Origin of the sequence: Pseudomonas sp. PIC25, assembly GCF_002286785.1 — a bacterium.
Classification (GTDB): domain Bacteria; phylum Pseudomonadota; class Gammaproteobacteria; order Pseudomonadales; family Pseudomonadaceae; genus Pseudomonas_M.
The window spans coordinates 56,463-112,975 of the sequence record NZ_MUJY01000182.1 but is presented as its reverse complement, the minus strand read 5'-3'; the positions used below and the strand labels follow the sequence as shown (position 1 = coordinate 112,975).

Sequence of the window (56,513 nt, the reverse complement as noted above, 5' to 3'; positions counted from 1 at the left end):
GAAGCCAGTCCGGCGTTGCGTGCCCAGGTGGGGGATAACCCGGAACCCTATCGTGCCGTGCTCAAGCAGCTTCGCGAACGCCTGCGCGCAACTCGCGCCTGGGCCGAAGCGGCCCTGCATGGGGATCTGGCGCCGTCGCCCGCGGTGTTGCAGGACAACCGCGAACTGCGCGAACCGCTGGAGCTGTGCTTCCAGTCGCTGCACGACTGCGGCATGGGGGTGATCGCCAACGGTCCGTTGCTCGACTGCCTGCGTCGGGTCGCCACCTTCGGGCTGTTCCTGGTCCGCCTGGATATTCGCCAGGACGCTGCTCGCCACGCCGCGGCGCTCAGCGAGATCACCGACTACCTTGGTCTCGGCCGTTATGCCGACTGGTCGGAAGACGATCGCATCGCTTTCCTCCTGCACGAACTGGATAACCGCCGCCCGCTGTTGCCGGCGGATTTCCGGGCCTCGGCAGAAACTGCCGAAGTGCTGGCGACTTGCCGCGAAGTGGCCGCCGCACCGGCCGCCTCCCTGGGCTCCTACGTGATTTCCATGGCCGGGTCGCCCTCCGATGTGCTGGCGGTGCAACTGCTGCTCAAGGAAGCGGGATTGCGCCGGCCGATGCGGGTGGCGCCGCTGTTCGAGACCCTGGCGGACCTGGACAACGCCGGTCCGGCCATCGACCGCCTGCTCGGCTTGCCCGGCTACCGGGCGCGCCTGCATGGCCCGCAGGAGGTGATGATCGGCTATTCGGACTCCGCCAAGGATGCCGGCACCACGGCGGCAGCCTGGGCCCAGTACCGGGCCCAGGAGACGCTGGTGGACATCTGCCGCCGGCACGACGTCGAATTGCTGCTGTTCCATGGGCGCGGCGGCACCGTGGGACGCGGCGGCGGCCCCGCCCACGCGGCGATCCTGTCGCAGCCACCGGGTTCTGTGGCCGGGCGTTTCCGCACCACCGAGCAGGGCGAGATGATTCGCTTCAAGTTCGGCCTGCCGGACATCGCCGAACAGAACCTCAACCTCTACCTGGCCGCCGTACTGGAAGCCACCCTGCTGCCGCCGCCGGCTCCCGAACCGGCCTGGCGCGACCTCATGGACCGGCTCGCCGCCGAGGGCGTGGCGGCCTACCGGGCGGTGGTCCGCGAGCACCCGCAGTTCGTCCCATACTTCCGCCAAGCCACGCCGGAACAGGAGCTCGGCCGCTTGCCGCTGGGCAGTCGGCCGGCCAAGCGCCGCGAAGGGGGCGTGGAGAGCCTGCGGGCGATTCCCTGGATTTTCGCCTGGACCCAGACCCGCCTGATGCTGCCGGCCTGGCTGGGCTGGGAAACCGCGCTGAACAACGCCATCGAGCGCGGGGAGGGCGAGCGCCTAGAGCAGATGCGCGAGCAGTGGCCGTTCTTCCGCACCCGCATCGACATGCTGGAAATGGTCCTGGCCAAGGCCGACGGAGCCATCGCACGGCTCTATGACGAGCGACTGGTAGATGCCGACTTGCGACCGCTGGGGGATCACCTGCGCGACCTATTGTCGCAGGCGATACGCGCCGTGCTGAAACTGACCTGCCAGTCCCGGCTCCTCAGCCACAGCCCCGAGACCCTCGAGTCGATCACCGTCCGGGATACCTACCTGGACCCGCTGCACCTGCTCCAGGCCGAGCTTCTGGCCCGCTCCAGGCAGCGCGAGAACGAGGCCGGCGGAGCCCTGGAACAGGCGCTGCTGGTGAGTGTGGCGGGCATCGCAGCGGGGTTGCGCAATACGGGATAAGTCCCGTTTTTCTCCGACTTTCGGTGGCTTGTGCCGCCCCGGTGCGCTGTGTATCTTGGACACCCTTTGGTCGGGCCAGGGTGTCCGCAGCGCGCAGGTCGCGCCGTACACAGGCCGCCGAAACCGAATACTGAGATTGGCCCCACGAGGCGAATCCGAGAATTTCTTTCATTCTTGAGGAGCACAACGATGCGCGTGATTCTGCTGGGGGCGCCCGGTGCCGGCAAAGGTACCCAGGCTCGCTTCATCACCGAGAAGTTCGGTATTCCGCAAATCTCCACCGGCGACATGCTGCGCGCAGCGGTCAAGGCCGGCACGCCGCTGGGCGTCCAGGTCAAGGGCGTGATGGAGAGCGGCGGCCTGGTGTCCGACGACATCATCATCGCCCTGATCAAGGAGCGCATCACCGAGGCCGACTGTGCCAACGGTTTCCTCTTCGACGGTTTTCCGCGCACCATCCCGCAGGCCGAAGCCCTGCGCCAGGCCGGCGTGACCCTCGACCACGTGGTTGAAATCGCCGTGGACGACGAAGAGATCGTCGGCCGCCTGTCCGGTCGCCGCGTGCACCCGGCTTCCGGTCGCGTCTACCACACCGAGCACAACCCGCCGAAGATCGCCGGCAAGGACGACCTGACTGGCGAGGACCTGATCCAGCGCGAAGACGACAAGGAAGAAACCGTGCGTCACCGCCTGTCCGTCTACCATTCCCAGACCAAGCCGCTGGTGGACTTCTACCAGAAGCTCTCTGCCGCCGAAGGCAAGCCGACGTACAGCCGTGTCGAAGGCGTCGGTTCGGTCGAGAACATCACCGCCAAGGTACTGGCCGCGCTGAGCTGATCGCTCCCGTGTTGCACCGAACGGCCCGCTTGCGGGCCGTTCGTCTTTCTGGAGGTCGCCGAGCGGTGCTCCGGCGAGGGTATAATGCCCGCCCTTTTTCACCCGCCCCGGATTGTTTCGATGACCACTCTGTTGGCCCTGGATACCGCCACCGAAGCCTGCTCCGTCGCCCTCGTGCATGGAGGACGGGTGCTCAGTCACTACGAGGTGATCCCGCGCCTGCATGCCCAGCGCCTGCTGCCGATGGTCCAGATGTTGCTGGCGGACGCGGGCGTGGCGCTTTCGGCGGTCGATGCCATCGCCTTCGGTCGCGGTCCCGGTGCCTTCACTGGCGTGCGCATTGCCATCGGTGTGGTCCAGGGCCTGGCGTTCGCCCTGGAACGCCCGGTCCTGCCGGTGTCCGACTTGGCGATCCTGGCCCAGCGCGCCCACCGCGAGCACGGCGTCGCGCAGGTGGCAGCCGCCATCGACGCGCGGATGGACGAGGTCTACTGGGGTTGCTACCGGTTGCAGGACGGCGAGATGTGCCTGGCCGGCGTCGAGGCGGTGCTGCCGCCCGAGCAGGTCGCACTGCCGCGCGAAGCCGCCGGCGAATGGTTCGGCGCCGGCACCGGTTGGGGCTACGGCCAGCGCCTGCCGTTCGTGCCCGCGGCGCAGGATGCTGGGCTGCTACCCCATGCCGAAGACCTGCTGACCCTGGCCCGCTTCGCCTGGGCGCGGGGCGAAGGCGTGCCGGCCGAGCAGGCGCAGCCGGTCTACCTGCGCGACAAGGTCGCTACCCCCAAGAGCGCGCCCTGAGCTGCCATGCTTCGCCCGAACCCTTTGTCTGGGCGACCGGTCAAGTATTGGGAGCCTGCCATTCATCCTGTCGAGCCGGGGGAGCCCGATCATGCGATTGCCAAGCCGTGTGGCTACCGCTAAATTTGCCTGCACTCACGCCGGGCAGTATTAGATGCGTATCGACGGTTTCACTTCCTCCTATCCGCTGGACCGCAGCCCCCGACCGGGCAGCGCGGTAACGCCTTATCGCGAAAGCCAGCGCGAGATCGAGGAGCGCCGCGAGCAACCGACACCCACCTCCGCCAGCCAGGGGTTCGAACAGACACCCCAACTGCGCCGTGTACAGCCGGGTTCTGCCAGCGCGGAAAGCTTGCCGGTGCCGGTTAACGGGCCGACCGACCGCGGTGCGATGACCAGCCGTGCCGCCCAGGCCCTGGCCAGCTACAGCACCACCGCCAGTTTCGCCAGCGACGTGGACGCGCCGGAAGTCCTCGGTCTCGATCTGTACGCCTAGTGAGTTCGGCGCGACTTCCCTATTTCCTCGGTTGTCCTTCCTGGAGCGAGCCGGCCTGGCGCGGTGGTCTTTATCCCGCCGATGCCCGCACCGGCGATTTCCTGCCCCTGTATTCCCAGGTCTTCAATGCCGTTGAGGGCAACACCACCTTCTATGCGCAGCCTTCCGCGGAGACCGTTCGTCGCTGGGCCGAGCTGATGCCGGCGGACTTCCGCTTCTGCGCCAAGCTGCCACGCGACGTCAGCCATGCCGACGACCTGCGCGATCAATTGGCCATGGCCGTCGACTTTCGCGCCTTGCTGTGTCCGCTGGGGGAACGGGTGGCGCCGTTCTGGCTGCAATTGCCGGCGGTCTTCGGCCCGTCCCGTTTGTTCGAACTACACGCGTTCATCGATGCCTTCGATGCACCGCTCGCGGTCGAGGTACGCCATCAAGCATTCTTCGCCAAAGGCGAGGAGGAGCGGGCGCTCAACCGCCTGCTGCGCGACCGGGGTGTCGAGCGGCTCTGTCTCGATTCGCGGGCACTCTTCAGTTGCACGTCGGAGGAGCTGGCGGTGCTCCATGCCAAGGCGAAGAAGCCGCGTGTGCCGCCACGCCCGGCAGCTTTCACCGCCTTCCCTCAGTTGCGTTTCATCGGCCATCCGGAGCTGGAAGCCAACGACCCGTTCATGACGCCCTGGCTGGACAAGGTGGCCGGTTGGATCGAGGACGGGCTGACGCCCTACGTGTTCTTGCACACGCCGGATAACCATCGCGCGCCGGAGTTGGCTCGCCGTTTCCATGCCCGCTTGAGCGAACGCCTGCCCGGCCTGCCGGCGTTGCCCGAGGCGAAGCGGCAAGATGAAGTGGAGCAGCTCGGGCTGCTGTAACCGAACCCCCGCCGCCGGGGCGTTGCCCAAGCAGGCATGAACGCCGGACGTTTCCTTCTTCTTGTCGTGCTCCTGCTCGGAGCGACCGCTGTGGCCGTCTGGCGCGGCTGGATCGACCTGCCGCCGCGCTGGAATCCATGGGCGCCGCTGGATGTGCGCGAGTCGCCCAATCCGCTGACGTCGTTCAAGCTCTGGCGCTTGCGCGATAATCGTGCACTCTGCGAGCAGGCGCTCGCCACCTCCGGGCTGCGTTATGCGGCGGTGCCGGACAGCTTGCCGGCACCGGACTGCCCGATCGAGAACAGCGTCCGCATCCAGCGTGGCGCCGTTGCTTTCAACGGCGGTTTCATCGCCACCTGCCCGCTGGCGGTGGCCTATGCGTTGTTCGAACATCATGGTTTGCAGCCGGCCGCCCAGAAAGTCTATGGACAGCCGGTGGTGCAGATCGAGCACTACGGCAGCTTTGCCTGCCGCAACATCGGACAGAGCAATCGGCGCAGCCAGCACGCCCGGGCCAATGCGTTGGATATCGCCGGCTTCCGCCTGCGCGACGGACGACGCATCACCGTGGCGCGGGACTGGAAGGGGAACGACCGCGACGCCCGCTTCTTGCGTCTGGTGCGTGACGCCGCTTGCCGCTCGTTCAACACCACATTGGGGCCGGACTACAACCGCGCCCACCATGATCATTTCCATCTGGACATGGGCTTGTACCGGATGTGCCGTTAACCGGTGCCTCTGGCAGAATGCCGCCCTCGTCCATGTTCGCACCGGGTCATCCAGCATGAGTGAAGCGTCGCAGCCAACACGTATCCGTATCGAGTCGCTGGAACCCGCCCTGGCCGAGCGGGCGCTGGACTGGGCCCGCCGCCTCGGGCTACCGCTGGAAGGCGAGGCGGATTTCGCGCTCCAGTTGGGGGAGCAGGGATTGCAACTGGTCGACCTGGGCCCGCAGGCGCCAGGGCCGGTGCAGGTGGATTTCGTCGAAGGGGCGGCGGCCCACCGGCGTCTCTATGGCGGCGGCAGCGGGCAGATGATCGCCAAGGCCGTGGGGGTCCAGTCAGGCGTGCGTCCGGTGGTGCTCGATGCGACGGCTGGGTTGGGACGCGATGCTTTCGTGCTGGCGACATTGGGTTGTGAGATGACGCTAATCGAGCGCCAGCCGCTGATTGCCGCGCTGCTGGAGGATGGCCTCGCCCGGGCGCGGAGCGATCTGGAGGTCGGCCCTATCGCGGCGCGGATGCGTCTGCTCGTTGGCGATGCCATCGCGCTGATGAACGCCTGGGACGGCGAGCCGCCCCAGGTGGTCTACCTGGATCCGATGTTTCCGCACCGCGAGAAGAGCGCCCTGGTGAAAAAGGAAATGCGCCTGTTCCGCCCGCTGGTGGGCGACGACCTGGACGCACCGGCCCTGCTGGAAGCCGCCCTGGCCCTGGCCAGCCACCGGGTGGTGGTGAAGCGGCCGCGCAAGGCTCCGATCATCGACGGGCCGAAGCCCGGTTATGCCCTGGAAGGGAAATCCAGTCGCTACGACATCTATCCGCTGAAGAAGCTATCCGTCTGAACGCGCTCAGGGCTTGTAGGCGCGCATGAACATCGCCACCACATCCTGAACGTGATGCTCGGCTTCTTCGCCCTCCTGCGGGCCGCAACAACCGATCAGTAGCCGGAAGTTGGCGCTGCCCTTGATCAGGCTGAAGAAGTGGTCGGCGGCGCGGTGCGGGTTCTCCACGCGTAACTTGCCGGCGGCGTCGGCGCGCCTCAGCAGATTTTCCATTCCATCCAACACCTGCTGCGGGCCGGCGGCGAAGAACATTTGCGACAGCTTGGGATTCAATGTGGCCTGGTTGACCATCACCCGATGCAGCTCGACGGACTCGCGGCTGTTGATCAGCGCATGGAAGCCGCGACCGATGTTCAGCAGCACTGTCTCGATCGGGACTTCCTCCGGCAGCTCGAACAGCAGTTCGGGCAACTGCTCTACGCACTTGGCCTTCACCGCTGCGGAGAACAGTGTCTCCTTGTCGGTGAAGTGGCTGTATACCGTCAGCTTCGACACGCCCGCCTCGGCGGCGATGGCGTCCATGCTGCTGCCGTCGTAGCCGTAACGAAGGAAGAGAGTCTTTGCCGCCTCGAGGATGGCCTTGCGCTTGGCCGGGTCCTTGGGGCGGCCCGGGCCGCTGGGTGGTAACAGATTGTTAGACATTCCGCTCTTTTAATACTGGACTGGTGAGTTTGCTATTTTTACTATACCCGGCAGTATAAATATTCCAACCGCTCTGTGCGAAAGGTCACTGCCCATGTTTCGCCATGTCCTGTCTCTCACTGCGTCTCTCAGTCTTGCCAGTCTCCTCGTCGCCTGCGGTAACGGCGAGCCCGTCAAGCAGCCGGTCCGGCCGGCCATGGTCGTCAAGCCGAAGCCGGCGGCCGAAGCGATGGAAGCCTACCCCGGCGAGGTGCGGGCGCGCTACGAACCCGAGCTGGCCTTCCGCATCGGCGGCAAGGTAGCCAAGCGCCTGGTGGACGTCGGGGCGCGGGTGAAAAAGGATCAGCCGCTGGCCGAACTGGACCCGGAGGACGTGCGCCTGCAACTGGAGGCCACCCGTGCCCAGGTGGCGGCGGCGGAAGCCAACCTGCAACTGGCCCGCGCCGAGCGCGACCGCTACAAGACCCTGTTGCAGCGCCAACTAGTCAGCCGCTCGCAGTACGACAATGCGGAGAACGTCTACCGCTCGAACGAGGCCCGGCTGAAGCAGATCCGTGCCGAATACAACGTCGCCAGCAACCAGGCCGCCTACACCGTGCTGCGCGCGCCACAGGATGGCGTGATCGCCAGCCGCCAGGTGGAAGTGGGGCAGGTGGTCGCCGCCGGGCAGACAGTCTTCACCCTGGCCGCCGATGGCGAGCGCGAAGTGCTGTTCAGCGTGCCGGAGCAGGTGTTCGAGCGCTTCCGCATTGGCCAGGACGTTTCGGTGGAACTCTGGTCGCAGCCCGATCAACGCTTCCCCGGCCGCATTCGTGAGCTGGCCCCGGCCGCCGACCCGCAGTCGCGTACCTTCGCCGCCCGGGTGACCTTCACCGAAGGCAAGGTACCGGCCGAGCTGGGCCAGAGTGCGCGAGTATTCGTCAAGGTGAACGGCGACGTTCCGCTGTCGGTGCCGCTGTCGGCGCTGAGTGCGGAAGGCGGCAGGCCGTTCGTCTGGGTGGTCGATCCCAAGGATTCCACGCTCCAGCGGCGCGTGGTGCGAACCGGGGCATTCGGCGAGAAACGGGTGCCGATCCTGGAAGGATTGTCGGTGGACGACTGGGTGGTGGCTGCGGGTGTCCAGTTGCTGCGGGAGGGGCAGGCGGTACGGCCGGTGGACCGGGATAACCGGGTGGTCGAACTGGCGGCGAAGGAGTGACCGCGATGGGCTTCAACCTGTCCGCCTGGGCGCTGCGCAATCGCCAGATCGTTCTCTACATCATGCTGCTGATGGGCGCGGTCGGCGCGCTGTCCTATTCCAAACTGGGGCAGAGCGAGGACCCGCCGTTCACCTTCAAGGCCATGGTCATCCGCACCCTTTGGCCGGGTGCCAGCGCCGAAGAGGTCTCCCGGCAGGTCACCGAGCGTATCGAGAAGAAACTGATGGAGACCGGTGACTACGAGCGTATCGTCTCGTTCTCCCGTCCCGGCGAGTCGCAGGTGACCTTCATGGCCCGTGACTCGATGCATTCGGATGCAATCCCCGAGCTTTGGTACCAAATACGCAAAAAGGTCGGCGATATCCGCTACACCTTGCCGCCGGATATCCAGGGGCCGTTCTTCAACGACGAGTTCGGCACCACCTTCGGCAACATCTACGCGCTGACTGGCGAAGGCTTCGATTACGCCGTGCTCAAGGACTATGCCGACCGTCTGCAGATCCAGTTGCAGCGGGTCAAGGACGTGGGCAAGGTCGAGCTGGTCGGCCTGCAGGACGAAAAAATCTGGATCGAGCTTTCCAACGTCAAGCTGGCCACCCTCGGCGTGCCGCTTCAGGCAGTGCAGCAGGCGCTGGAAGAGCAGAACGCCATGGCGGCCACCGGCTTCTTCGAAACTACCAGCGACCGGGTACAGCTACGGGTGTCCGGCCGTTTCGCGTCGGTGGAGGAGATTCGCAATTTCCCCATCCGCGTCGGCGACCGCACCTTCCGCCTCGGCGATGTCGCCGACGTCCGCCGCGGCTTCAACGACCCGCCGGCGCCGCGCATGCGCTTTATGGGCGAGGACGCCATCGGCCTGGCGGTTTCGATGAAGGCGGGTGGCGACATCCTGGCCCTGGGCGAGTCCCTTGAGCACGAGTTCGCCCGGTTGCAGGAAACCCTGCCGGTCGGCATGCAATTGCGCAAGGTGTCGGACCAGCCGGCGGCGGTGAAGACCGGCGTAGGCGAGTTCGTCCGGGTGCTGGCCGAGGCGCTGGTCATCGTCTTGCTGGTGAGCTTTTTCTCCCTCGGGCTGCGCACCGGCCTGGTGGTGGCGCTGTCGATCCCGCTGGTGCTGGCGATGACCTTTGCCATCATGAATTACTTCAATATCGGGCTGCACAAGATATCCCTCGGCGCGCTGGTGCTGGCCCTCGGGCTGCTGGTGGATGACGCGATCATTGCGGTGGAGATGATGGCGATCAAGATGGAGCAGGGTTTCGACCGCCTCAAGGCGGCCAGTTATGCCTGGACCAGCACCGCCTTCCCCATGCTCACTGGAACCCTGATCACCGCTGCCGGCTTCCTGCCGATCGCGACGGCAGAGTCCAGTACCGGCGAATACACCCGCTCGATCTTCCAGGTGGTGACCATCTCGCTGCTGGCCTCCTGGGTAGCCGCAGTGGTGTTCGTACCTTACCTCGGCGAGCGGCTGCTGCCGGACCTGGCCAAGCGCCATGCGGAGAAGCATGGTGGCAGCGACAAGGGGCATGATCCTTACTCCACGCCGTTCTATCAGCGCTTCCGGCGGGTGGTGGAGTGGTGCGTCCGGCGGCGCAAGACGGTGCTGTTGCTCACCGTCGGTGCTTTCGTTGCGGCGGTGGTGCTGTTCCGTTTCGTGCCGCAGCAGTTCTTCCCGGCCTCCGGGCGGCTGGAGCTGATGGTCGACCTGAAGCTGGCCGAGGGCGCGTCTCTGGTGGCCACTGAGGCCGAGGTCAAGCGCCTGGAGAAGCTGATCGCCGGGCATGAGGGCGTCGACAACTACGTGGCTTACGTCGGTACCGGCTCGCCGCGCTTCTATCTGCCGCTCGACCAGCAACTGCCGGCGGCCAGCTTCGCCCAGTTCGTCGTGCTGGCGAAGACCGTCGAGGATCGCGAGCGTATCCGCAGTTGGCTGATCAAGACCATGGACGAGGAGTTCCCGACCCTGCGCAGTCGTGTTTCGCGCCTGGAGAACGGTCCGCCGGTGGGCTATCCGATCCAGTTCCGCGTGACCGGCGAGCACATCGAGGAGGTCCGTGCCTTGGCCCGCGAAGTGGAGGCCAAGGTGCGCGAGAATCCCTACGTGGTGAACGTGCACTTGGACTGGGAAGAGCCGAGCAAGGTGGTACGCCTGAACATCGACCAGGAGCGGGCCCGTGCATTGGGCGTCAGCACTGCGGATGTGTCGCGCTTCCTACAGAGCTCCCTGACCGGATCGAGCGTCAGCCAGTATCGCGAAGACAACGAGCTGATCGAAATCCTCCTGCGCGGCACGCCGCGCGAGCGCAACGATCTCACGCTGCTGCAGAGCCTGGCGGTGCCCACCAGCAACGGCCGGAGCGTTGCGCTGTCGCAGATCGCCACCTTCGACTACGGCTTCGAGGAAGGCATCATCTGGCATCGCAACCGTTTGCCCAATGTCACCGTGCGCGCCGATATCTATGGGCCCGAGCAGCCGGCCACGCTGGTCGGCCAGATCCTCCCGACCCTGGAGCCGATCCGCGCCAAACTACCGTCCGGCTACCTGCTGGAGGTGGGCGGTACCCTGGAGGACTCGGCGCGCGGGCAGAAATCGGTGAACGCCGGCCTGCCGTTGTTCGTGGTGGTGGTGCTGACTCTCCTGATGGCACAACTGAAGAGCTTCTCGCGCTCGGCGATGGTCTTCCTCACCGCGCCCCTGGGGCTGATCGGCGTGACCCTGTTCCTCCTGGTGTTCCGCCAGCCGTTCGGTTTCGTCGCGATGCTCGGCACCATCGCCCTGGCCGGCATGATCATGCGCAACTCGGTGATTTTGGTGGATCAGATCGAACAGGACATCGAAGCCGGCCTGGACCGTTGGCACGCCATCATCGAGGCGACGGTACGCCGCTTCCGGCCCATTGTGCTGACGGCGCTGGCCTCGGTGCTGGCGATGATCCCGCTGTCGCGCAGCATCTTCTTCGGCCCCATGGCCGTGGCTATCATGGGCGGCCTGGTGGTTGCCACCGCGCTGACCCTGCTGTTCCTGCCGGCGCTGTATGCCGCCTGGTTCAGGGTGAAGAAGGAAACGTGACGAAGGAGATGTCAGGGATGAACAAGAAGGGGTGGTTGCTGGGATTTTCGCTGGTCTTCACCGTGCTGCCGGTTGGCGCGGTGAAGCTCGACGACACGCGCGAACGCGCCCGGGAAGCGGAGGAGCGCTGTGTGGTCGAGCGGGAAGAGAAGCTGAAACAGGTGCAGGAAGAAAAAATCCGGGAATGCATCTCCGAGGGACGCGAAGCCGAGTGGTGTCGACGCAGTTTCCGGGGTTACGGTTGGGGGCGTCTCGGCGCGGGGGCGAGAGCGCAGAACCTGTTCTACGACCTGCCCAGTTGCGAGGAAGCCTTCCGTCTAAGGAAGCAGATCCAGCCGTGATCTCAGTCCAGGCCATGCCGATTGCGGCTGGCCTGGACGATGCGTTGCGCCGGCACCCGTAGTTGAGCCAACAGGTAGTCGGCGAAGTCCGGGGCATAGCCCTGCTTGCCGATGGCGCGCTCCATGCAGCCCAGCCAGGCCGCGCTCAAGGCCTCGTCGACCGGCCATTGCGCATGGAAAGAAGGAATGGCGATGGGGCCGTACTTCTCGCTGAACAGCTTCGGACCACCGAGCCAGCCACTGAGAAAGCTGGCCAGCTTGTCGCGGCTCGGCGCCAGGTCTTCGGGATGCAGGCGCCGCAAGGCGGTGGCTTCGGGCCATTCGTCCATCTGCCGATAGAACTCGTCGACCAGCCGGCGCAGACCCTCAATACCGCCGGCGGCCCGGTAGGAGGCATCGCCGATGCCATAGACGGGCTGTTCGCTCATCGCATCCAGGCTCCGGTTAGAGCAGGCCGAAGACTTTCTTCGCTAGGCTGGTGGCCGCACCAGCCGGGTTTTGGCGAATGCTTGCCTCTTGCTTGGCGATTACCTCGAAAAGCCCGTTCAGCGCCTGCTCGGTGACGTAGCCCTCGACGCTGGCGCTCTTGGCATCGATGACGCCGAAGGTGGCCGCCTGGCTGGCGAAGGCGTTGTACTGCTGGGCCAGGCCGACCTGATCGGTGGCCTTCTTCACGATTGGCAGGAAGCGTGCGCGTATCTGCTCGCGGCTGGTGCGGTTCAGGTACTGGGTAGCGGCGTCGTTGGGGCCGGACAGGATGCTTTTGGCGTCGGTCACGGTCATCTTTTTCACCGCATCCAGCAGCAGAGCCTGGGCTTCCGGCACCGCCGCTTCGGCGGCCTTGTTCATGCTGGCTTCGAGCTGTTCGACCTGCGCCCCCATACCCATCATCTTCATGGTGCGGGCCGCCTTGCCGAGCTTGCCCGGCAGTTCGATGCGCACTTCGGGATCGTTACTGAACCCGCCGGGTTTGCCGAGTTGCTGCACGGCCACCTTGGCGCCTTGAGCGAGAGCATCCTTAAGACCGCCGCTGGCTTCGGACTGGCTGAGATCGGCGAGCGACAAGGCGAATGCGCTGGCGGAGAGGGTAAGCGTGGCGAGCAGGGTGGTCAGGCGAAGCATGTGGGGTTCCTCGAAAAAGCGTCGGGGCGAGCATAGCGGACGCTGGCGCCGGTGCGAACCGGTGCCAGTCTCAAGAATAGCGACGATGCCTCAGACCACGGCCTCGGCACTGTCCTCGCTACGCTCCATGGTCACCTGGCGGATCGACAGGCGGATTTCCGCGGGCAGCACGCGCTTGGCCGCGCCTTCGGCCAGTTCGCCGAGTTGCGGGTGGTAGCTGAGCTTGCCGGCTTCGTCCTGGCGCAGCACGCCTTGGTCGAGCAGGCTCTGGATGAAGTGGCGGAACAGGCTCTTGTCGAAGAACTCCGGGGCGTTCAGGCCGTGGAGGATCGACAGGCGCTGGGCCATCACGGTGCAGAGATTCTCCAGCTCTTCGGCGGACAGCGCGTTCTGCCCGCCGTTGATCAGCAGGGCGATGGCCATGTAGAAGCGCTGCAGCGTCTGCACGATGGCGCGGGCCAGCAGGGTCAGCAGGACGAACTGCCGCGAGCTGGGCGCCGGGCGCACGAACACGTCGTTCTCGAACTTCAGCAGGCCCTGGTCGACGAACGCGGCCAGCCAGTCGTCGATCACCGCATCCAGCTCTTCCACTTCGTAGCGGATGAACAGTTCCGATTGCAGGTAGGGGTAGAACGCGCGGGTGTAGCGCAGGATCTGCTCACGGCTCATCCGCGCGCTGCTCTGGAAAAAGCTGGCGAGCAGCGCCGGCAGGGCGAAGACGTGGAGGATGTTGTTGCGGTAGTAAGTCATCAGGACGGCGTTCTGCTCGTCCAGATAGAGAATGCGGCCGAGGGCGTCCTTCTGCTCGGCGAGCAGATCCATGCTGCGGACGTACTCGATCAGCGCCTGGCCATCGCCGTCCGGCAGCGTGGAGTGGACCGAGTAGGGCACCCGGCGCAGCAGCGCCAGATAGAGATCCAGCACCCGCGCCAAAGCCTTCTCGTCGAGCGCCAGCTTGCTGGTGGACAGCAGTGCCAGGGCAACCAGGTTGACCGGGTTGACCGCCGCCGCTTCGTTCAGGTGCTGGGCGACACGGTCGGCGAGGCGGTTGGTGGTCTCGTTGAGCCAGGCCGGGCGGTACTGTGGGCCAAGATCCTGTTCGCGCCAGCCGGGCTGTTCGCGGTCGAGGAAGTCGGCCAGCTTGATCGGCTCGCCGAAGTTGACCCAGACCTGGCCGAAGCGCTGCTTGAGGGCGCCGATGACCTTGAAGAGGTCGAAGATCGATTCCTTCTTCTTCGCTGCGCCGCGCAGTTCGCCAAGGTAGGTACGGCCCTCCAGCACCCGCTCGTAGCCGATGTAGACCGGCACGAAGACGATGGGCAGGCGCGAGGAGCGCAGGAAGCTGCGCAAGGTGATGGCGAGCATGCCGGTTTTCGGTTGCAGCATGCGGCCGGTGCGCGAACGGCCGCCTTCGACGAAGTACTCCACCGGGAAGCCGCGGCTGAACAGGGTATAGAGATATTCGTTGAACACTGCGGTATAGAGCGGGTTGCCCTTGAAGGTACGGCGCATGAAGAAGGCGCCGCCCCGGCGCAGCAGGCCGCCGATCACCGGCATGTTCAGGTTGATCCCGGCGGCGATGTGCGGCGGAGTCAGGCCGTTGCGGAACAACAGATAGGACAGCAGCAGGTAATCGATGTGGCTGCGGTGACAGGGCACATAGATCACCTCGTGGCCGTGCACCACGCTCTGCACCTGCTCGATGTGGTTGATCCGAATGCCCTCGTAGAGCTTGTTCCAGAACCACGACAGCACCACTTCGAGGAAACGGATCGCGGTGTAGGCGAAGTCCGAAGCGATCTCGTTGCCGTAGCGCAGGGCCTGGGCTTCGGCCTTTTCCACGGAAATTTTCTCGCGTTCGGCCTCGTCGAGGATGGCTTGGCGAACCAGGGGGGCATGTACCAGCCCTTTCACCAGATTGCGCCGGTGCGACAGATCCGGGCCGATCACGGCGGTCTTCTGGTTGCGGAAATGCACGCGCAGGATGCGGTGAACCATGCGCAGGGTGCGCTCCTCGCCCTTGTCCTGCTCGACCAGCTCGCGCAGGTGAATGGGTGTGGAAAACTGCACGCGGGTCTTGCGGCCGAGGATGAGGATACTCACCAGCCGGCGCAGGCGCCCGGTGACCGCCCAGGTGTCGGCGAACAGCAGTTTCCAGGGGCTGGTCTCGCGATCCGGCGACTGGCCCCAGAACACGCTGACCGGGACGATCTGCGCGTCCTCGACGCTGTGCTGGCCGAGGGCATTGACCAGCCGCACCAGCGTCGGCGAGGCACCGCGCTTGCCCTGGCGGCCGAGCCAGCCGGGCGCCGGAGTCAAATAGAAGAAGGCCGCAGGCTCGATGTGCCCACCCACCGCCACCGGCAGCACCGGACGCGGCAGACCGGCCTTGGTGCATTCCGTATCGACCACCGCGAGGTCGCTGACCGAGGGCTGCTGCAGCACGTAGAACACCGGCTTGCTGCGGTCGAGCTTGAGGGAAAAGGCCGACTGGTTGATGGTTTCCGAGCGCACCCAGAGATACAGCAGGCGGCGCAGGGTACCGAAGGCGAGACGGCGAAACGGGGAGCGGGTCATACGGATCGGGTGACGGTGTCGAGCGAAGCTCGGGGCGGCTAGTGTGCCGTATCCGTCAGTGAGCCGCAAAAAACCTGTAAATCACTGAAAACATTCTGCAACTCGCTTCACGCCGGGCGTCTTGCAATGGCCGCGGGTGCCCCCATATAGTCCGGCGTCGTTGCAGAGGGCCCGTCCGGTGCCGTCCTGGCGAACGGAAGGGTCTTGACCGGAATGGTGAGAGGCCATGATCGAGATCAGTCATCTAAGTAAGCGTTTCGCGCAGCATACCGCGGTGGACAACCTGTCCTTCCGAGTCCAGCAGGGAGAAGTGCTGGGATTCCTCGGCCCGAACGGCGCCGGCAAATCCACCACCATGAAGATGCTCACCGGCTTCCTCGCGCCGACCTCGGGCACTGCCAGCATCCTTGGTTTCGATATCCAGACCCAGACCCTCCAGGCCCAGCGGCAGATCGGCTATCTACCGGAAGGTGCGCCCTGCTACGGCGATATGACGGTGCGCGGCTTCCTCGAATTCATCGCCGAGGTGCGGGGATTCCGGGGTGCCGAGAAGAAGGAGCGGGTCAACAAGGCCGTCGCCCTGGTGGAATTGGAAAAAGTCCTCGAACAATCCATCGAGACGCTGTCCAAGGGCTTCAAACGTCGTGTCGGGCTGGCCCAGGCGATCCTCCACGATCCCAAGGTGCTGATCCTCGACGAACCCACCGATGGCCTCGACCCCAACCAGAAACATCAGGTCCGCCAGCTCATCCAGAGCCTGGCCAAGGACAAGATCGTCATCATCTCCACCCATATCCTCGAAGAAGTGACCGCCGTCTGCACCCGCGCGGTGGTGATCGCCGGCGGGCGGCTGGTGGCCGACAGCACGCCCTTCGAACTGGAGAGCCGTTCGCGCTATCACCAGGCGGTGACCCTGGTGGCCGAGGATGCGCTGGACGCCGCGGCGCTGGCGGCATTGCCGGGCGTGGCAGGCATCGAAGAGAGCGGCATCGCCAACAGCTTGACGGTGCTGGCCAAGCCGGGCGAGGTGATCTTCCCGCAGGTCAACGATCTGATCCGCGAGCGCGGCTGGAAAATCAAGGAATTGGACGTGGAGCGTGGGCGCCTCGATGAGGTGTTCCGCACCCTGACCCGGGGAGAAGCGGCATGAAACAGCTACCCGTCGTCTTCAAGCGCGAGTTGGCGAGCTACTTCGCGACCCCGCTGGCCTATGTGTTCATCGTCATCTTCCTGGTGCTGTCCGGGGTGTTCACCTTCTACCTGGGCGGCTTCTACGAGCGCGGCCAGGCCGACCTGTCGCCGTTCTTCAATTTCCATCCCTGGCTCTACCTGTTCCTGGTGCCGGCCATCGCCATGCGCCTCTGGGCGGAGGAGCGCAAATCCGGCTCCATCGAGTTGCTGATGACGCTACCGATCACCCGCTTCGAGGCGGTTACCGGCAAGTTCCTTGCCGCCTGGGCGTTTGCCGGCATCGCACTGCTGCTTACTTTCCCCATGGTGATCACGGTCAACTACCTGGGCGAGCCGGACAACGGCGCCATCGTCACCGCCTACATCGGTAGCTGGCTGCTGGCCGGTTCGTACCTGGCGATCGGCTCCTGCATGTCGGCGCTGGCGAAGAACCAGGTGATCGCCTTCATCCTGGCGGTGAGCGTGTGTTTCCTGTTCATCGTCAGCGGATTCCCGCTGGTGCTGGACGCGTTCAACGCCTGGGCACCGCAGTGGCTGCTCGATGCGGTGTCGTCGCTGAGCTTTCTGATCCGCTTCGATGCCATCAGCAAGGGCGTGATCGATCTGCGCGACCTGCTCTATTTCGTCACCCTGATCGCCGCCTGGCTGGCTGCCACGGCGGTGGTGGTCGATCTGAAGAAGGCTGACTGAACATGAAGAGACTCCTGTATTCCGGCGCCGGGCTATTGCTGATCGCCCTGGCCTTCCTCGCCTTCAACATGGTGTCCAGCCTGGCGTTCACCGATGCGCGGCTGGACCTGACCGAGCAGAAGCTCTACACCATTTCCGACGGTACCCGGCGCATCCTCGATGAGCTGGACGAGCCGATCAACCTGTACTTCTTCTACTCCGACAAGACCGCCAAGGACCTGGTGACCCTGCGCAACTACGCCAAGCGCGTGGAAGAGATGCTCAAGGCCTACGAGCGTGCCGCCGACGGCAAGATCAAACTGCATATCGTCGATCCCGAGCCGTTCTCGGAAGACGAAGACAAGGCGGCGGAGTTCGGCCTGCAGGCGGTACCGCTGAACCAGGGCGGCGAGCAGGTCTACTTTGGCCTGGCCGGGACCAACAGCCTGGACGGCGTGCAGATCATTCCGTTCTTCCCAATGGACCAGGAAGAGTTCCTCGAATATGAGATCAGCCGCCTGGTGCAGAGCCTGGCCAAGCCCGACCGGCCGGTGGTGGGAGTGTTGTCCGGCCTGCAGATGAACGGTGGCTTCGACATGATGAGCCGTCAGCCGACACCACCGTGGATGCTGATGGAAGAAGTGCGCCAGTTGTTCAAGATCGAAAGCCTGAAAAACGATATCGACCAAATCCCGGAAGATGTTTCCGTGCTCTGGCTGGTGCATCCGAAGCAACTGCCGCAGCAGACCCTTTACGCCATCGACCAGTTCGTCCTGCGCGGCGGCAAGCTGCTGGTGTTCGTCGATCCGTACAGCGAAGCGGACAACGGCATGGAGATGCCCGGCGAGATGGCCGGCGACAAATCCTCCGACCTGGAGCCTCTGTTCAAGGCCTGGGGGCTGCGCTTGATGCCTGGCAAGGTGCTCGGCGACGGCTCCTACGCCATGGCCGTAAGCATGGGGCAGGGCCAGCGCCCGGTACGCCATGCGGCCTGGTTGAACCTGCCGCAGAAGGCCCTCGACCAGAATGACGTCAGCACCTCGGGCCTGGAGACTGTCACGGTCGCCACGGCCGGCATCCTGGAGCCGGTGGAGGGAGCCCAGACCCACTTCACCCCGCTGATCCAGAGCTCCGAATACGCCATGCCGTTCGACGCCCAGCGTTTCGCCATGTTGAGCAACCCCGAGGAGCTGATCCGCGAGCTGAACCCCACCGGCGAGCGCTATGCGATTGCCGCACGCGTCAGCGGTCCTGCGAAGAGCGCCTTTCCAGACGGCATCGAAGGCCGCAAGGACGGGCTCAAGGAGGCGGCCAACATCAACGTGATCGCGGTGGCCGACACCGACCTGCTGACCGATCGCATGTGGGTGCAGGTGCAGGACTTCTTCGGCCAGCGCATCCCGCAGCCTTGGGCGGATAACGCCGGTTTCGCCATCAACGCGCTGGATAATCTGGCCGGCTCGGACGCGCTGATCAGCGTGCGTTCCCGTGGCCGTTTCACCCGGCCCTTCACCGTGGTGGAAGCCTTGCAGCGCGACGCCGAGGTCAAGTTCCGCGAGAAGGAGCAGGTCCTGCAGCAGCGCCTCGCCGATACCGAACAGAAGCTGGCCGCCCTGCAGCGCAGTGACGACCCGGCCAAGGTGCTGGAATTGACGCCGGAACAGCAGACCACGTTGCAGCAGTTCCTCCAGGAAAAGGTTCGTATCCGGAAGGAGCTGCGCGAGGTGCGTTACCAGTTGAATGCGGATATCGAGAAGCTGGGCCGCACCCTGAAGTTCGTCAATATCGCACTGGTGCCCCTCGTGCTGACGCTTGCCGTGTTGGCCCTCTGGGTGTGGCGCCGCCGCCGTCAGGCTTGAGGAGGAATCCATGAGTCGTAGAAGTCTGTCGTTCCTGGCCTTGCTGGCCGCCGCGCTGTTGATCGCCTTCTTCTGGCTGCAGCGCGAACCGCAGCCGGTGGCTACCGCCCAGGAACCGTTGTTGCCGATGTTGCAAGGCAAGTTCAACGAGGTCAGTGCCATCGAGGTACAGCGTCCCGGCCAGCCGCTGGTGCGTCTGGCACGCAAGGACGGCGCCTGGGTGGTGCCGGCTAAGTCGGACTACCCGGCCGCCGGGCAACCGTTGGCCGAGCTGCTGCGTGCCTTGAACGAGGCTCGCAAGGTCGAGGCGAAGACCCGCAACCCCGAGTTCCACGGCCGCCTCGGTGTGGCTGAGCAGGGCAAGGAGGACGAGCAGGCCATTCGGGTGACGTTGGAGCGCGGCACCGGTGAGCCGGTGCGCCTGCTGATCGGCAAGGCGGCTCCCCAGGGACGTGGCCAGATGGTGCGTCTGGCCGGCGACCCGCAGGTGTGGATGGTCAACCAGAGCATCGAGATGCCGGCCAACGAGCTGGCCTGGCTCGACCGGCGGGTGACGGTGATCCCCTTCGGCGACATCCGCGAGTTCGACCTGCGCCATGCCGGTGGCGAACAGCTGACGCTGTTCCGCGAGAGCAAGGACGAGCCCAACCTCAAGGTCCGGCAGATGCCGCAGGGCCAGCGGCTGGCCTACGAGGCGGTTGCCAACGGTATGGTCATGCCGCTCTCTCGCCTGGACTTCGCCGAAGCCGCCCCGCTGACCCAAGTGCAGTTCAAGGGCAAGCCGGAATTGGAGTTCACGCTCGCCACCTTTGCCGGCGGACGGCTCAAGGGCGCCGTTTATGCACAGGGCGGAGAGCACTGGCTGACGTTGCCGGAACGCGAAGGTCTGTCCGAGACGGAGGTACCCGCGAAGGCGGATTGGACCTACCGTCTGGAGCCTTATCAGTACCAGGCGATGGCGAAGAAGTTGAAGGATTTGTTACCCGAAAAGACCCCTTGAAATGCTTGGAGGCCCCGTGCCACGGGGCTTTTGGGTGTCCGGAAAAAATTGCTTTTCACTCGCAGGTCTTGCTTTATACTTCGGTGGCGGTCGATTTAAGAACGCGATTCGAATACCCGCTCCATGCTCTCTTCGGCCGGGGTTGGATATAACAAGAAGAACGTTTTTGCCGAACCGTCGAGGTCCTCAACTCTGGGGGCAATCAAAAAATTGCGAGTTGGAGAATGTGGTAATGGCTGATCGTGAGGTCGGAACCGTCAAGTGGTTCAATGATGCCAAAGGCTATGGATTCATTCAGCGCGAAAGCGGCCCGGACGTGTTCGTTCACTACCGCGCCATCCGTGGCGAAGGTCACCGCTCCCTGGTCGAAGGCCAGAAGGTCGAATTCTCGGTGATCCAAGGTCAGAAAGGCCTGCAGGCGGAAGACGTCGCCAGAATGTGAGACCTCAACAAAAGGCCCATCCTACGATGGGCCTTTTGTTTTAACAGGCATTACCCGGCGCTTCGTCATGCGAAGCTTGTCCGCCTCGCGCCTGTTTCTCGTAACGCCGGACCGTTCGGGACCGGTCGCAGGGTTTGTGCGGGCTTTTCAGTGCACCGTTCAGGTGCGCCAGATGATCTCTTTCTCGCCGTCGGCATTGACGCTTAGCCAGCGGTCGGCCTGCTCTTCGCCTTCTTCTTCGTTCCAGCCGCCCGGCGCGCAGCGGATTTCCACGCCCAGCGCGGCGAAGGCCGCTTTCGCACAGACCAGGTCATCCGCCCAGGGTGTGGCGTCGCTTTCCAGGTAGAGGCTGTGCCATTTGCCCACGGCGTTAGGCAGCCAGGTCACCGGAATGCCATCGGCCTCACACTTGAACGTCTGCCCCTTGCGCTGCCAGGGCGTGCAGGGACCGAGCGCTTCGCTCAGCCAGCGAGTGACGTCTTCTTGATCGGCATCCTTCAGGTAGATCTCGATATCCGGTTGACGCATGCGGGTTTCCTGATGGGCTGTAGGTTCTGACAGGCGCGGGCTCAGGCCAGTCGTTCGATCCAATCGTAGCGTATGGACACCCGCACCTCGAACGGCTCGGCGATCACCGCGGCGCGCCGTTCGGCGCTGGCCCGCCAGCCGTGGGGCGTCATCGCCAGCAGGTCGGCGCGAACCTCCGGGTTGTCGAGCGCCAGGATGAAGTCGAGTGTTTCGCTGTGGGCGAGGCGCATGCCGTCGGGAATCTGGGACAGGTGCTTGGTGTCGTCGTAGTCGCGGACTTCATCGTACAGGCGGGCGCGCAGCTCGAGCAGGTGCTCGCGGGTCGGGCCCATGCGCAGCAGGCCTCCGCCCGGTGCCAGCAGGCGCTGGGCCTCTTGCCAGTCCAGCGGGCTGAACACGCTGGCGATTAGGTCGCAGCAGGCGTCGGCCAGCGGGACGCGGGCCATGCTCGCCACCAGCCAGGAAAGTTGCGGTGCCCGGCGACAGGCGCGTTTCACCGCCTCGCGTGAGATATCCAGCGCGTAGCCTTCGGCCTCCGGCAGCGCTTGGGCAATTTGCGCGGTGTAGTAGCCTTCGCCGCAGCCAATATCCAGCCAGCGCCGCGGTGCGCGCTCGGCGGCCAGTTCGGTGAGGCGCGCAGCCAGCGGCGCGTAGTGCCCGCCGTCGAGGAAGCGGCGCCGGGCTTCGACCATGGTGCTGTTGTCGCCCGGGTCGCGGCTCTTCTTGTGCTGCACCGGCAGCAGATTCAGATAACCCTGGCGAGCACGGTCGAAACGGTGGCCGGCCGGGCAGGCCACGCCGTTTTCGACCGGGCTCAGCGGCGCTTGGCAGAGAGGGCAGATGAGCATGTTCACGCCAGCAGCTTGACCAGGGTCTGGTAGTAGATTTCGGTCAGCAGGTCGAGGTCGCTGGCCAGGACGCGTTCGTTGATTTGGTGGATCGTGGTATTGACCGGGCCGAGTTCGACCACCTGGGTACCCATGGTGGCGATGAAACGTCCGTCCGAGGTGCCGCCACTGGTGGACGGCGTGGTATCGCGGCCGGTGACGTCCTTGATGCTAGCGGCCACCGCATCGAGCAGCGCACCTGGCTCGGTAAGAAAGGGCAGGCCGGACAGCGCCCATTCCACGTGCCAGTCCAGGCCGTGCTTGTCGAGAATGGCGGCAACGCGATGTTGCAGGCTCTCTACCGTGGATTCGGTGGAAAAGCGGAAGTTGAACATCGCGTGGAGTTCGCCGGGAATCACGTTGCTGGCGCCGGTTCCGGACTGGATATTGGAAATCTGGAAGCTGGTCGGCGGGAAGAAGGCGTTGCCGTCGTCCCAGTGCTCGGCGGTGAGTTCGGCCAGTGCCGGCGCAGCGAGATGGATCGGGTTCTTCGCCAGATGCGGATAGGCCACGTGACCCTGGACGCCGCGAATGGTCAGCTTGGCGCCCAGCGAGCCGCGCCGGCCGTTCTTCACCACATCCCCGACCAGGGAGGTGCTGGAGGGCTCGCCGACGATGCACCAGTCCAAGCGCTCGCCGCGTGCGGCCAGGCGCTCGACCACGGCCTTGGTGCCGTGCTGGGCCGGGCCCTCCTCGTCGCTGGTGATGAGGAAGGCGATGGCGCCGTTGTGCTGCGGGTGATCGGCGACGAAGCGCTCCACCGCCACGACCATTGCTGCCAGGCTGCCCTTCATGTCCGCCGCACCGCGCCCGCAGAGCATGCCCTGCTCATCGATCAGGGCTTCGAATGGCTGGTGCTGCCAGGCCTGCAGGGGGCCGGTCGGTACCACGTCGGTGTGCCCGGCAAAGCACAGTACCGGGCCGTCGCCTCCGCGCCTGGCCCAGAAGTTCTCCACCTCTTCGATGCGCATCCGCTCGGTCGTGAAACCGACGGCGGCCAGCCGGCGCATCATCAGGTCCTGGCAGCCTTCGTCCACCGGCGTGACCGATGGGCGGCGAATCAGCTCGCAGGCCAGTTCCAGGGTAGGCGACAGGGCGGGGGAGGGGGCGGTCATGGCGCGACTCCAGCAAGGCGAGGGGGCGTGGAAAAGGCGCACATCTTAAAGCAAAACGATTACCGGGCGGTGGCGAGCGCCGCTGCTTTTCGGCAGCGGCGCTCGGGCCGGTTCGTCAGGCGATGGCGGGCTCGATGGCTTCCTGCGGCTTCGGCACCGAAGACAACAGGGCCATGATCAGCGCGGCCAGGTAAGGCAGGGACTGCATCAGCAGCACGGCGACCCAGAAGATCACGTCCGGGCTGGGGAAGCCCTGGACGACGGCGATGCCGGCGGCGGCGCCCCAGAGCAACAGCATGACGAAGACCTCTTCGCGGGCCTCGCCCAACGCGATCAGCAGACCGCTGTTGGTTTTCATCTTCGGCGTACGGAAGAACGGGATGCTGCTGGTGAAGAAACCGTACAGGACCGCCTTGGCGATGGTATGCGACAGCGCCAGGCCTGCAACCGCAGCGTAGAAGGCGTCCCTCAGGTTGACACCGACCTGGCGCTGGTAGAGGAACAGGATCTTGCCCAGTTTGAAAAAGAACAGCGCCAGCGGCGGAATGGCGAAGATCAGCAGCGGCGGGTCGACCCGCTGCGGCACGATGATCATTGCGGCCGACCAGAGCAGCGCACCGATGGTGAAGAAGATGTTCAGGCCGTCGGCGATCCACGGCAGCCAGCCGGCGACGAAGTGGTAGCGTTGGCCGCGGGTCAGGGCGGTATCCTTGCCGAACAGCAGGCTGCGGGCGTGCCGCTTCATGATCTGAATGGCGCCGTAGGCCCAACGGAAGCGCTGTTTCTTGAAATCGATGAAGGTGTCGGGCATCAGGCCCTTGCCATAGCTGTCCTCGAAGTAGGCAGCGGACAGGCCCTTCTGGAACACCCGCAGACCCAGTTCGGCATCTTCGGTGATGCACCATCCCGCCCATTTCAGCTCGTCGAGGACCGACTTGCGGGTCATGGTCATGGTGCCGTGCTGGATGATCGCGTCGCGGTCGTTGCGGGTCACCATGCCGATGTGGAAGAAGCCCTTGTACTCGGCGTAGCAGAGCTTCTTGAACAGCGAGTCCTTGTCGTCGCGGTAGTCCTGCGGCGATTGCACCACGGCGATCTTCGGATCGGCGAAGTGCGGCACCATGTGCTTCAACCAATTCGGGCTGACGCAATAGTCGGAGTCAATCACCGCGACCACTTCGGCATCCGGGGCGGTGCGTTCCAAGGCATAGTTCAGGGCGCCGCCCTTGAAGCCGGCGAGGGGTGCGACGTGGAAGAAGCGGAAGCGCGGGCCGAGGGTCTCGCAGTAGGCCTGCACCGGTTCCCAGACGGCCGGGTCCTTGGTGTTGTTGTCGATCACCAGGACTTCGTAGTCCGGGTAATCGAGGCGGGCCAGGGCGTCGAGGGTTTCCTTCACCATTTCCGGCGGTTCGTTGTAGCACGGCACGTGGACCGAGACCTTGGGCCGGTAGGCGTTCTCGGCGGTGACCGGCGGGAAGGGCCGGCGGCGCTTGCTGGTCCAGACGGCCTCGGCCAGTTCATGGGCCTCGGTGAGGAGGACGATGACCACGCCCAATGCGCCCATGGCCAGCAGGCAGCCGACGGTGAGGCTGAACCAGGTGCTGTATTGCTGGCTGTAGTCATAACCGATCCAGACCAGGATCGAACCCGCCGCGAAGGAAACGAAGGTCAGGAAGGTCCGGCCGCGTTGGCGCAGTGAGCTGCCGTCGATCAGCAGCAGGGCCAGGGCCAGCAGGGCGAGTACCACCGAGGCGATCACCAGGATTCGCCACTGCGGGATCTCTACCACCGGGCCCTCGAAGTTGAACTTGGGTTGCCGTTCGGCGTTGTAAACGCCCCAGTAGGCACCCACCGAGCCTTCGTCGCTGACCTTCCACGGCTGGTCGAAGGCTTCGACGATGAAATAGTTGTAGCCCTTGCTGTTCAGGGTGTTGACCAGGGTCCGCAGGTAGATCGCCTGGTCCGCCTGGGAGGCCTCGGCGCCGCCACGCATGCGGCCGTTGCTCGGCCAGCCGACTTCGGAGAGCAGCAGCGGCTTCTTCGGGAAGGTCTGCTTGAGGTCGCGGGCACGGTCCAGGACGAACTGGGTGGAATCCTCCATCGGGATGAATTCCCAGTACGGCAGGATGTGCGCGGCGATCAGGTCGACGTGCTGGGCCAGTTCGGGATACTGCTGCCAGATGTGCCACTGTTCGGAGGTGGTGACCGGAACCTTGACCGCGGCGCGGACGCGATCCAGGTATTCGATGAGCTTCTTGCGGCTGATCTCGCGGCGGAACAGCGCTTCGTTACCCACCACCACCCGGACCACGCTGCGCGAGGCGTTGGCCAGTTCGATGGCCTTGGCGATCTCGCGCTCGTTGCGTTCCTCGTCGGGGCTGATCCACACGCCGAGGGTCACGCGCAGGCCGAATTCCTCGGCGAGGCGCGGGATGTCGGCAAGGGTGTTTTCCACCGAATAGGTGCGGATGTTGTCGGTCTGCTTGCTCAGCAGCTCGAGGTCGGCACGGATCTGTTCGTCGTTGGGATAACGGTTGTCTTGGGGGTTCTGGTCCAGGTGGAACGGCGAGAAGGAGTAGCCAGAAATCTGTTCCGGCCAATCCGGAGCGTTGACCGGACGGTTATACAAGGCCCAGAAGCCGGTGAACAACGCGGCGACCGCCACGACTATCACCAGGTTGATTCCAAATTTACGCGATGACATAGAGGTTTTTCGTGTTCCAAAGGGCGGAACGAAGGAGGGGGGAAAGCAGGTGAGCGCTGCTGGCGCGCATCCTACTACCGCGCCCAGTACCTGTATAGGTGCCTTCGTTTCGGCCGTCGCGATGTGCCGACGACCTCCCAGGTTGGTCCACCGAAGCGCGGGGAAGTTCGCTGGGAATCTCCGATATGCGAACTACAGCGCCCGCAGGAGAATCCGCTCGCTGGTCGTCAGATCGATATCGTGACGCTCGCCCAGAGCGACCATCCGATGTCGCTCCAGTTGCGCGAGCACCTGGGGGATCACCTCGGCATCGAGACCATGCTCGGATAGCCGGGTCGGTATACCCATGCGCTGGAAGAATTCGCGGGTGGCGTCGATTGCCGCCTCGATGCGAGCGTCTTCGTCGCCGCTGTGGATATGCCAGACTCGCTCGGCGTATTGCAGCAGCTTGGCGCGCTTGGCCTCGCGCCGCTCGGTGAGCAGCGCCGGCAGGACGACGGCCAGGGTCTGGGCGTGGTCCAGGTGATAGAGCGCGGTCAATTCGTGGCCGATCATATGGGTCGCCCAGTCCTGAGGGACGCCGCAGCCGAGCAACCCATTCAGCGCCTGTGTGGCGCACCACATGAGATTGGCGCGGACCTTATAGTCCTGCGGGTTCGCCAATGCCTTGGGGCCTTCCTCGATCAGCGTCTGCAGCAGCCCTTCGGCATAGCGGTCCTGCAGCGGGGCGTCGGCTGGGTAGGTCAGGTACTGCTCGATGGTATGGACGAAGGCATCCACCACGCCGTTGCCGATCTGCCGGGGCGGCAGGCTGAAGGTAGTGCGTGGATCGAGGATGGCGAAACGCGGGTAAAGCAGGGAGCTGGAGAGCGACAGCTTCTCCTGCCGCTCCACATGGGTGATCACCCCGTGCGGGTTGCTCTCCGATCCGGTGGCCGCGAGAGTCAGGACGCAGCCCAGCGGCATGGCTGCCTGGACCCGGGTGCCGGTGAGCAGGTCGAGCGGGTCGCCGTCATAACGAAGCGCGGCGGCGACGAACTTACTGCCGTCGATCACCGAGCCGCCACCGACCGCCAGGATGAAATCGCAGCCTTCGTCCCGGCCCTGTTCGATCGCACGTACCAGCGTGTCGAATTGCGGGTTGGGCTCGATGCCGCCGAAGCGTGACAGGCTGTAGCCGGGCAGGGCCGCCTCCACCTGCTCCCAGACGCCGTTGTGGAAGATGCTGCCGCCGCCGTGGATGACCAGCACCCGGCTGCCGGCGGGAATTTCCCTGGCCAGCTTGGCGATCTGGCCTTCACCGAAATGAATGCGGGTCGGGTTATAGAAGGTGAAGTTGCGCATGACCGGCTCCCAGTATCGTCATCGCCTGACTATAGTCCCGCTCGACCCCGGGCGGACGCATGGCCGGATATTCAGCACGGCTTATAATGCCTGCCTGTTCGCGAGGTACGGCATGACTACAGACGATAGGTTCGGCGGCATCGCCCGCCTTTATGGGCGCGAGGGGTTGGAGCGGCTGGCGGCCGCGCACGTGGCGGTGGTCGGGATTGGCGGGGTCGGGTCCTGGGCCGCCGAGGCGCTGGCCCGTTCCGGTGTCGGGGAAATCTCGCTGTTCGACCTGGACGACGTCTGTGTGACCAACACCAACCGGCAGATTCATGCCCTGGAAGGTACGGTCGGCAAGCCCAAGGTCGAGGTCATGGCCGAGCGCATCTGCGCCATCAACCCGGCCTGCACGGTGCATGCGGTGGCCGATTTCGTCACCCGCGATACCATGACCGAATACATCACCGAGCAGCTCGATTGCGTGATCGACTGCATCGACAGCGTTCCGGCCAAGGCTGCGCTGATCGCCTGGTGCAAGCGGCGCAAGATCCAGATCATCACCACCGGCGGGGCGGGGGGGCAGATCGACCCGACCCAGATCCAGGTCGCCGACCTGAACAAGACCTTCAATGACCCACTGGCCGCCCGGGTGCGCTCGACGCTGCGGCGCGACTACGGATTTTCCCGAACACCGGGGCGCCATTACAGCGTGCCCTGCGTGTTTTCCTCCGAGCAGTTGCGCTATCCCAAGCCGGACGGTGGGGTGTGCCAGCAGAAGAGCTTCGTTGGCGAAGGTGTCAAGTTGGACTGCGCCGGCGGCTTCGGCGCGGCGATGATGGTCACCGCCAGTTTCGGTCTGGTCGCCGCCGCACGGGCGGTAGACAAACTGGTGGCTGGCACACGGCGGCCGGCGGAGCGTCGCAGCGGCGCCTGATCGGTCGTAAATGACCCGACTGGTGCACTGGTCGGGCGAGCGCCAATTAGCCGGCCGGTCGTGCCAGCTCGCGCATGCGCTGCAGCACGGCGTTCATCCCGTTGCTGCGCGAAGGGGATAAGTGGCGGGCGAGGCCCAGTTGGGCGAACCAGTCGGTCAGGTCCAGGTTGACCAGCTCGTCGCCCGTCAGGCCGTTGACCCGGACCAGCAGCACGGCGAGCAAGCCACGGATTAGGCGGGCGTCGCTGGTTGCGCGGAAACGCCATCCAGCGGTGCTGGGTTCGCCGACCAGCCAGACCTGGCTTTCGCACCCGTGCACGCGGTTGGCCTCCTGCTTTTCCTCGTCGCTCAACGGCTCCAGCCGATCGCCCCACTGCATCAACAGGCGTGCCCGCTGTTCCCAGCCGCCGCTCTGGCCGAAGGCGACGAGGGCCTCATTGGCGCTGTCCGGCAGGGTCATCGCAGCAACTCCAGGGCCCGGTCGAGGGCGGTGAAAAAGTGGTCTAGGTCCGCGCTGTCGTTGTACAGGCCGAGGGAGACACGAATGGCGCCGGCCAGGCCGAGCCGTTTGTACAGCGGCATGGCGCAATGCTGTCCGGCACGCACGGCAATGCCCTGCTCACCGAGCAGGTGGGCGAGGTCCGCCGTGTGTACGCCGTCCACCACGAAGCTGGCCAGGGCCGCTTGGGGTGTGCCGAGCACGCGCACGCCGTCGCGCACCTTGAGACCTGCCAGCAGCTTGCCGTGTAACACGGCTTCGTGGGCGAAGAGGGCACCGGTGTCCAGGCTGCCGAGGTAATCCAGCGCCGCACCGAGGGCAATGACTCCACCGATGGGCGGCGTGCCGGCCTCGAAGCCCATGGGCGCACCATGGAAGTCCGCCGAATGATAGTCCGCCAGGTGCACCATCTCGCCGCCGAACTGCCAATGGCGTAGACGCTGCAAGGCTTCGGTGCGGCCATAGAGCACGCCGACGCCCTCCGGCCCGTAGAGCTTGTGGCTGGAGAAGACATAGAAGTCGCAGCCCAATACCTGGACATCGTGGCGGCCATGGACCACGCCTTGGGCACCATCGACCACCGTTAGCGCGTCATGCGCCTTGGCCAGGGCGATCAGCTCCGTCAGCGGCTGCCAACTGCCGAGGACATTGGACAATTGACTGATGGCGAGCAGGCGGGTCTGCGGACCGATCAATTTGCGGGCGGTCTCCATATCCACCACACCCTCCGCGGTCAGCGGCAGGACCAGCAGGCGCAGACCGCGCCGCAGGGCGAGTTGTTGCCAGGGCAGCAGGTTGGCATGGTGTTCGAGGGCGCTGATGACAATCTCGTCGCCCGCCTCGAATTCCGCCTCCAGACCGTAGGCCAGCAGGTTAAAAGCCTCAGTGGCGCCGCGGGTGAAGACGATTTCGGCCGGGCTATGGGCGTTCAGCCAGTGCGCCGCCTTGGTCCGGGTCGCTTCGAAGGCGCGGGTGGCGCGCTCGCCTGGCAAATGCTGGGCACGGTGCACATTGGCCGCGCCGCTGGCGTAGTAACCGAGCAGCGTGTCGAGCACCGCTTGTGGCTTCTGCGCCGTGGCGGCGCTGTCCAAGTAGGTCTGGCCTTCAGCCTTGAACGCGGCGAGGGCGGGGAAGTCGGAACGCCAGGGAGAATCAAGAGCCATAGGTTCCAAGCCGTAAGCTGCAAGCCAAAGCGGCTTTCCTTGCAGCTTATGGCTTGCAGCTTGCGGCTGCTCCTCTTAGTTATGCGCGTGCAGCGCTTCGTTCAGCTCGATGGCGGACTTGTGCGTCTTGCATTCCACCGCGCCGGTCTGCGAGTTGCGGCGGAACAGCAGGTCCGGCTGGCCAGCCAGTTCGCGGGCCTTGACCACCTTCACCAACTGGTTCTTGTCGTCGAGCAGCGCGACCTTGGTACCGGCGGTGACGTAGAGGCCGGATTCCACCGTGTTGCGGTCGCCCAGCGGGATGCCGATCCCGGCATTGGCGCCGATCAGGCAGCCTTCGCCGACGGAAATGACGATGTTGCCGCCGCCGGACAGGGTGCCCATGGTCGAGCAGCCGCCGCCCAGGTCGGAGCCCTTGCCGACGAACACGCCGGCCGAGACGCGGCCTTCGATCATGCCGGGACCTTCGGTTCCGGCGTTGAAGTTGATGAAGCCCTCGTGCATGACGGTGGTGCCTTCGCCCACATAGGCACCAAGGCGGACCCGCGCGCTGTCGGCGATACGCACGCCGGCCGGCACCACGTAGTCGGTCATTTTCGGGAACTTGTCCACCGAGAAGACTTCCAGTAGCTCGCCTTTCAGGCGGGCCTCCAGTTGACGCTCGGCCAGCTCGGCGAGGTCCACCGCGCCCTGGCTGGTCCAGGCCACGTTCGGCAGCAGCGGGAAGATGCCGGTCAGGTTCTGCTGGTGCGGCTTGACCAGGCGGTGGGAGAGCAGGTGCAGCTTGAGATAGGCCTCCGGGGTGGAGGTCAGGGCGGCGTCCTCGGCCAGCAGGCAGGCGACCAGCGGCTTCTGGCTTTCGGCCAAGCGGGTCAGCAGGGCAGCCTGCGCGGTATCGATGTGCTTCAGGGCATTGGCCAGGTCTGAGGCCTGGGTGTTGCTGAAGGCGATGGTTTGGTTGCCGCCGCTGTAGCCCAGCAATGGGGCTACGGCCGCGACCAGTTCGGCCGAAGGGGCGAGCAACGGCTGCGCGTAGAAGACTTCCAGCCAGTTGCCCTGGCGATTCTGGGTGCCGACGCCGAAGGCCAGGCTGTAGAGGGATTGGGACATATCGATTCCTATGACGATGGCGAAGGTCAGGCCGGACGCCGGCTGAGCAGCAGGCCCAGACCAGCGCTGCCCAATAGGGCGGCGCAACCACGGTTGAACAGGCGGCGGGCGCGCGTGCCGGCAAGGAGCCGGCCGAGATGCATGCCCGCCAGGGCATAGAGGGCGATGGCCAGCCATTCCAGAACCAGGAAGGCTGCGCCCAACTGGGCGAATTGGGCACCCAGCGGCTGCCGCGGATCGACGAACTGCGGCAGGAAAGCGGTGAAGATCAGGATGGCTTTGGGATTGCCCGCAGCGACCCAGAACTCCTGGCGTGCCAATCGCCATAGCGACAGGCGCGGTTCGCTGCCAGCGGCATCCGTCTCTCCTACAGGAGCGCGCCAGAGTTGGAAGGCCAGCCAGAACAGGTAGGCGGCACCGGCCAGCTTGATGAGCAGGAACAGCGTGGCCGAGGCCTGCAGGACCAGGGCCAGCCCGGAGGCGGCGAGGGCAATCATGCCGGCGAACGCCAGCAGGCGGCCGGCTGCGGCCAGGCAGGCGATACGCAGGCCCTGGCGGGCGGCGTTGTGCATCGACAGCAGGTTGTTCGGGCCCGGCGCCATGTTGAGGGCGAAACAGGCCGGGATGAACAGCAGCCAGGTGCCGAATCCCATGATCACTCCAATGCGGCGGCGTAGGCGTCCGGTTTGAAGCCAACCAGGGTACGCTCACCCAGGTCCAGGACCGGTCGCTTGATCATCGAGGGTTGGGCCAGCATCAGTTCGATGGCCTTGGTCTGGTCGAGATTGGCCTTCTGCATGTCGTCCAGCTTGCGGAAGGTGGTTCCGGCACGGTTCAGGACCACTTCCCAGCCGTGCTCGGCACACCATTTCTCCAGGCTGGCGCGGTCGATGCCGGCAGTCTTGTAGTCGTGGAAGTCGTAGGCGACGCCTTTCTCGTCCAGCCAGCTGCGGGCTTTCTTCATGGTGTCGCAGGCCTTGATGCCGTAGAGGCGGATCGCGCTCACGTGATGCTCCGGTTCATCGGTTGGTTGTCGGACAGACCGGCGATTATGCCATGACATTGTGGCATGCGATGGATTCCCGTCCGCGAGGCGCCTGCGCCGCCGCCTGTCGGCGGGCGATCAAGAAACCCGCGGCGTTGCCGCTACGTCTGATAGTCGTATTCGCCTCGCCGGGGTCGTGGCCGGGCGTTCTTCATTGGCTTGCACGTTTTACCTGGATGCAAGGTGCGCAAGCTGTGTCCCGTAATCGCCAAAATGATCGATCTGAATACTTGGAATCTGACCATTCCCGAGCAAGTCCCTGCCAAAACCATCGAAACCCGTCTGATGAAAGCCGGCTACCGCAGCCCGTATTTCTACCGTTCCGGCAACAGCCTGTTCTTCTGGGCGCCGGTCACCGGCAGCACGACGAAGAACAGTGTCTATCCGCGTAGCGAGCTGCGCGAGACCTTTCCCGACGGCAAGCTGCGCAACTGGCTGTATAGCGAAGGCAACCACAGCCTGAGGGCGTCGCTGGCGGTGACCCAGGTGCCGTCCAGCGGCAAGGTGGTGATCGGCCAGGTGCATTCCAAGGACAACCCGACGCCGTATATCAAGCTGCAGTACCGCGTCGAGCGCGGCGTCGGCTATGTGAACGTGGAGCTGCGGAAGAAGCCGGCGGATGCCAAGAGCCCGGTGGTGATGACCTACAAGAGCATGCCGCTGAATACCCGCTTCAACTATTCGATCGACATCTCTCGCAAGGGCGATCTCAAGGTGGCGATCAACGGTCTGACCTACACCGGCAAGGTCGATCCAGCCTGGGCCGGCAAGCGCTTCTATTTCAAGGCGGGCGTCTACACGCTGGATAACGTCGGACCGGCGACCGAAGGCGGCCGCACGGTCTTTCACCAGCTCAGCGCAACCCACACGAAGTGAGGAAGAACCGGGCGCGGCCGCTTGATCGGCCGCGCCCGAGCATCAGGCGTGGCGCAGGAAGTCGCGGATACGCTCCGCCGCCTCGACGCATTCGGCCAGCGGGGCGACCAGGGCCATGCGTACCCGGCCGGCACCGGGGTTGGTCCCATCCACTTCGCGCGACAGGTAGGAGCCGGGAACTACGGTGACATGCTCGCGGGCGAACAGCTCGCGGGTGAAGGTGGTGTCATCCATGGGCGTTTTCGGCCACAGGTAGAAGCCGCCGTCCGGCCGCTGCACATCCAGTACCGGCCCAAGGATTTCCAGCACGGCATCGAACTTCTCGCGATACAGCGCACGGTTGGCGCGCACATGCACCTCATCGTTCCAGGCGGCGATGCTGGCCAGTTGGGTCTGCACCGGCATCGCGCAGCCGTGGTAGGTGCGGTAGAGCAGGAAGGCTTTGAGAATGTCGGCATCGCCGGCGACGAAACCCGAGCGCAGCCCCGGCAGGTTGGAGCGCTTGGACAGGCTGTGGAAGACCACGCAGCGCTTGAAGTCCTGGCGACCCAGGGCGGTACAGGCACTAAGCAGGCCGGGCGGCGGGTTCTGTTCGTCGAAGTAGAGTTCGCTGTAGCACTCGTCGGCGGCGATCACGAAGTCGTATTCATCGGCCAGGGCGATCAGCTTCTTCAAGGTGTTCAGCGGGACCAGCGCCCCGGTGGGATTGCCCGGTGAGCAGAGGAAGAGAATCTGGCAGCGCTGCCAGACCTCGGCGGAAACCGCGTCGAAGTCCGGGTTGAAGCCATTTTCCGCCAGGCAGGGCAGGTAGTGAGGCTGGGCGCCGGCGAGCAGCGCCGCACCTTCGTAGATCTGATAGAAGGGATTGGGGCTGACGACCAAGCCGTCGCGGCTGCGGTCGACCACCGCCTGGGTGAAGGCGAACAGGGCCTCACGGGTGCCGTTCACCGGCAGCACGTGGCGCGCCGCATCCAGCCAGCCGGTGGGTACGCCGAAACGCCGCTCGCACCAGGCGGCGATGGCTTCGCGCAGTGCCGGCAGACCCAGCGTGGTCGGGTAGACCGAAAGCATTTCCAGATTGGCGGCCAGGGCCTCGGCGACGAAGCTCGGCGAACGGTGCTTGGGTTCGCCGATGGATAGGGCGATCGGCTTCTTCTCTGCCGGCGGCTGGGCGCCGGCGAGCAGGGCGCGGAGCTTTTCGAAGGGGTAGGGCTGCAAGGCGTCGAGTGCGGGGTTCATCGTTGTTTTCCTGACCGCGGGCGGCAGCGGACTGCCGCCGTAGGTTTCTGGCTGTTCAAAAATGGATCCGGGTAGGTGCCGACTGGCCGTTGGCCTCGGATAACTGGGCCACGATGGCTTCCTGCAGGCGTATGCACAGGTCTGGGTCGGACAGCGGCTGGTTGTTCGCGTCGGTGACGAAGAATACGTCCTCGACCCGCTCGCCGAGCGTGGCAATCTTCGCGTTCTGCAACGACAGGTCGAAATCGAGGAATATCTTACCTATCCGCGCCAGCAGGCCAGGGCGGTCCGGCGCGGTAATTTCCAGTACGGTCACCGGACGCTGGGCGTCGTTGTGGATAGTAACCTGCGGGGCGAAGGCGAAGTGCTTGAGCTGGCGCGGCACCCGGCGCTGGATGATCGCCGGGTAGTCATCGGGGTTCTTCAGCGCGTCGATCAGGCCCTCGCGAATCTGCTTGATCCGCGCAGGATTGTCGCCGATCCGCCCGCCCTCGGTGTCCAGCACGATGTAGGTGTCCAGCGTGAACTGGCTGGTCGAGGTGATGATCCGGGCGTCATGGATGTTCAGGTTGAGCTGGTCCATGGCCGCTACGGTCACGGCGAAGAAATCGTGCTGGTCCGGGGCGTAGATGAAGATCTGGGTAGCGCCTTCGAACTCACGCTGAGCGGTCTCCTTGATCAGCACCAGCGGGCCGTCAGTGGCCGGGTGCTGGATGATCGCCTCGGTGTGCCAGGCCACATCGCCGGCGGTATGGCGGAGGAAATAGTCGTCGCCGAGTTGCGACCAGAGCTGCTCGGCGTCGTCCGGGTCGATACCGCTGCGCACCAGGATGTCCAGGGCGGCACTCTGCGTCTGGCGAATCTGCTCTTCGCGGTCCAGCGGGTTTTCCAGGCCGCGGCGCAGGGCACGCTTGGTCTCGGTGTAGAGCTGGCGCAGCAGGCTGGCGCGCCAAGAGTTCCACAGGCTCGGGTTGGTGGCGTTGATGTCGGCCACGGTAAGCACGTAGAGATAGTCCAGACGGGTCTGGTCGCCGACCAGTTGGGCGAAGTCGAAGATCACCTGCGGGTCGGAGAGGTCCTTGCGCTGCGCGGTGGTGGACATCACCAGATGGTTCTGCACCAGCCAGGTGACCAGGCGGGTGTCCCAGGTCGGCAACTGGTGGCGGACGCAGAAGGCCTCGGCGTCCTGGGCGCCCAGCTCGGAGTGGTCGCCGCCGCGGCCCTTGCCGATGTCGTGGTAAAGGCCGGCGAGGTAGATCAGCTCGGGCTTGGGCAGTTTGTCGATCAACTTGCTGGCCAGGGGGAATTTCTCCGCCAGCTCCGGCCATTTCAGCTTGCGCAGGTGCTTGATCAGGTTGAGGGTGTGCGCATCGACTGTATAGATGTGGAACAGGTCGTGCTGCATCTGGCCGACGATATGGCCGAACTCCGGCAGGTAGCGGCCGAGAATGCCGTAGCGGTTCATCCGTCGCAGGTTGCGGTGGATGCCCTGGGATGACTTGAACAGCTCGATGAACAGGCTGGTGTTGCGGATGTCGCTGCGGAAATCGTCGTCGATCAGGTGGCGATGGTCGCGCAGCAGGCGGATGGTGTCGGCGCGCACTCCCTTGATTTCCGGGTGCTGGGCCATCAGCACGAAAACTTCCAGGATGGCGAAGGGAGTTCGTTTGAAGACCTTTTCGTGGGTCACTTCGATGTAGCCGTCGCGCAACTGGAAGCGGCTGTTCAGCGGCTGGGCCGGCCCGCTTTCGCCGGCGCGCAGGATGACTTCCTCGAAGTGCTGGTTGATCAGCTCGCTCAGCTCGGCGATGCCCATCACCACGCGGTAGTACTTCTGCATGAAGCGCTCGATGGCGCGTTTGGGGTCGCTATCGTCGAAACCGAGCAGGCCGGCCACCTTGCGTTGATGGTCGAACAGCAGGCGGTCTTCGGCGCGTCCGGCGAGCATGTGCAGGGCGTAGCGCACTTTCCAGAGGAATTCCTGGGAGCTGGAGAGCAGGGCGTACTCGCCTTCGGTGAGGAAGCCCTGGCCGACCATGGCGTGCAGGTTGAGCGTGCCGTACTGCCGGCGCGCCACCCAGAGGATGGTCTGGATATCGCGCAGCCCGCCCGGCGAGCCTTTCACGTTCGGTTCGAGGTTGTATTCGGTATCGTTGTACTTGGCGTGTCGGGCCCGCTGTTCTTCGCGTTTGGCCAGGAAGAAATGCTTGCTCGGCCACATGTGCGCACTGTCGGTTGTCGCCAGCATCGACTGGCGCAGGCGTTCGGGACCAGCGATGGTGCGACTTTCCATCAGGTTGGTGATCACCGTCAGGTCGGCGCGGGCCTCTTCGGCGCACTCCGCCACCGAGCGTACGCTCTGGCCGACTTCCAGGCCGATGTCCCAGAGCAGGGTGAGGAAGCCCTCGATCGGCTCGCGGAAGATTTCGTGATCGTCGCTTTCCAGCAGGATCAGCAGGTCGATATCGGAGAAAGGATGCAGCTCGCCACGTCCATAGCCGCCGACCGCGACCAGCGAGATATCGGCGTCTTCGCTCCAGTCGAAGCGATCCCAGGCGGCACTAAGAATCTGGTCGACGAACCAGGCGCGATCTTCCACCAGGCGGCGGATATCGCGTCCGGCCTGGAAACGCGCATCCAGCACTTCGCGGGCTTGGCGGATCGCCTTCTTGAACGCGGCGATGGGGCTGGATTTCAAGGCCAGTTCCGCCTGGAACTGCCCGCGGTCGAACAACTCGGGATCCACCTGCGGCATGGCGGGCCTTCCTCTTAATATCACGCGATGACGGAGTGGCGATCAGGCCGAGGTGCGCGGAATGGTGTCGTCGCTGCGCAGAGTGAAGATCTCGTAGCCGTCGGCGGTCACCAGAATGGTGTGCTCCCACTGTGCGGACAACTTGCGGTCCTTGGTGATTGCCGTCCATCCGTCACCCAGCAGGCGGGTTTCCGGGCGGCCCTGGTTGATCATCGGCTCGATGGTGAAGGTCATGCCTTCCTTCAGCTCCATGCCGGTGCCGGCACGGCCGTAGTGCAGAACTTGCGGCTCTTCATGGAAGACCTTGCCGATGCCGTGCCCGCAGTATTCGCGGACCACGGAGAAACCGTTCTTCTCGGCGTGCTTCTGGATCACTTCGCCGATGTCGCCGAGGCGGGTGCCCGGACGGACCAGTTCGATGCCTTTATACATGCACTCCTGGGTTATGCGGCTCAGGCGCTCGGCCCACTCCGGCACCTTGCCGACCATGAACATCTTGCTGGTGTCGCCGTGATAGCCGTCCTTGATCACGGTCACGTCGATGTTCAGCACGTCGCCTTCCTTCAAGGCCTTCTCGTTGGGAATGCCATGGCAGACCACATGGTTGACGGAGGTGCAGATGGACTTGGGGAAACCCTTGTAGTTGAGCGGGGCGGGAATGGCTTTCTGTACGTTGACGATGTAGTCGTGGCAGATGCGGTCCAGTTCCTCGGTGGTGACGCCGGGCTTCACGTACTCGCCGATCATCTCCAGCACGTCGGCGGCCAGCCGGCCGGCTACGCGCATTTTTTCGATTTCTTCGGGCGTCTTGATAGTGACGGTCATTCGGACTCTCTGGGCGCTCGGGCGCAAGGCAAAAACGGAGAAAACGCGATTCTAGCAGACCGTGCCCTGCCGGCCACCCTGCCTGCCGGCCATCGCTGCGGGTTTCGCCGGGCGGTCTTCTGTGGTATAAAACGCGCCGCTTTATGGGCAGCAGACCCTGAAGCCTTAACCCACACACGTATCGACACGGTATCCTGGGTGCCCGCAGGGGTTGGATATTGGGATGCGTGGAGGCCTAACCCGACTTACTAAGGAACGATCATGTCCCAAGTCAATATGCGCGATATGCTGAAGGCCGGTGTGCACTTCGGCCACCAGACCCGTTACTGGAACCCGAAAATGGGCAAGTACATTTTCGGCGCGCGCAACAAGATTCACATCATCAACCTGGAAAAGACCCTGCCGATGTTCAACGAGGCCCTGAGCTTCGTTGAGAAGCTGGCTTCCGGCAAGAACAAGATCCTGTTCGTCGGCACCAAGCGTTCCGCTGGCAAGATCGTCCGCGAAGAAGCCGCTCGTTGCGGTTCGCCGTACGTCGATCATCGCTGGCTCGGCGGCATGCTGACCAACTACAAGACCATCCGTGCTTCCATCAAGCGCCTGCGCGAGCTGGAAACCCAGTCCCAGGACGGCACCTTCGCCAAGCTGACCAAGAAAGAAGCCCTGATGCGCACCCGCGATCTGGAGAAGCTGGAGCGCAGCCTGGGTGGTATCAAGGATATGGGTGGCCTGCCGGACGCTCTGTTCGTGATCGATGTCGACCATGAGCGCATCGCCATCAGCGAAGCCAACAAGCTGGGCATTCCGGTCATCGGCGTTGTCGATACCAACAGCAGCCCGGAAGGCGTTGATTACATCATCCCCGGTAACGACGACGCCATCCGCGCCGTTCAGCTGTACCTGAGTGCCGTGGCCGATGCCGTGCTGCGTGGTCGCCAGAACGCTGTCGGCGGTGCTGACGAGTTCGTCGAGGAAGCCCCGAGCGAGGCCGCCGAAGGCTGAGTCAGGAACGCATAGCGTTACCCGGTGCGCAAGAAGGGGGCTAGGCCCCCTTTTTGCCACCTTCGAATCGAACGCCCGGCCTGTGCCCGGGTGGGTGGTTAACCATTCAAGAGGATTGCGAACATGGCAGAGATTACTGCGGCCCTGGTTAAAGAACTGCGCGAGCGCACTGGCCAAGGCATGATGGAATGCAAGAAGGCCCTGGTCGCCGCTGATGGCGATATCGAGAAGGCCATCGACGATATGCGCGCTTCCGGCGCCATCAAGGCTGCCAAGAAGGCCGGCAACATCGCCGCCGAAGGCTCCATCGCCGTCAAAGTGGCTGCCGACAGCAAGTCCGCCGTGATCATCGAAGTCAACTCCCAGACCGACTTCCTGGCCCTGCAGGATGACTTCAAGGCGTTCGTCGCCGACAGCCTGGAAAAGGCCTTCGCCGAGAAGCTGACCGATGCCGCTCCGCTGATCGCCTCCCAGGAGTCCGCTCGCGAAGCCCTGGTCGCCAAGTGCGGCGAGAACGTCAACATCCGTCGCCTGACCCGCGTCGAGGGCGATGTCGTGGGTGCTTACCTGCACGGCCACCGCATCGGTGTTCTGGTCGTCCTGAAGGGCGGTAACGCCGAGCTGGCCAAGGAAATCGCCATGCACGTCGCGGCCAGCAACCCGCAGTTCCTCAATCCGTCCGAGGTTTCCGCGGAAGCCATCGAGCGCGAGAAGGGCGTCTTCCTCGCCCTGAACGAGGACAAGATCAAGGGCAAGCCGGCCGACATCGTCGAGAAGATGGTGGCGGGCCGCATCCAGAAGTTCCTGGCGGAGGCCAGCCTGGTCGAGCAGCCGTTCGTGAAGGACCCGGAAATCAAGGTTGGCGAGCTGGCGAAGAAGGCCGGTGCCGAAGTGGTTTCCTTCGTTCGTTACGAAGTGGGTGAAGGCATCGAGAAGGCGGAAGTCGATTTCGCCGCCGAAGTCGCTGCCCAGGTCGCCGCGACCAAGCAGTAAGACAGTTCCGCTGTCGCCCCCGAAGAGGCTGCCCGCTCACGCGCGCGGCCTCTTCGTCAAATGGGCTCCATCTCCCGTGTCGGTGCTGGAGCGAGGGGCGGTACGAATTCTGGTACCCGGGTACATGCACTTGGGCGCCATTGGCGCTGTCAAAGCGCTACAAACACGGGCTCAGCGCCCGTCAGCATTCAAACGCCGCAGGAGAGATACGCAATGGCTCAGCAGGTGAGTGGTCGCCAACCTCGCTATAAACGCATTCTGCTCAAACTAAGCGGCGAAGCCTTGATGGGGTCGGAGGAGTTCGGGATCGATCCCAAGGTGCTCGACCGCATGGCGCTTGAAGTCGGCCAACTGGTAGGCATCGGCGTTCAGGTCGGCCTGGTCATCGGCGGCGGCAACCTGTTCCGCGGCGCGGCCCTGTCGGCGGCCGGCATGGATCGGGTCACCGGCGATCACATGGGCATGCTCGCCACCGTCATGAACGCCCTGGCCATGCGCGATGCACTGGAGCGCTCGAATATTCCGGCGATCGTCATGTCGGCGATCTCCATGGTCGGCGTCACCGACCACTATGATCGCCGCAAGGCCATCCGCCACCTGAATGGCGGCGACGTGGTGATCTTCTCCGCAGGTACCGGCAACCCGTTCTTCACCACCGATTCGGCAGCTTGCCTGCGCGCCATCGAGATCGATGCGGATGTCGTACTGAAAGCCACCAAGGTGGATGGCGTGTACACTGCCGATCCGTTCAAGGACCCCAATGCGGAGAAGTTCGACCGTCTGACCTATGATGGCGTGCTGGACCGCAAGCTGGGTGTGATGGACCTGACCGCCATCTGTCTGTGTCGCGATCACAAGATGCCGCTGCGGGTCTTCAATATGAATAAGCCAGGTGCCCTGCTGAACATCGTCGTCGGCGGCGCCGAAGGAACCCTGATCGAGGAGTCGAACGAATGATCAACGAGATCAAGAAAGACGCGCAGGAGCGTATGGGCAAGTCCATCGAGGCCCTGGGGCGCCACTTGGCGTCCATCCGTACCGGTCGTGCGCACCCGAGTATCCTGGACAGCGTCAAGGTCCCGGCCTGGGGCAGCGAAATGCCGCTGAACCAGGTAGCCGCGATCACCGTCGAGGATGCCCGTACCCTCAAGATCGTTGCCCACGACAAGAACCTCAGTGCCGCCATCGAGAAGGCCATCCTGACCTCTGACCTGGGCCTGAATCCGTCCAGCGCCGGTACCACTATCCGCGTGCCGATGCCTGCCCTGACCGAGGAAACCCGCAAGGGCTATACCAAGCAGGCCCGTGCTGTTGCCGAGGAAGCCAAGGTGGCTGTGCGCAATGTGCGCCGTGATGCCCTGGCCGAACTGAAGAAGCTGTCCAAGGACAAGGAAATCAGCGAAGACGACGAGCGCCGTGCCGCCGACGAGCTGCAGAAGCTGACCGACAAGTTCGTCGCCGAGGTGGACAAGGCCCTCGAAGCCAAGGAAAAGGACCTGATGGCCGTCTGAGGCCGGGGCTTTTCATGGAAAAGACCAAGTCAGCGGCATCGCCTGCAGTACCCCGCCATGTCGCGATCATCATGGATGGCAACAATCGCTGGGCGAAGAAGCGCCTGCTGCCCGGTGTTGCCGGGCACAAGGCAGGCGTGGATGCGGTGCGGGCGGTCATCGAGGTGTGCGCGGAGGCGGGTGTCGAAGTCCTGACCCTGTTCGCCTTCTCCAGCGAGAACTGGCAGCGTCCGGCCGACGAGGTCGGCGCGCTCATGGAACTCTTCCTTACGGCTCTGCGCCGCGAAGCGAAGAAGCTGGATGAAAACGACATACGCCTGCGCATCATTGGCGACCGTACCCGGTTCCATCCGGAACTGCAGGCCGCCATGCGTGAGGCCGAGGCCCTGACCGCCGGGCATCAGCGCTTCATCCTGCAGATCGCCGCCAACTATGGCGGGCAATGGGACATCGTGCAGGCGTCGCAGCGCCTGGCGCGGGAGGTCCAGGCTGGGCATCTGCAACCGGAGGACATCACGGCGGAGCTGCTGCAGGGGTGCCTGGTCACCGGCGAGCTGCCGTTGCCGGACCTCTGCATTCGCACGGGTGGTGAACATCGCATCAGCAACTTCCTGCTGTGGCAGCTCGCCTATGCCGAGCTGTATTTCTCCGATCTGTTCTGGCCCGATTTCAAACACGACGCCATGCGCAAGGCGCTGGCCGACTTCGCTACCCGCCAACGCCGCTTCGGCAAGACCAGTGAGCAGGTGGAAGCAGAGGCAAGAGCCTGATGCTGAAACAACGAATCATCACAGCCCTGGTGTTGTTGCCCATCGCCTTGGGCGGCTTCTTCTTCCTCGAAGGTGGCGCGTTCGCGCTTTTCATCGGGGCGGTGGTCAGCCTAGGGGCTTGGGAATGGGCGCGGCTGGCTGGGCTCGTCGAGCAATCCCGGCGGATCGTCTACGCGGTCGCGGTCGCAGTCCTGCTCTTGGTGCTTCACCTGTTGCCTATGATGGCGCCGTGGGTACTGCTGTTGGGCGTCGCTTGGTGGCTGGTGGCGGTCTGGCTGGTCATGAATTACCCGGACAGCAGTCGTTACTGGGATGGTCCTCCGGGGCGGCTGGCAATCGGTCTGCTGATTCTTCTGCCGGCCTGGCAGGGGTTGGTACTGATCAAGCAATGGCCGCTGGCCAATGGCCTTATCCTGGCGGTAATGGTGCTGATCTGGGGCGCTGACATAGGTGCCTACTTTTCCGGCAAGACCTTCGGCAAGCGCAAGCTGGCCCCGCGGGTCAGTCCCGGCAAGAGCTGGGAGGGTCTGATCGGCGGTCTGCTGGCCAGCCTGGCGATCACCCTCGGTGTCGGGCTCTATCGGGGGTGGTCTGCGGTCGAGTTGCTGTTGGCACTGGGCGGTGCGGCGCTGGTGGTGTTGATTTCTGTGGTTGGCGACCTGACCGAAAGCATGTTCAAGCGCCAATCCGGCATGAAGGACAGCAGCAACCTGCTGCCGGGCCATGGCGGGGTGCTCGATCGTATCGACAGCCTGACCGCGGCTATTCCTTTGTTCGCCGTACTGCTCTGGGCGTATGGCTGGGGCTCGCTGTGAGCGGAATGCAACGGATAACCGTACTGGGGGCCACGGGCTCCATCGGCCTCAGCACGCTCGATGTGATTTCCCGTCATCCAGGGCGCTACCAGGTGTTCGCTCTGAGCGGCTTCAGCCGTCTTGCGGAACTGGAGGCCTTGTGCCTGCGTCATCGCCCGCGTTTCGCTGTCGTAGCGGATGAAGACGGCGCCCGTCATTTGCGTGGCGGCCTGCTGGCAGCAGGCTTGGACACCCGTGTACTGGTAGGGGAGGGGGGATTGTGCGAGGTCGCCGCTCACCCGGATGTGGATGTGGTGATGGCGGCAATCGTCGGTGCAGCGGGCCTCAAGCCGACTCTGGCGGCAGTCGAGGCGGGTAAGAAGGTCCTGCTGGCCAACAAGGAGGCGCTGGTGATGTCCGGCGCGCTGTTCATGCAGGCGGTGCGTCGCAGTGGCTCGGTACTCTTGCCGATCGACAGCGAACACAATGCCATCTTCCAGTGCCTGCCGAATGACTACTCACGTGGCCTGGGGGCGGTCGGTGTGCGCCGCATCCTGCTCACTGCATCCGGCGGTCCGTTTCGCGAGATGCCACTGGCCGGTTTGAGCGACGTCACGCCGGAGCAGGCGTGCGCTCATCCGAACTGGTCCATGGGGCGCAAGATTTCCGTGGATTCGGCCAGCATGATGAACAAGGGTCTCGAATTGATCGAAGCCTGCTGGCTGTTCGATGCCCGGCCCGAGCAGGTCGAGGTCGTCATTCATCCGCAAAGCGTCATTCACTCCCTGGTGGACTACGTGGACGGTTCGGTTCTGGCGCAACTGGGCAATCCGGACATGCGCACACCGATCAGTCATGCCTTGTCCTGGCCCGAACGCATCGATTCGGGAGTTGCGCCGCTGGATTTGTTCAAAGTCGGTCGGCTGGACTTCCAGGAGCCGGATGAGTTGCGTTTCCCCTGTCTGCGCTTGGCCCGTCAGGCCGCTCAGGCGGGTGGCACGGCGCCGGCAATGCTCAATGCCGCCAATGAGATAGCAGTGGCAGCCTTTCTCGAACGGCGCATCCGCTTCACCGAAATCGCGAGTATCATCGGGGAAGTGCTGAATCTCGAGCCGGTCGAAACGGTCGAAAGCCTCGACGTCGTTTTGACGGCCGATGCCAGGGCGAGAGCCTTGGCCGAAAAATGGTTGTATCGCCACGGACGCTAGGTCCGGAGGAAATCGATGAGCGCGCTTTACATGATTGTCGGTACCCTGGTCGCGCTCGGGGTGCTGGTCACGTTCCACGAATTCGGCCACTTCTGGGTCGCACGCCGCTGTGGCGTGAAAGTGCTGCGTTTTTCCGTTGGCTTCGGTACGCCCCTGTTGCGTTGGCATGATCGCCATGGCACCGAGTTCGTTGTCGCTGCCATTCCGTTGGGCGGCTACGTCAAAATGCTCGACGAGCGCGAGGGTGACGTACCGCCCCAATTGCTCGATCAGGCTTTCAACCGCAAATCCGTACGCCAACGCATTGCCATCGTCTCTGCTGGTCCCCTGGCCAACTTCCTCCTGGCTCTGCTGTTCTTCTGGCTCCTGGCCATGCTAGGCAGCCAGCAGGTGAAGCCTGTCATCGGCGCGATCGAGGAGGGCAGCCTGGCAGCCGAGGCGGGCTTGCAGGTGGGCGAGGAAATCGTCTCGGTGAATGGCGAGCTGACCCCTGGCTGGGCGGCCGTCAATCTGCAGTTGGTGCGCCGCCTGGGCGAAAGCGGCACCCTCGATGTCCGAGTGCGCGAGCCCGGCAGTACGCAGGAAAGCCCTCGTCAGGTGGCGTTGCGCGAATGGCTAAAAGGTGTCGACAGTCCCGATCCCATCGGTTCCCTCGGTATTCGTCCTTGGCGCCCTGCGCTGCCTCCGATCCTGGCGTCATTCGACGAAAGCGGGCCGGCCAAGGCAGCCGGGCTCAAGGCCGGCGACCGTCTTCTGGCGTTGGATGGCGCGCCGCTGGACGACTGGCAGCAAGTGGTCGATCAGGTCCGGGCCCGTCCCGGCCAACGTATCGTGCTCAGTGTCGAACGTGCCGGAGAACACCTGGAAATACCGCTGACCCTGGCTGCGCGTGGGGAAGAGAAGGCCCGCACCGGCTACCTGGGAGCCGGGGTGCAGGAAGTCGATTGGCCGGAGGACATGCTGCGCGAGGTCAGCTTCGGTCCTGTCGAGGCGGTTGGCGAAGGGCTCAGGCGTACCTGGGTGATGAGTGTCCTGACCCTTGATTCGATGAAGAAAATGCTCTTCGGCGAGCTCTCGGTAAAAAACTTGAGTGGGCCGATAACCATTGCTAAAGTGGCGGGCGCTTCGGCCCAGTCTGGGGTTGGGGATTTTCTCAATTTCCTCGCCTACCTGAGCATAAGTCTGGGGGTTCTCAATCTGTTGCCGATCCCTGTCCTGGATGGGGGGCACCTGTTGTTCTATCTGATCGAGTGGGCGCGGGGTCGTCCCTTGTCGGAGCGGGTGCAGGCATGGGGGGTACAGATCGGTATCAGTCTGGTCATAGGGGTGATGTTGCTCGCCCTGGTCAACGACCTGAGCCGGCTGTAACGCAACGCTGAATTCCGAATCTGCCGCGATGAGCGGCATTTTCTTTATTATCAGTTGGAATAAAAAAGGACTTCATGAAACGCTTGCTGCTACCTGCGGTGCTTGCCGCACTCATGATTGCCGAGGTTCACGCCGAGTCCTTCACCATCTCCGATATCCGAGTCAATGGTCTGCAGCGGGTCTCCGCCGGCAGCGTATTCGGCGCACTGCCGCTGAACGTGGGCGAGCAGGCGGATGATCGCCGTCTTGTCGAAGCGACGCGATCGCTGTTCAAGACCGGCTTCTTCCAGGATATCCAGCTCGGTCGCGATGGCGACGTGCTGGTGATCAATGTAGTCGAGCGGCCTTCGATTTCCAGCATCGAGATCGAAGGCAACAAGGCGATCAGCACCGAAGACCTGCTCAAGGGCCTCAAGCAGTCCGGCTTGGCCGAGGGCGAGATCTTCCAGCGGGCGACCCTCGAAGGGGTGCGCAATGAGCTTCAGCGCCAATACGTGGCGCAAGGCCGCTACTCGGCGACCATCGAGACCGAAGTCATCCCGCAGCCGCGCAACCGCGTCGCGTTGAAGATCAATATCAACGAAGGCTCGGTCGCTGCCATCCAGCACATCAACGTCGTAGGCAACACGGTATTCCCGGACGAAGACCTGATCGACCTGTTCGAGCTGAAGACCACCAACTGGCTGTCGTTCTTCAAGAACGACGACAAGTACGCCCGCGAAAAACTGTCCGGCGACCTGGAGCGTCTGCGCTCCTACTACCTGGACCGCGGCTACATCAACATGGATATTTCTTCCACCCAGGTATCCATAACCCCCGACAAAAAGCACGTGTACATCACCGTCAACGTCGACGAGGGTGAGAAGTACACGGTTCGCGACGTGAAACTGTCCGGTGACCTCAAGGTGCCGGAAGAGGAAGTCAAGGCGCTGCTGCTGGTCAAGGAAGGGCAGGTGTTCTCCCGCAAGGTGATGACCACCACTTCCGAGTTGATCACTCGCCGTCTGGGTAACGAGGGTTACACCTTCGCCAACGTGAACGGCGTTCCCGAAGCCCACGATGAAGACAACACCGTCTCCATCACCTTCGTCGTCGATCCGGGCAAGCGTGCCTACGTCAACCGCATCAACTTCCGTGGCAACACCAAGTCCGAGGACGAAGTGCTGCGCCGCGAAATGCGCCAGATGGAAGGCGGTTGGGCCTCCACCTACCTGATCGACCAGTCCAAGACCCGCCTCGAACGCCTCGGCTTCTTCAAGGAAGTCAACGTCGAGACCCCGCAGGTGCCGGGCACCGACGACCAGATCGACGTCAACTACAGCGTCGAAGAGCAGCCGTCCGGCTCGATCACCGCCAGCGTCGGTTTCGCTCAGAATGCGGGGCTGATCCTGGGCGGCTCGATCAGTCAGAACAACTTCCTGGGTACCGGTAACAAGGTCAGCATCGGCCTGACCCGCAGTGAATACCAGACCCGTTACAACTTCGGCTTCGTCGATCCCTACTGGACGGTCGATGGCGTTAGCTTGGGTTACAACGCCTTCTACCGCACCACTGACTACGATGAGTTGGATGTCGATGTATCCAGCTATGCAGTGGATAGCCTGGGCGGTGGTGTCAGCATCGGCTATCCGATCAGCGAGACCTCGCGTCTGACTTTCGGTCTGACCGCCCAGCAGGATGACATCAATACCGGTCGCTACACGGTTGATGAGATTTTCGATTTCATCGAACAGGAGGGCGACAGCTACCTGAACTTCAAGGCGTCCGCCGGCTGGTCCGAGTCCACCCTGAACCGGGGCGTGCTGGCAACCCGTGGTCATTCGCAGAGCTTGGTGCTCGAAACAACGGTGCCTGGCAGCGACCTGTCGTTCTACAAGCTCGACTATCGCGGCCAGTTGTTCACCCCGCTGAGCGACAGTTACACCCTGCGGTTCCACACTGAATTGGGTTATGGCGACAGCTTCGGCTCGACCTCCGAGCTGCCGTTCTATGAGCACTATTATGCGGGCGGCTTCAACTCGGTGCGTGGTTTCAAGGACAGCAGCCTGGGGCCGCGTAGTACGCCCAGCGATGGCTCCAATCCCGGTACCTTGAAGGACCCGGACCAGGACCCGTTGCCCTTCGGCGGTAACGTGCTGGTCCAGGGTGGTGTCGAACTGTTGTTCCCGATGCCGTTCGTCAAGGACCAGCGTTCCCTGCGTACCGCACTGTTCTGGGATGTGGGTAATGTGTTCGACACCAACTGCAGTTCCGCGCAGAAGAGCCGGAACGAGCCGGGGTGCGATATCGATTACAGCAATCTGGCCAGCTCCGTCGGCGTCGGTCTGACCTGGATCACGGCCCTGGGCCCGCTGAGTTTCAGCCTGGCCATGCCGATCAAGAAGCCGGACGAAGCGGATACCCAGGTCTTCCAGTTCTCCCTGGGCCAGACCTTCTAACAGCAAACCAACAGGTTTTAGCAGGAGTGCATTGTGCGTAAGTTGACTCAATTGGTTCTGTTCAGCGCTGCCCTGCTGGCGACTCCGGCTTTCGCCGAAATGAAGATTGCCGTGCTGAACTATCAGATGGCCTTGCTCGAATCCGATGCGGCGAAGAAGTACGCCGTGGATGCGGAGAAGAAGTTCGGCCCGCAGTTGACCAAGCTGAAGACGCTGGAAAGCGACGCCAAGCGCATCCAGGATCGCCTCGTCAAAGAGGGCGAGAAGATGCAACAGGCCGAGCGCGAGCGCCTCGAGCTGGAATTCAAGCAGAAGGCCCGTGATTTCCAGTTCCAGTCCAAGGAATTGAACGAAGCCAAGGCTATCGCCGATCGTGACATGCTCAAGCAGCTCAAGCCGAAGCTGGACCAGGCCGTGGAAGAGGTCATCAAGAAAGGTGGCTTTGACCTGGTTTTCGAGCGCGGTGCGGTGATTGATGTCAAACCTCAGTTCGACATCACCCGCCAGGTCATCGAGCGTATGAATCAGCTGCGCTGATCATGACGGCTATCGTGTTTACCCTCGGCGATCTAGCCGAGCGTCTCGGTGCCACCCTGCGTGGCGCCGCGGACAAGCCGATCAGCGGGCTGGCCACCTTGCAGGAGGCGGGGCCCGGGGAGCTGAGTTTCCTCGCCAACCCGCAGTATCGGAAATACTTGGCGCAGACCCAGGCCGCAGCCCTGCTGCTCACGCCGGCCGACGCGGATGGCTATGAGGGCGATGCGCTTCTGGTGGCCAACCCTTACCTGGCCTATGCCCAGCTTTCCCATCTGTTCGATCGCAAACCGCAGGCGGTACCCGGTGTGCATCCAACGGCGGTGATCGCCACCGATGCGCTGGTGGATGCCAGCGCCAGCATTGGCGCCTACGCCGTGATCGAAGCGGGTGCGCGGATTGCTGCCGGCGTCACGGTGGGAGCTCACTGCTTCGTGGGAGCGCGCAGCGAGATCGGCGAAGGCGGTTGGCTGGCTCCGCGAGTGACGCTGTACCACGACGTGCGCATCGGCAAGCGGGTGGTAATCCAGTCCGGCGCGGTGATCGGTGGCGAAGGCTTCGGCTTCGCCAATGAAAAAGGCGTCTGGCAGAAGATCGCCCAGATCGGTGGGGTGACCATCGGTGATGATGTCGAGATCGGGGCCAATACCACCATCGATCGGGGCGCACTGGCGGATACCCGCATCGGCGATGGGGTGAAGTTGGACAACCAGATCATGATCGCGCACAACGTTCAGATCGGCGATCACACTGCCATGGCCGCCTGCGTGGGGATTTCCGGCAGCACCAAGATCGGCAGGCATTGCATGATCGCAGGCGGTGTCGGTATGGTCGGCCACATCGAGGTCTGCGATAACGTATTCGTGACCGGAATGACCATGGTCACCCGCTCGATTAGCGAGCCGGGGGCCTATTCTTCGGGGACTGCCATGCAGCCGGCGGCCGAATGGAAGAAGAGCGTGGCGCGGATTCGTCAGTTGGATGACATGGCCCGCCGCCTGCAGCAGCTGGAAAAGCAACTGGCTGCAGTGACCTCGGGCAGGGATACATCATCTGATGCCTGATTCCTTTTCCATATCGACCGTACCCGGTCGCTAGTGATTTTTCGAACGAACTTGCGCTGCGCGCGGCCATGGCACGTACGGTTGATCTGAAAACGGAATGACTGCGCTCTATGGCGCGCTTCACTTTTTTATAACAGGCTTCCCCGGAACATGATGGACATCAACGAGATTCGCGAATACCTGCCGCATCGCTACCCCTTCCTGCTGGTTGACCGGGTGGCTGAGCTGGATATCGAAGGCAAGCGCATTCGCGCCTACAAGAATGTCAGCATCAACGAGCCGTTCTTCAACGGGCACTTTCCCCAACATCCGATCATGCCGGGCGTGCTGATCATCGAAGCCATGGCCCAGGCTGCCGGCATCCTCGGCTTCAAGATGCTCGATGTGAAGCCGGCCGACGGTACGCTCTATTACTTCGTCGGTTCCGACAAGCTGCGCTTCCGCTCGCCGGTGATGCCGGGCGACCAACTGATCCTCGAAGCCCGCTTCCTCAGCGTGAAGCGCGGCATCTGGAAGTTCGATTGCCAGGCGAGCGTGGACGGCAAGGAAGTCTGCTCGGCTGAAATCATCTGTGCGGAACGCAAGCTATGAGTTTGATTGACCCTCGCGCCATCATCGATCCCTCGGCCAGGCTGGCAGACGACGTGCAGGTCGGCCCCTGGTCGATCGTCGGGCCCGATGTGGAAATCGGCGAGGGTACGGTGGTCGGCCCTCATGTGGTCATCAAGGGGCCGACCCGGATCGGCAAGCACAATCGCATCTACCAGTTTTCCTCGGTAGGCGAGGACACTCCCGATCTGAAATACAAAGGTGAGCCGACCCGCCTGGTGATCGGTGATCATAATGTGATCCGCGAGGGTGTGACTATCCATCGCGGCACCGTGCAGGACCGTTCGGAAACCACCATTGGCGATCACAACCTGCTAATGGCCTATGTGCATATCGGCCACGACAGTGTGATCGGCAATCACTGCATCCTGGTCAACAACACCGCCCTGGCTGGCCATGTTCACATGGACGATTGGGCGATTCTGTCCGGCTTCACCCTGGTGCATCAGTTTTGCCGAATCGGCGCCCACAGCTTTTCCGGCATGGGCACGGCCATCGGCAAGGACGTGCCGGCCTATGTCACCGTCTTCGGCAATCCGGCGGAAGCGCGCAGCATGAACTTTGAAGGCATGCGCCGGCGCGGTTTCAGCGCGGAAGCGATCCAGGCGCTGCGTCGTGCCTACAAGGTGGTCTACCGTCAGGGGCTGACGGTGGAGCAGGCCCTGGAAGAGCTGGCCGAAGCGGCTGCGCAGTTCCCGGAAGTCGCCGTCTTCCGCGACTCCATCCAGTCCTCGACCCGCGGCATCACGCGCTGAGCCATGACGCCTCGCTTGCGTATCGCGTTGGTGGCTGGTGAAGCTTCCGGCGACATCCTCGGTTCCGGCTTGATGCAGGCGCTCAAGGCGCGCCATGGTGACATCGAATTCATCGGCGTTGGTGGGCCGCGCATGCAGGCCGAGGGGTTGACTCCCTACTTTCCGATGGAGCGCCTGTCGGTGATGGGCCTGGTCGAAGTGCTCGGCCGCCTGCCCGAGCTACTGTCTCGTCGCAAACGTCTGATAGAAACATTGATCGCCGCCAAGCCGGACGTATTTATCGGCATCGACGCGCCAGATTTCAACCTGGGCGTCGAGCTGAAACTGCGCCGTGCCGGCATCAAGACCGTGCATTACGTCAGTCCCTCCGTCTGGGCCTGGCGACAGAAGCGCGTGCTGAAAATCCGCGAAGCCTGCGACCTGATGCTGACGCTGTTTCCCTTCGAGGCACAGTTCTACGATGCACACCAGGTGCCTGTGCGTTTCGTCGGACATCCGTTGGCCGACAGCATTCCCATGCAGGCCGACCGGATGGCGGTTCGTCGCGAATTGGATTTGCCCCTGGACCAGCCGGTGATCGCCTTGCTGCCCGGTAGCCGGGGCGGTGAAGTGGCGCGTCTGGGGGAGCTGTTCCTCGATGCGGCCGAACGACTGCGTGCATTGCGGCCCGGCGTACGCTTCGTCCTGCCCTGCGCCAGCCCCGAGCGCCGCATCCAGTTGGAACAGATGCTGGCTGGCCGCGACTTGCCTCTCAGCCTGCTCGACGGCCGCTCGCATGATGCCCTGGCAGCCTGCGATGCGGTCCTCATCGCGTCCGGTACCGCTACCTTGGAGGCTTTGCTGTACAAACGGCCCATGGCGGTGGCGTACAAGGTCGCGCCGATGACGTATCGTATTCTCAGGCGACTGGTGAAAAGCCCCTATGTGTCGCTGCCGAACCTGCTCGCCGAGCGTCCCCTGGTGCCCGAGTTGCTGCAGGATGCCGCCACGCCGGAGGCATTGGCCCGGGCATTGGTGCCTTTGATCGATGGTGGCCAGGCGCAGACCGAAGGGTTCGACGTGATTCATCGCGCCCTGCGCCGCGATGCCTCGAGCCAGGCGGCGGAGGCGGTGCTCAAGCTGGCGCTGCCCGAATCGGCCGTGCCTTGGCGGCAAGCCCTGAACTGACGGAGCGAACGGATGCAACTGGGTCTGGATTTCAATCTGGTCGAAGCTCTGGTCGCCGGGGTCGACGAAGTCGGCCGAGGGCCGCTCTGCGGGCCTGTGGTGACCGCTGCGGTGATTCTCGACCCGAGCCGTCCCATCCAGGGACTCAACGATTCGAAGAAACTCACCGAGGCCCGGCGAGAGGCTCTGTACGACGAAATCTGCGAGAAAGCCCTAGCCTGGTGCATCGCCCGGGCCGAGGTGGAAGAAATCGACAGCCTGAACATCCTTCACGCCACCATGCTGGCCATGCAACGGGCGGTGGAAGGCCTGAGTGTTGTGCCGAAACTGGCACTGATCGATGGCAACCGTTGCCCCAAGCTCTCGGTGCCCTCGGCTCCGGTGGTGCAGGGCGACGCACAGGTGCCGGCGATCGCCGCCGCTTCCATCCTGGCCAAGGTCAGCCGCGATCGCGAGATGGTTGCCCTGGACCTCATCTATCCCGGCTACGGCATGGCTGGTCATAAAGGCTACCCTACGCCGGAGCACCTGGGAGCCTTGCAGCGTCTGGGGCCGACGCCCATCCATCGGCGTTCCTTCGCACCTGTGAAGGCCTTGCTGGAAGTACTGGAAACACCCACCGCTGTCGCATCGGCGAACGCTTTGGTCGTTTGACCGTAAGCCTTTCCCTACCCCGATAGGGGAAAGTGCCGCCCCTTCTGCCAGCCTCGGCTGGCTTCGATCACGACGGGCGTCTGCGAACCGCAGGCGTGCGGTCATATCGGTCTTTATCCCAAGGCCTAACGACAACAAAGTCGCCATAAGCGGCAGGGAGTCATTCATGCAAGAAATCGCCAATCAGGTCGTGGACGTTCTCAATAGCCTCATCTGGGGCAAGGTGCTGATCTGGCTGCTGGTAGGCTGCGGCTTGTACTTCACCGCGCGGCTGGGGCTGATCCAGTTCCGTCACTTCGGCCACATCTTCACGGTGCTCAAGGGCAGCCGCAGCAGCGACGACGCCGGTATTTCTTCCTTTCAGGCGCTTTGTACCTCCCTGGCCGCGCGCGTCGGGACCGGTAACGTCGCTGGCGTCGCCGTAGCCATCACGCTCGGTGGGCCGGGCGCTATCTTCTGGATGTGGATGATTGCCCTGGTGGGCATGGCAACAGGCTTTGTCGAGGCAACCCTCGCCCAGCTGTTCAAGACCCGCGATGCCGAGGGCCAGTACCGCGGAGGTCCGGCCTATTACATGGAAAAGGGCTTGAACGCGCGTTGGATGGGTGTGCTGTTCTCGATCTTCCTGATCATCGCCTTCGGCTTCGTGTTCAATTCGGTCCAGGCGAATACCATCAGCGGTGCCATGGCCGGGGCCTTCGGCATCAAGCCGTGGATGAGCGGCGTGGGCGTGGTGGTGCTGACCGCGCTGATCATCTTCGGCGGGCTGCGCTCGATCGCCCGGTTCTCCGAACTGGCGGTTCCGTTCATGGCCGCCGCCTACCTGCTGGTGGCGATTGCCGTCATCGTGATGAACCTGAGCGAGATTCCCGCGGTGTTGGCCCTTATCTTCAAGAGTGCCTTCGGCCTGCACGAGGCGGCGGCCGGCGGTATCGGCGCGGCCATCATGAACGGTTTCAAGCGCGGGCTGTTCTCCAACGAAGCCGGTATGGGGTCCGCGCCGAACGCCGCCGCTTCCGCCACCCCATATCCGCCGCATCCGGCCTCCCAGGGCTATGTCCAGATGGCTGGCGTGGTCATCGATACACTGCTCATCTGCACGGCGTCCGCCGCGATCATTTTGCTCGCCGGCGTACCGAGCGGCGATGCCCAGGGCATCATGCTGGTACAGCAGGCGCTGAGCAGCGAGGTGGGTAGCTGGGCGAAGTACTTCCTGTCCGTGGTAATCCTGTTCTTCGCCTTCACCTCGATCGTCGCCAACTACTTCTATGCCGAGAACTGCCTGGTTTTCCTCGAACACAACCATGCGGCGGGGCTGGTGGTCTTCCGCCTGATCGTCCTGGCCATGGTGATGTTCGGGGCGCTGGCCTCGCTGCCGTTCGTGTGGAACCTGGCGGACGTCTCCATGGGCCTGATGGCAATCACCAACCTGGTGGCGATCCTGTTGCTGTCGGACCTGGCGATCAAGCTGGCGCGCGATTACAACCGGCAGCGCCAGGCCGGCAAGCTGCCGACGTTCGATGCCAGCCAGTTCCCGGAACTGCAGAGCAAGCTGGAGCCCGGTATCTGGGACGATCGCCGTTGACTGTCCGGCCGGTCGGCCTTGCCGCCGAGTAGCCTGTAGCTTTCAGACGGGGCCCGGTACAATCCGGGCCTTGTCGTTTTCGTGTTGCTGAAAAGGATCACCATGGCCGTTTCCTTCGTTCACCTGCGTCTGCATACCGAATACTCCCTGGTCGACGGTCTGGTGCGCGTCAAGCCACTGATCAAGGCTGTGGCGGGAGCGGGCATGCCGGCCGTGGCGGTGACCGACCAGAGCAACATGTGCTCGCTGGTGAAGTTCTACAAGGCGGCCATGGGCGGCGGTGTGAAGCCGATCTGTGGTGCCGACGTCTGGCTGGCCAGCCGCAATGAGGATGGTCCGCTGTCGCGCCTGACGCTGCTGGTGATGAATGCCAAGGGCTACCGCAACCTGACCGAGCTGATTTCCCGTGGTTGGACCGATGGCCAGCGCGATGGACTGATCATCATCGAGCGCGATTGGGTCAAGGAGGCCGCGGAAGGGCTGATCGCGTTATCCGGCGCAAAGGAGGGGGAAGTTGGCCAGGCCCTGCTCAACGGCGACGAGGCGGAAGCGGAGGCACTGCTCGCCGAGTGGATGGATGTCTTCCCCGATCGTTTCTACTTGGAAGTGCAGCGCACCAGCCGGCCCAACGACGAAGAATACCTGCACGCGGCCGTCGCCTTGGCCGACCGCTGTGGTGCGCCGCTGGTGGCGACCAACGACGTACGCTTTCTCAAGCAGGACGACTTCGAGGCCCACGAGACCCGCGTCTGCATCGGTGAAGGCCGGACCCTGGACGACCCGGGCCGTCCGCGTACCTATTCCGACCAGCAGTACCTGAAGACGCCGGAAGAAATGTGGGAACTGTTCAGCGACCTGCCCGAGGCGCTGGAAAACACGGTGGAAATCGCCAAGCGCTGCAACATCGAAGTCCAGTTGGGCAAATACTTCCTGCCCAACTTCCCGATCCCGGAAGGCATGACCATCGATGACTACCTGCGGCAGGTGTCCTTCGAGGGACTGGAAGAGCGCCTGGCCATCCTGCTGCCGCCGGATACGCCGGATTACGAGGCGAAGAAGCAGGTCTATGTCGACCGCTTGAATTTCGAGTTGGGGACCATCATCCAGATGGGCTTCCCCGGTTACTTCCTCATCGTGATGGACTTCATCAAGTGGGCGAAGAACAATGGCGTTCCCGTGGGCCCCGGTCGGGGTTCGGGCGCCGGCAGCCTGGTAGCCTATGCGCTGAAGATCACCGACCTCGACCCACTGGCCTACGACCTGCTGTTCGAGCGCTTCCTCAACCCCGAGCGGATCTCCATGCCCGACTTCGACGTCGACTTCTGCATGGACGGCCGCGACCGGGTCATCGACTACGTGGCCGAGGCCTACGGGCGCAATGCCGTGAGCCAGATCATCACCTTCGGCACCATGGCGGCGAAGGCGGTGGTGCGCGACGTGGCACGGGTCCAGGGCAAGTCTTACGGTCTGGCCGACAAGCTGTCGAAGATGATCCCCTTCGAAGTCGGCATGACCCTGGACAAAGCCTACGAGCAAGAAGAAATGCTTCGTGATTTCCTCAAGTCCGACGAGGACGCCCGGGAAATCTGGGATATGGCGCTCAGGCTGGAAGGCATCACCCGCGGTACTGGCAAGCACGCCGGGGGCGTGGTGATCGCGCCAACCAAACTCACCGACTTCTCGCCGATCGCTTGCGATGCCGAAGGCGGCGGTCTGGTGACCCAGTTCGACAAGGACGATGTGGAGCAGGCCGGCCTGGTGAAGTTCGACTTCCTTGGCCTGCGCACCCTGACCATCATCAAGTGGGCGATGGAGACCATCAACCGCGAGCAGGCCAAGAAAGGTCTGGAACCGGTCAACATCGACTTCATTCCGCTGGACGACAAGAAAACCTACGACCTGTTGCAGAAGGCCGAGACCACCGCGGTATTCCAGTTGGAATCGCGGGGCATGAAGGAGCTGATCAAGAAGCTCAAGCCGGACTGCCTGGAAGACCTCATCGCTCTGGTGGCGTTGTTCCGGCCGGGCCCGCTGCAATCGGGCATGGTGGACGACTTCATCAACCGTAAGCACGGCCGGGCGGAGATTTCCTACCCGCACCCGGACTACCAGTACGAGGGGCTGAAACCGGTACTGGCACCGACCTACGGCATCATCCTGTACCAGGAACAGGTGATGCAGATCGCCCAGGTGATGGCCGGCTACACCCTGGGCGGCGCGGACATGCTGCGCCGGGCCATGGGCAAGAAGAAGCCCGAAGAGATGGCCAAGCAGCGCGGCGGCTTCATCGAGGGCTGCGCGAACAACGGCATCGATGCCGACCTGGCGGGCAACATCTTCGACTTGGTGGAAAAGTTCGCCGGCTACGGTTTCAACAAGTCCCACTCGGCCGCCTACGGCCTGGTCTCGTACCAGACCGCCTGGCTCAAGGCCCATTACCCGTCGCCGTTCATGGCTGCCGTGCTATCTGCGGATATGCACAACACCGACAAGGTGGTGACCCTGATCGAAGAGTGCCGGAACATGAAGTTGCGCATCGTCGCGCCGGACGTGAACAACTCCGAGTTCATGTTCACCGTCGATGACGACAACCGCATCGTCTACGGCCTGGGTGCGATCAA

General features: G+C 63.8%; 51 protein-coding genes (2 of these 51 cut by a window edge). 34 read left to right on the top strand and 17 right to left on the bottom strand.

Annotation, left to right across the window (positions count from 1 at the left end):
- The 7 genes from ppc to BZL41_RS24620 form a co-directional block, all read left to right on the top strand.
- Window positions 1-1,752, top strand: partial view of a phosphoenolpyruvate carboxylase gene (ppc, locus tag BZL41_RS24650; protein WP_095601699.1) — the 3' portion only. It extends 885 nt beyond the left edge of the window; 1,752 of the gene's 2,637 nt are visible here — the last part of the coding sequence; its start codon lies off the left edge, out of view; the stop codon is at window positions 1,750-1,752.
- 189 nt (window positions 1,753-1,941) lie between these two features.
- Complete coding sequence (gene adk / locus BZL41_RS24645; protein WP_095601698.1) at window positions 1,942-2,589, top strand: adenylate kinase; 648 nt, start codon at window positions 1,942-1,944, stop codon at window positions 2,587-2,589.
- Window positions 2,590-2,709: 120 nt separating this feature from the next.
- The gene (gene tsaB / locus BZL41_RS24640) at window positions 2,710-3,387 is read left to right on the top strand and encodes a tRNA (adenosine(37)-N6)-threonylcarbamoyltransferase complex dimerization subunit type 1 TsaB (protein WP_095601697.1); all 678 of its coding nucleotides are present in this window, start codon (window positions 2,710-2,712) and stop codon (window positions 3,385-3,387) included.
- A 154-nt stretch (window positions 3,388-3,541) separates the two neighbouring features.
- Window positions 3,542-3,883: a hypothetical protein gene (locus tag BZL41_RS24635; protein ID WP_095601696.1), complete on the top strand. Its 342-nt coding sequence runs from the start codon at window positions 3,542-3,544 to the stop codon at window positions 3,881-3,883.
- Window positions 3,883-4,752: a DUF72 domain-containing protein gene (locus BZL41_RS24630; RefSeq protein ID WP_095601695.1), complete on the top strand. Its 870-nt coding sequence runs from the start codon at window positions 3,883-3,885 to the stop codon at window positions 4,750-4,752. The genes BZL41_RS24635 and BZL41_RS24630 overlap by 1 nt, the downstream gene beginning before the upstream one ends.
- Window positions 4,753-4,788: 36 nt before the next feature.
- Window positions 4,789-5,481 (top strand): extensin family protein, encoded by a 693-nt coding sequence (locus tag BZL41_RS24625; protein WP_095601694.1) that lies wholly within the window; start codon window positions 4,789-4,791, stop codon window positions 5,479-5,481.
- A 55-nt stretch (window positions 5,482-5,536) separates the two neighbouring features.
- Entirely contained in the window at window positions 5,537-6,316 is a 780-nt protein-coding gene (locus BZL41_RS24620; RefSeq protein ID WP_095601693.1) for a class I SAM-dependent methyltransferase, read from the top strand.
- Between the two features lie 6 nt (window positions 6,317-6,322).
- Here BZL41_RS24620 and BZL41_RS24615 read toward each other — a convergent pair whose 3' ends face one another.
- Entirely contained in the window at window positions 6,323-6,958 is a 636-nt protein-coding gene (locus tag BZL41_RS24615; RefSeq protein WP_095601692.1) for a TetR/AcrR family transcriptional regulator, read from the bottom strand.
- A 94-nt stretch (window positions 6,959-7,052) separates the two neighbouring features.
- Here BZL41_RS24615 and BZL41_RS24610 point away from each other — a divergent pair, with 94 nt between their 5' ends.
- Genes BZL41_RS24610 through BZL41_RS24600 form a run of 3 tightly spaced genes read left to right on the top strand, consistent with a single transcriptional unit; the run spans window position 7,053 to window position 11,571 of the window.
- Window positions 7,053-8,156: an efflux RND transporter periplasmic adaptor subunit gene (locus tag BZL41_RS24610; RefSeq protein WP_095601691.1), complete on the top strand. Its 1,104-nt coding sequence runs from the start codon at window positions 7,053-7,055 to the stop codon at window positions 8,154-8,156.
- A 5-nt stretch (window positions 8,157-8,161) separates the two neighbouring features.
- Complete coding sequence (locus BZL41_RS24605; RefSeq protein ID WP_095601690.1) at window positions 8,162-11,230, top strand: efflux RND transporter permease subunit; 3,069 nt, start codon at window positions 8,162-8,164, stop codon at window positions 11,228-11,230.
- 17 nt (window positions 11,231-11,247) lie between these two features.
- Window positions 11,248-11,571, top strand: coding sequence for a hypothetical protein (locus BZL41_RS24600; RefSeq protein WP_095601689.1), 324 nt, complete (start codon window positions 11,248-11,250; stop codon window positions 11,569-11,571).
- A gap of 2 nt (window positions 11,572-11,573) precedes the next feature.
- On the opposite strand, the gene BZL41_RS24595 is transcribed toward BZL41_RS24600, so the two are convergent.
- From BZL41_RS24595 to plsB, 3 genes are all read right to left on the bottom strand, one after another.
- Window positions 11,574-11,999: a group II truncated hemoglobin gene (locus BZL41_RS24595; protein WP_095601688.1), complete on the bottom strand. Its 426-nt coding sequence runs from the start codon at window positions 11,997-11,999 to the stop codon at window positions 11,574-11,576.
- A gap of 16 nt (window positions 12,000-12,015) precedes the next feature.
- Window positions 12,016-12,693, bottom strand: coding sequence for a DUF4197 domain-containing protein (locus BZL41_RS24590; RefSeq protein WP_095601687.1), 678 nt, complete (start codon window positions 12,691-12,693; stop codon window positions 12,016-12,018).
- A gap of 90 nt (window positions 12,694-12,783) precedes the next feature.
- Window positions 12,784-15,270 (bottom strand): glycerol-3-phosphate 1-O-acyltransferase PlsB, encoded by a 2,487-nt coding sequence (plsB, locus tag BZL41_RS24585; protein ID WP_095601686.1) that lies wholly within the window; start codon window positions 15,268-15,270, stop codon window positions 12,784-12,786.
- Between the two features lie 226 nt (window positions 15,271-15,496).
- Here plsB and BZL41_RS24580 point away from each other — a divergent pair, with 226 nt between their 5' ends.
- The 5 genes from BZL41_RS24580 (at window position 15,497) to BZL41_RS24560 (ending at window position 20,431) form a co-directional block, all read left to right on the top strand.
- Window positions 15,497-16,420, top strand: coding sequence for an ABC transporter ATP-binding protein (locus BZL41_RS24580; protein WP_095601685.1), 924 nt, complete (start codon window positions 15,497-15,499; stop codon window positions 16,418-16,420).
- A complete protein-coding gene (locus BZL41_RS24575; RefSeq protein WP_095601684.1) occupies window positions 16,417-17,151 on the top strand; it encodes an ABC transporter permease subunit in 735 nt (244 codons plus the stop codon). The genes BZL41_RS24580 and BZL41_RS24575 overlap by 4 nt, the downstream gene beginning before the upstream one ends.
- 2 nt (window positions 17,152-17,153) lie before the next feature.
- Window positions 17,154-18,989 (top strand): Gldg family protein, encoded by a 1,836-nt coding sequence (locus BZL41_RS24570; RefSeq protein ID WP_095601683.1) that lies wholly within the window; start codon window positions 17,154-17,156, stop codon window positions 18,987-18,989.
- Window positions 18,990-18,999: 10 nt separating this feature from the next.
- On the top strand, window positions 19,000-19,989 hold the full coding sequence (locus BZL41_RS24565; protein ID WP_095601682.1) for a DUF4340 domain-containing protein: 990 nt from the start codon (window positions 19,000-19,002) through the stop codon (window positions 19,987-19,989).
- A 232-nt stretch (window positions 19,990-20,221) separates the two neighbouring features.
- Window positions 20,222-20,431, top strand: coding sequence for a cold-shock protein (locus BZL41_RS24560; protein WP_084336820.1), 210 nt, complete (start codon window positions 20,222-20,224; stop codon window positions 20,429-20,431).
- Between the two features lie 159 nt (window positions 20,432-20,590).
- On the opposite strand, the gene BZL41_RS24555 is transcribed toward BZL41_RS24560, so the two are convergent.
- From BZL41_RS24555 to BZL41_RS24535, 5 genes are all read right to left on the bottom strand, one after another.
- Complete coding sequence (locus BZL41_RS24555) at window positions 20,591-20,959, bottom strand: hypothetical protein (RefSeq protein ID WP_095601681.1); 369 nt, start codon at window positions 20,957-20,959, stop codon at window positions 20,591-20,593.
- A gap of 41 nt (window positions 20,960-21,000) precedes the next feature.
- On the bottom strand, window positions 21,001-21,807 hold the full coding sequence (locus tag BZL41_RS24550) for a putative RNA methyltransferase (protein ID WP_095601680.1): 807 nt from the start codon (window positions 21,805-21,807) through the stop codon (window positions 21,001-21,003).
- Between the two features lie 2 nt (window positions 21,808-21,809).
- On the bottom strand, window positions 21,810-22,961 hold the full coding sequence (gene dapE / locus BZL41_RS24545) for a succinyl-diaminopimelate desuccinylase (protein WP_095601679.1): 1,152 nt from the start codon (window positions 22,959-22,961) through the stop codon (window positions 21,810-21,812).
- Between the two features lie 115 nt (window positions 22,962-23,076).
- Window positions 23,077-25,665 carry a glycosyltransferase gene (locus BZL41_RS24540; protein ID WP_095601678.1) on the bottom strand — a complete coding sequence of 863 codons (2,589 nt, stop codon included), beginning with the start codon at window positions 25,663-25,665 and terminating at the stop codon, window positions 23,077-23,079.
- 192 nt (window positions 25,666-25,857) lie between these two features.
- Window positions 25,858-27,009: an iron-containing alcohol dehydrogenase gene (locus BZL41_RS24535; RefSeq protein WP_095601677.1), complete on the bottom strand. Its 1,152-nt coding sequence runs from the start codon at window positions 27,007-27,009 to the stop codon at window positions 25,858-25,860.
- A gap of 112 nt (window positions 27,010-27,121) precedes the next feature.
- Between BZL41_RS24535 and tcdA the strand changes: the two genes are divergently transcribed.
- Window positions 27,122-27,928: a tRNA cyclic N6-threonylcarbamoyladenosine(37) synthase TcdA gene (gene tcdA, locus BZL41_RS24530; protein ID WP_095601676.1), complete on the top strand. Its 807-nt coding sequence runs from the start codon at window positions 27,122-27,124 to the stop codon at window positions 27,926-27,928.
- 46 nt (window positions 27,929-27,974) lie between these two features.
- Here tcdA and BZL41_RS24525 read toward each other — a convergent pair whose 3' ends face one another.
- The 5 genes from BZL41_RS24525 to BZL41_RS24505 all read right to left on the bottom strand — a co-directional run bounded on the left by BZL41_RS24525 (window position 27,975) and on the right by BZL41_RS24505 (window position 31,697).
- Window positions 27,975-28,388 carry a SufE family protein gene (locus BZL41_RS24525; RefSeq protein ID WP_095601675.1) on the bottom strand — a complete coding sequence of 138 codons (414 nt, stop codon included), beginning with the start codon at window positions 28,386-28,388 and terminating at the stop codon, window positions 27,975-27,977.
- On the bottom strand, window positions 28,385-29,590 hold the full coding sequence (locus BZL41_RS24520) for an aminotransferase class V-fold PLP-dependent enzyme (protein ID WP_095601674.1): 1,206 nt from the start codon (window positions 29,588-29,590) through the stop codon (window positions 28,385-28,387). The genes BZL41_RS24525 and BZL41_RS24520 overlap by 4 nt, the downstream gene beginning before the upstream one ends.
- A gap of 75 nt (window positions 29,591-29,665) precedes the next feature.
- Window positions 29,666-30,700 carry a 2,3,4,5-tetrahydropyridine-2,6-dicarboxylate N-succinyltransferase gene (gene dapD / locus BZL41_RS24515; RefSeq protein WP_095601673.1) on the bottom strand — a complete coding sequence of 345 codons (1,035 nt, stop codon included), beginning with the start codon at window positions 30,698-30,700 and terminating at the stop codon, window positions 29,666-29,668.
- Window positions 30,701-30,726: 26 nt separating this feature from the next.
- A complete protein-coding gene (locus tag BZL41_RS24510) occupies window positions 30,727-31,353 on the bottom strand; it encodes a LysE family translocator (protein ID WP_095601672.1) in 627 nt (208 codons plus the stop codon).
- 2 nt (window positions 31,354-31,355) lie between these two features.
- Window positions 31,356-31,697 carry an ArsC family reductase gene (locus BZL41_RS24505; protein WP_256578239.1) on the bottom strand — a complete coding sequence of 114 codons (342 nt, stop codon included), beginning with the start codon at window positions 31,695-31,697 and terminating at the stop codon, window positions 31,356-31,358.
- A 231-nt stretch (window positions 31,698-31,928) separates the two neighbouring features.
- On the opposite strand from BZL41_RS24505, the gene BZL41_RS24500 reads away from it, so the two are divergent.
- The gene (locus BZL41_RS24500) at window positions 31,929-32,621 is read left to right on the top strand and encodes a polysaccharide lyase family 7 protein (protein ID WP_256578238.1); all 693 of its coding nucleotides are present in this window, start codon (window positions 31,929-31,931) and stop codon (window positions 32,619-32,621) included.
- A gap of 42 nt (window positions 32,622-32,663) precedes the next feature.
- On the opposite strand, the gene dapC is transcribed toward BZL41_RS24500, so the two are convergent.
- From dapC to map, 3 genes are read right to left on the bottom strand one after another with little or no spacing between them, the layout of a single operon-like run.
- Window positions 32,664-33,860 (bottom strand): succinyldiaminopimelate transaminase, encoded by a 1,197-nt coding sequence (gene dapC, locus BZL41_RS24495; protein ID WP_095601670.1) that lies wholly within the window; start codon window positions 33,858-33,860, stop codon window positions 32,664-32,666.
- Between the two features lie 55 nt (window positions 33,861-33,915).
- Entirely contained in the window at window positions 33,916-36,615 is a 2,700-nt protein-coding gene (locus BZL41_RS24490) for a [protein-PII] uridylyltransferase (protein WP_095601669.1), read from the bottom strand.
- Window positions 36,616-36,657: 42 nt separating this feature from the next.
- Window positions 36,658-37,440, bottom strand: a complete 783-nt coding sequence (gene map, locus BZL41_RS24485; RefSeq protein ID WP_095601668.1) for a type I methionyl aminopeptidase — start codon at window positions 37,438-37,440, stop codon at window positions 36,658-36,660.
- Between the two features lie 261 nt (window positions 37,441-37,701).
- Between map and rpsB the strand changes: the two genes are divergently transcribed.
- The 17 genes from rpsB to dnaE all read left to right on the top strand — a co-directional run.
- Complete coding sequence (rpsB, locus tag BZL41_RS24480; RefSeq protein WP_095601667.1) at window positions 37,702-38,442, top strand: 30S ribosomal protein S2; 741 nt, start codon at window positions 37,702-37,704, stop codon at window positions 38,440-38,442.
- 123 nt (window positions 38,443-38,565) lie between these two features.
- Window positions 38,566-39,435 carry a translation elongation factor Ts gene (tsf, locus tag BZL41_RS24475; RefSeq protein ID WP_095601666.1) on the top strand — a complete coding sequence of 290 codons (870 nt, stop codon included), beginning with the start codon at window positions 38,566-38,568 and terminating at the stop codon, window positions 39,433-39,435.
- Window positions 39,436-39,648: 213 nt separating this feature from the next.
- Window positions 39,649-40,392, top strand: coding sequence for a UMP kinase (pyrH, locus tag BZL41_RS24470; RefSeq protein ID WP_084336973.1), 744 nt, complete (start codon window positions 39,649-39,651; stop codon window positions 40,390-40,392).
- On the top strand, window positions 40,389-40,946 hold the full coding sequence (gene frr / locus BZL41_RS24465; protein WP_095601665.1) for a ribosome recycling factor: 558 nt from the start codon (window positions 40,389-40,391) through the stop codon (window positions 40,944-40,946). Before pyrH ends, frr begins: the two co-directional genes overlap by 4 nt.
- 14 nt (window positions 40,947-40,960) lie before the next feature.
- A complete protein-coding gene (uppS, locus tag BZL41_RS24460) occupies window positions 40,961-41,716 on the top strand; it encodes a polyprenyl diphosphate synthase (protein ID WP_095601664.1) in 756 nt (251 codons plus the stop codon).
- The gene (locus BZL41_RS24455; RefSeq protein ID WP_095601663.1) at window positions 41,716-42,531 is read left to right on the top strand and encodes a phosphatidate cytidylyltransferase; all 816 of its coding nucleotides are present in this window, start codon (window positions 41,716-41,718) and stop codon (window positions 42,529-42,531) included. The genes uppS and BZL41_RS24455 overlap by 1 nt, the downstream gene beginning before the upstream one ends.
- Entirely contained in the window at window positions 42,528-43,718 is a 1,191-nt protein-coding gene (gene ispC / locus BZL41_RS24450) for a 1-deoxy-D-xylulose-5-phosphate reductoisomerase (RefSeq protein WP_095601662.1), read from the top strand. The genes BZL41_RS24455 and ispC overlap by 4 nt, the downstream gene beginning before the upstream one ends.
- A 15-nt stretch (window positions 43,719-43,733) precedes the next feature.
- Window positions 43,734-45,086, top strand: a complete 1,353-nt coding sequence (gene rseP, locus BZL41_RS24445) for a sigma E protease regulator RseP (protein WP_095601661.1) — start codon at window positions 43,734-43,736, stop codon at window positions 45,084-45,086.
- A gap of 74 nt (window positions 45,087-45,160) precedes the next feature.
- Complete coding sequence (gene bamA, locus BZL41_RS24440) at window positions 45,161-47,524, top strand: outer membrane protein assembly factor BamA (RefSeq protein ID WP_095601660.1); 2,364 nt, start codon at window positions 45,161-45,163, stop codon at window positions 47,522-47,524.
- 33 nt (window positions 47,525-47,557) lie between these two features.
- Window positions 47,558-48,061 carry an OmpH family outer membrane protein gene (locus BZL41_RS24435; protein WP_095601659.1) on the top strand — a complete coding sequence of 168 codons (504 nt, stop codon included), beginning with the start codon at window positions 47,558-47,560 and terminating at the stop codon, window positions 48,059-48,061.
- A 2-nt stretch (window positions 48,062-48,063) separates the two neighbouring features.
- Window positions 48,064-49,122 carry a UDP-3-O-(3-hydroxymyristoyl)glucosamine N-acyltransferase gene (gene lpxD / locus BZL41_RS24430; protein WP_371916567.1) on the top strand — a complete coding sequence of 353 codons (1,059 nt, stop codon included), beginning with the start codon at window positions 48,064-48,066 and terminating at the stop codon, window positions 49,120-49,122.
- Between the two features lie 150 nt (window positions 49,123-49,272).
- Window positions 49,273-49,713: a 3-hydroxyacyl-ACP dehydratase FabZ gene (fabZ, locus tag BZL41_RS24425; protein WP_084336991.1), complete on the top strand. Its 441-nt coding sequence runs from the start codon at window positions 49,273-49,275 to the stop codon at window positions 49,711-49,713.
- A complete protein-coding gene (gene lpxA, locus BZL41_RS24420; RefSeq protein WP_095601657.1) occupies window positions 49,710-50,486 on the top strand; it encodes an acyl-ACP--UDP-N-acetylglucosamine O-acyltransferase in 777 nt (258 codons plus the stop codon). The genes fabZ and lpxA overlap by 4 nt, the downstream gene beginning before the upstream one ends.
- A 3-nt stretch (window positions 50,487-50,489) precedes the next feature.
- A complete protein-coding gene (lpxB, locus tag BZL41_RS24415; protein ID WP_095601656.1) occupies window positions 50,490-51,653 on the top strand; it encodes a lipid-A-disaccharide synthase in 1,164 nt (387 codons plus the stop codon).
- A gap of 12 nt (window positions 51,654-51,665) precedes the next feature.
- Window positions 51,666-52,307, top strand: coding sequence for a ribonuclease HII (rnhB, locus tag BZL41_RS24410; RefSeq protein ID WP_084336997.1), 642 nt, complete (start codon window positions 51,666-51,668; stop codon window positions 52,305-52,307).
- 166 nt (window positions 52,308-52,473) lie between these two features.
- Window positions 52,474-53,892, top strand: a complete 1,419-nt coding sequence (locus tag BZL41_RS24405) for a sodium:alanine symporter family protein (RefSeq protein ID WP_095601655.1) — start codon at window positions 52,474-52,476, stop codon at window positions 53,890-53,892.
- Between the two features lie 102 nt (window positions 53,893-53,994).
- Window positions 53,995-56,513 carry the 5' portion of a DNA polymerase III subunit alpha gene (gene dnaE, locus BZL41_RS24400; protein WP_095601654.1) on the top strand. It continues 1,003 nt past the right edge of the window, so the window shows 2,519 of its 3,522 coding nt (coding positions 1-2,519); the start codon lies at window positions 53,995-53,997; the stop codon falls past the right edge of the window.

What these genes read in the sequence shown, in the direction of transcription:
- adk (WP_095601698.1), top strand. Translation starts at nt 1,942, where the DNA reads ATGCGCGTGATTCTGCTGGGGGCGCCCGGTGCCGGCAAAGGTACCCAG.
- tsaB (WP_095601697.1), top strand. Translation starts at nt 2,710, where the DNA reads ATGACCACTCTGTTGGCCCTGGATACCGCCACCGAAGCCTGCTCCGTC.
- BZL41_RS24635 (WP_095601696.1), top strand. Translation starts at nt 3,542, where the DNA reads ATGCGTATCGACGGTTTCACTTCCTCCTATCCGCTGGACCGCAGCCCC.
- BZL41_RS24625 (WP_095601694.1), top strand. Translation starts at nt 4,789, where the DNA reads ATGAACGCCGGACGTTTCCTTCTTCTTGTCGTGCTCCTGCTCGGAGCG.
- BZL41_RS24620 (WP_095601693.1), top strand. Translation starts at nt 5,537, where the DNA reads ATGAGTGAAGCGTCGCAGCCAACACGTATCCGTATCGAGTCGCTGGAA.
- BZL41_RS24615 (WP_095601692.1), bottom strand. Translation starts at nt 6,958, where the DNA reads ATGTCTAACAATCTGTTACCACCCAGCGGCCCGGGCCGCCCCAAGGAC.
- BZL41_RS24610 (WP_095601691.1), top strand. Translation starts at nt 7,053, where the DNA reads ATGTTTCGCCATGTCCTGTCTCTCACTGCGTCTCTCAGTCTTGCCAGT.
- BZL41_RS24605 (WP_095601690.1), top strand. Translation starts at nt 8,162, where the DNA reads ATGGGCTTCAACCTGTCCGCCTGGGCGCTGCGCAATCGCCAGATCGTT.
- BZL41_RS24600 (WP_095601689.1), top strand. Translation starts at nt 11,248, where the DNA reads ATGAACAAGAAGGGGTGGTTGCTGGGATTTTCGCTGGTCTTCACCGTG.
- BZL41_RS24595 (WP_095601688.1), bottom strand. Translation starts at nt 11,999, where the DNA reads ATGAGCGAACAGCCCGTCTATGGCATCGGCGATGCCTCCTACCGGGCC.
- BZL41_RS24590 (WP_095601687.1), bottom strand. Translation starts at nt 12,693, where the DNA reads ATGCTTCGCCTGACCACCCTGCTCGCCACGCTTACCCTCTCCGCCAGC.
- plsB (WP_095601686.1), bottom strand. Translation starts at nt 15,270, where the DNA reads ATGACCCGCTCCCCGTTTCGCCGTCTCGCCTTCGGTACCCTGCGCCGC.
- BZL41_RS24580 (WP_095601685.1), top strand. Translation starts at nt 15,497, where the DNA reads ATGATCGAGATCAGTCATCTAAGTAAGCGTTTCGCGCAGCATACCGCG.
- BZL41_RS24575 (WP_095601684.1), top strand. Translation starts at nt 16,417, where the DNA reads ATGAAACAGCTACCCGTCGTCTTCAAGCGCGAGTTGGCGAGCTACTTC.
- BZL41_RS24570 (WP_095601683.1), top strand. Translation starts at nt 17,154, where the DNA reads ATGAAGAGACTCCTGTATTCCGGCGCCGGGCTATTGCTGATCGCCCTG.
- BZL41_RS24565 (WP_095601682.1), top strand. Translation starts at nt 19,000, where the DNA reads ATGAGTCGTAGAAGTCTGTCGTTCCTGGCCTTGCTGGCCGCCGCGCTG.
- BZL41_RS24560 (WP_084336820.1), top strand. Translation starts at nt 20,222, where the DNA reads ATGGCTGATCGTGAGGTCGGAACCGTCAAGTGGTTCAATGATGCCAAA.
- BZL41_RS24555 (WP_095601681.1), bottom strand. Translation starts at nt 20,959, where the DNA reads ATGCGTCAACCGGATATCGAGATCTACCTGAAGGATGCCGATCAAGAA.
- BZL41_RS24550 (WP_095601680.1), bottom strand. Translation starts at nt 21,807, where the DNA reads ATGCTCATCTGCCCTCTCTGCCAAGCGCCGCTGAGCCCGGTCGAAAAC.
- dapE (WP_095601679.1), bottom strand. Translation starts at nt 22,961, where the DNA reads ATGACCGCCCCCTCCCCCGCCCTGTCGCCTACCCTGGAACTGGCCTGC.
- BZL41_RS24540 (WP_095601678.1), bottom strand. Translation starts at nt 25,665, where the DNA reads ATGTCATCGCGTAAATTTGGAATCAACCTGGTGATAGTCGTGGCGGTC.
- BZL41_RS24535 (WP_095601677.1), bottom strand. Translation starts at nt 27,009, where the DNA reads ATGCGCAACTTCACCTTCTATAACCCGACCCGCATTCATTTCGGTGAA.
- tcdA (WP_095601676.1), top strand. Translation starts at nt 27,122, where the DNA reads ATGACTACAGACGATAGGTTCGGCGGCATCGCCCGCCTTTATGGGCGC.
- BZL41_RS24525 (WP_095601675.1), bottom strand. Translation starts at nt 28,388, where the DNA reads ATGACCCTGCCGGACAGCGCCAATGAGGCCCTCGTCGCCTTCGGCCAG.
- BZL41_RS24520 (WP_095601674.1), bottom strand. Translation starts at nt 29,590, where the DNA reads ATGGCTCTTGATTCTCCCTGGCGTTCCGACTTCCCCGCCCTCGCCGCG.
- dapD (WP_095601673.1), bottom strand. Translation starts at nt 30,700, where the DNA reads ATGTCCCAATCCCTCTACAGCCTGGCCTTCGGCGTCGGCACCCAGAAT.
- BZL41_RS24510 (WP_095601672.1), bottom strand. Translation starts at nt 31,353, where the DNA reads ATGGGATTCGGCACCTGGCTGCTGTTCATCCCGGCCTGTTTCGCCCTC.
- dapC (WP_095601670.1), bottom strand. Translation starts at nt 33,860, where the DNA reads ATGAACCCCGCACTCGACGCCTTGCAGCCCTACCCCTTCGAAAAGCTC.
- BZL41_RS24490 (WP_095601669.1), bottom strand. Translation starts at nt 36,615, where the DNA reads ATGCCGCAGGTGGATCCCGAGTTGTTCGACCGCGGGCAGTTCCAGGCG.
- map (WP_095601668.1), bottom strand. Translation starts at nt 37,440, where the DNA reads ATGACCGTCACTATCAAGACGCCCGAAGAAATCGAAAAAATGCGCGTA.
- rpsB (WP_095601667.1), top strand. Translation starts at nt 37,702, where the DNA reads ATGTCCCAAGTCAATATGCGCGATATGCTGAAGGCCGGTGTGCACTTC.
- tsf (WP_095601666.1), top strand. Translation starts at nt 38,566, where the DNA reads ATGGCAGAGATTACTGCGGCCCTGGTTAAAGAACTGCGCGAGCGCACT.
- pyrH (WP_084336973.1), top strand. Translation starts at nt 39,649, where the DNA reads ATGGCTCAGCAGGTGAGTGGTCGCCAACCTCGCTATAAACGCATTCTG.
- frr (WP_095601665.1), top strand. Translation starts at nt 40,389, where the DNA reads ATGATCAACGAGATCAAGAAAGACGCGCAGGAGCGTATGGGCAAGTCC.
- uppS (WP_095601664.1), top strand. Translation starts at nt 40,961, where the DNA reads ATGGAAAAGACCAAGTCAGCGGCATCGCCTGCAGTACCCCGCCATGTC.
- BZL41_RS24455 (WP_095601663.1), top strand. Translation starts at nt 41,716, where the DNA reads ATGCTGAAACAACGAATCATCACAGCCCTGGTGTTGTTGCCCATCGCC.
- rseP (WP_095601661.1), top strand. Translation starts at nt 43,734, where the DNA reads ATGAGCGCGCTTTACATGATTGTCGGTACCCTGGTCGCGCTCGGGGTG.
- bamA (WP_095601660.1), top strand. Translation starts at nt 45,161, where the DNA reads ATGAAACGCTTGCTGCTACCTGCGGTGCTTGCCGCACTCATGATTGCC.
- lpxD (WP_371916567.1), top strand. Translation starts at nt 48,064, where the DNA reads ATGACGGCTATCGTGTTTACCCTCGGCGATCTAGCCGAGCGTCTCGGT.
- fabZ (WP_084336991.1), top strand. Translation starts at nt 49,273, where the DNA reads ATGATGGACATCAACGAGATTCGCGAATACCTGCCGCATCGCTACCCC.
- lpxA (WP_095601657.1), top strand. Translation starts at nt 49,710, where the DNA reads ATGAGTTTGATTGACCCTCGCGCCATCATCGATCCCTCGGCCAGGCTG.
- lpxB (WP_095601656.1), top strand. Translation starts at nt 50,490, where the DNA reads ATGACGCCTCGCTTGCGTATCGCGTTGGTGGCTGGTGAAGCTTCCGGC.
- rnhB (WP_084336997.1), top strand. Translation starts at nt 51,666, where the DNA reads ATGCAACTGGGTCTGGATTTCAATCTGGTCGAAGCTCTGGTCGCCGGG.
- BZL41_RS24405 (WP_095601655.1), top strand. Translation starts at nt 52,474, where the DNA reads ATGCAAGAAATCGCCAATCAGGTCGTGGACGTTCTCAATAGCCTCATC.